The sequence below is a fragment of the Conyzicola lurida genome, from assembly GCF_014204935.1.
GTDB classification, from domain to species: Bacteria; Actinomycetota; Actinomycetes; order Actinomycetales; family Microbacteriaceae; genus Conyzicola; species Conyzicola lurida.
Map to the genome: position 1 here is coordinate 2556693 of NZ_JACHMJ010000001.1, position 54955 is coordinate 2611647.

At 69.4% G+C, this 54955-nt stretch carries 57 protein-coding genes and 1 tRNA gene (2 of these 58 only partly in view); 28 read left to right on the plus strand and 30 right to left on the minus strand.

Annotated elements, in window-relative coordinates; genetic code table 11:
- Window positions 1-359 carry the start of an iron-siderophore ABC transporter substrate-binding protein gene (locus tag HD599_RS12475; RefSeq protein ID WP_184238041.1) on the minus strand. The gene continues 661 nt to the left of window position 1, outside the view, so 359 of the gene's 1020 nt are visible here — the first part of the coding sequence; its start codon is at window positions 357-359; the stop codon falls past the left edge of the window.
- Between the two features lie 65 nt (window positions 360-424).
- On the opposite strand from HD599_RS12475, the gene HD599_RS12480 reads away from it, so the two are divergent.
- Window positions 425-1471, plus strand: coding sequence for a peptidase C39 family protein (locus HD599_RS12480; RefSeq protein ID WP_184238043.1), 1047 nt, complete (start codon window positions 425-427; stop codon window positions 1469-1471).
- On the opposite strand, the gene HD599_RS12485 is transcribed toward HD599_RS12480, so the two are convergent.
- The 3 genes from HD599_RS12485 to HD599_RS12495 form a co-directional block, all read right to left on the minus strand.
- Window positions 1468-2217, minus strand: coding sequence for an alpha/beta fold hydrolase (locus HD599_RS12485; protein WP_184238045.1), 750 nt, complete (start codon window positions 2215-2217; stop codon window positions 1468-1470). The two genes, HD599_RS12480 and HD599_RS12485, sit on opposite strands and share 4 nt — an antisense overlap.
- Window positions 2218-2272: 55 nt before the next feature.
- Window positions 2273-4783, minus strand: a complete 2511-nt coding sequence (locus HD599_RS12490) for an MMPL family transporter (protein ID WP_184238047.1) — start codon at window positions 4781-4783, stop codon at window positions 2273-2275.
- Window positions 4784-4869: 86 nt separating this feature from the next.
- Window positions 4870-5493, minus strand: a complete 624-nt coding sequence (locus HD599_RS12495; protein ID WP_184238049.1) for a TetR/AcrR family transcriptional regulator — start codon at window positions 5491-5493, stop codon at window positions 4870-4872.
- A gap of 155 nt (window positions 5494-5648) precedes the next feature.
- On the opposite strand from HD599_RS12495, the gene HD599_RS12500 reads away from it, so the two are divergent.
- Window positions 5649-6542: a DUF808 domain-containing protein gene (locus tag HD599_RS12500; protein ID WP_184238051.1), complete on the plus strand. Its 894-nt coding sequence runs from the start codon at window positions 5649-5651 to the stop codon at window positions 6540-6542.
- A 6-nt stretch (window positions 6543-6548) separates the two neighbouring features.
- On the opposite strand, the gene HD599_RS12505 is transcribed toward HD599_RS12500, so the two are convergent.
- Both HD599_RS12505 and HD599_RS12510 read right to left on the minus strand, forming a co-directional pair.
- Window positions 6549-6851 carry a biopolymer transporter Tol gene (locus HD599_RS12505; RefSeq protein ID WP_184238053.1) on the minus strand — a complete coding sequence of 101 codons (303 nt, stop codon included), beginning with the start codon at window positions 6849-6851 and terminating at the stop codon, window positions 6549-6551.
- A gap of 67 nt (window positions 6852-6918) precedes the next feature.
- Window positions 6919-6994, minus strand: a tRNA-Lys gene (locus HD599_RS12510).
- Window positions 6995-7068: 74 nt separating this feature from the next.
- Here HD599_RS12510 and bcp point away from each other — a divergent pair.
- Window positions 7069-7545, plus strand: a complete 477-nt coding sequence (gene bcp / locus HD599_RS12515; RefSeq protein ID WP_184238054.1) for a thioredoxin-dependent thiol peroxidase — start codon at window positions 7069-7071, stop codon at window positions 7543-7545.
- 64 nt (window positions 7546-7609) lie between these two features.
- On the opposite strand, the gene HD599_RS12520 is transcribed toward bcp, so the two are convergent.
- Entirely contained in the window at window positions 7610-8047 is a 438-nt protein-coding gene (locus HD599_RS12520; protein WP_343062050.1) for a hypothetical protein, read from the minus strand.
- 168 nt (window positions 8048-8215) lie between these two features.
- Here HD599_RS12520 and HD599_RS12525 point away from each other — a divergent pair, with 168 nt between their 5' ends.
- The 4 genes from HD599_RS12525 to HD599_RS12540 all read left to right on the plus strand — a co-directional run bounded on the left by HD599_RS12525 (window position 8216) and on the right by HD599_RS12540 (window position 10449).
- Window positions 8216-8464 carry a WhiB family transcriptional regulator gene (locus tag HD599_RS12525; protein ID WP_147784762.1) on the plus strand — a complete coding sequence of 83 codons (249 nt, stop codon included), beginning with the start codon at window positions 8216-8218 and terminating at the stop codon, window positions 8462-8464.
- A gap of 120 nt (window positions 8465-8584) precedes the next feature.
- A complete protein-coding gene (locus HD599_RS12530; RefSeq protein ID WP_184238056.1) occupies window positions 8585-9259 on the plus strand; it encodes a hypothetical protein in 675 nt (224 codons plus the stop codon).
- A 20-nt stretch (window positions 9260-9279) separates the two neighbouring features.
- A complete protein-coding gene (locus HD599_RS12535) occupies window positions 9280-9930 on the plus strand; it encodes a hypothetical protein (RefSeq protein ID WP_184238058.1) in 651 nt (216 codons plus the stop codon).
- Window positions 9931-9993: 63 nt separating this feature from the next.
- Window positions 9994-10449, plus strand: a complete 456-nt coding sequence (locus HD599_RS12540) for a peroxiredoxin family protein (protein WP_184238061.1) — start codon at window positions 9994-9996, stop codon at window positions 10447-10449.
- Between the two features lie 170 nt (window positions 10450-10619).
- On the opposite strand, the gene HD599_RS12545 is transcribed toward HD599_RS12540, so the two are convergent.
- On the minus strand, window positions 10620-12116 hold the full coding sequence (locus tag HD599_RS12545; protein WP_184238063.1) for a histidine kinase N-terminal domain-containing protein: 1497 nt from the start codon (window positions 12114-12116) through the stop codon (window positions 10620-10622).
- A gap of 86 nt (window positions 12117-12202) precedes the next feature.
- Between HD599_RS12545 and HD599_RS12550 the strand changes: the two genes are divergently transcribed.
- From HD599_RS12550 to HD599_RS12560, 3 genes are all read left to right on the plus strand, one after another.
- On the plus strand, window positions 12203-12565 hold the full coding sequence (locus HD599_RS12550) for a hypothetical protein (protein ID WP_184238065.1): 363 nt from the start codon (window positions 12203-12205) through the stop codon (window positions 12563-12565).
- The gene (locus HD599_RS12555; protein ID WP_184238067.1) at window positions 12565-13062 is read left to right on the plus strand and encodes a GNAT family N-acetyltransferase; all 498 of its coding nucleotides are present in this window, start codon (window positions 12565-12567) and stop codon (window positions 13060-13062) included. The genes HD599_RS12550 and HD599_RS12555 overlap by 1 nt, the downstream gene beginning before the upstream one ends.
- A 117-nt stretch (window positions 13063-13179) precedes the next feature.
- Entirely contained in the window at window positions 13180-13833 is a 654-nt protein-coding gene (locus HD599_RS12560) for a TetR/AcrR family transcriptional regulator (protein ID WP_184238069.1), read from the plus strand.
- On the opposite strand, the gene HD599_RS12565 is transcribed toward HD599_RS12560, so the two are convergent.
- From HD599_RS12565 to HD599_RS12575, 3 genes are all read right to left on the minus strand, one after another.
- On the minus strand, window positions 13781-14992 hold the full coding sequence (locus HD599_RS12565) for a CpaE/TadZ family protein (protein WP_343062051.1): 1212 nt from the start codon (window positions 14990-14992) through the stop codon (window positions 13781-13783). The genes HD599_RS12560 and HD599_RS12565 overlap by 53 nt on opposite strands.
- A complete protein-coding gene (locus tag HD599_RS12570; protein WP_184238071.1) occupies window positions 14989-15633 on the minus strand; it encodes a hypothetical protein in 645 nt (214 codons plus the stop codon). Before HD599_RS12570 ends, HD599_RS12565 begins: the two co-directional genes overlap by 4 nt.
- A 454-nt stretch (window positions 15634-16087) precedes the next feature.
- Complete coding sequence (locus tag HD599_RS12575) at window positions 16088-16957, minus strand: hypothetical protein (protein ID WP_184238073.1); 870 nt, start codon at window positions 16955-16957, stop codon at window positions 16088-16090.
- A 157-nt stretch (window positions 16958-17114) separates the two neighbouring features.
- On the opposite strand from HD599_RS12575, the gene HD599_RS12580 reads away from it, so the two are divergent.
- From HD599_RS12580 to HD599_RS12600, 5 genes are all read left to right on the plus strand, one after another.
- A complete protein-coding gene (locus HD599_RS12580; protein WP_184238076.1) occupies window positions 17115-17972 on the plus strand; it encodes a hypothetical protein in 858 nt (285 codons plus the stop codon).
- 69 nt (window positions 17973-18041) lie between these two features.
- Window positions 18042-18221 (plus strand): hypothetical protein, encoded by a 180-nt coding sequence (locus tag HD599_RS12585; protein ID WP_184238078.1) that lies wholly within the window; start codon window positions 18042-18044, stop codon window positions 18219-18221.
- A gap of 83 nt (window positions 18222-18304) precedes the next feature.
- Window positions 18305-18907, plus strand: coding sequence for a hypothetical protein (locus HD599_RS12590; protein ID WP_184238080.1), 603 nt, complete (start codon window positions 18305-18307; stop codon window positions 18905-18907).
- 285 nt (window positions 18908-19192) lie between these two features.
- Complete coding sequence (locus tag HD599_RS12595; RefSeq protein ID WP_184238082.1) at window positions 19193-19423, plus strand: hypothetical protein; 231 nt, start codon at window positions 19193-19195, stop codon at window positions 19421-19423.
- Window positions 19424-19923: 500 nt separating this feature from the next.
- Window positions 19924-20232 (plus strand): helix-turn-helix domain-containing protein, encoded by a 309-nt coding sequence (locus tag HD599_RS12600; protein ID WP_343062053.1) that lies wholly within the window; start codon window positions 19924-19926, stop codon window positions 20230-20232.
- Here the strand turns inward: HD599_RS12600 and HD599_RS12605 are convergent.
- Window positions 20208-20801 (minus strand): hypothetical protein, encoded by a 594-nt coding sequence (locus tag HD599_RS12605; RefSeq protein WP_184238084.1) that lies wholly within the window; start codon window positions 20799-20801, stop codon window positions 20208-20210. The genes HD599_RS12600 and HD599_RS12605 overlap by 25 nt on opposite strands.
- Before the next feature lie 164 nt (window positions 20802-20965).
- Between HD599_RS12605 and HD599_RS12610 the strand changes: the two genes are divergently transcribed.
- Window positions 20966-21436 (plus strand): Rv3235 family protein, encoded by a 471-nt coding sequence (locus HD599_RS12610; protein ID WP_343062054.1) that lies wholly within the window; start codon window positions 20966-20968, stop codon window positions 21434-21436.
- 82 nt (window positions 21437-21518) lie between these two features.
- Here HD599_RS12610 and secA read toward each other — a convergent pair whose 3' ends face one another.
- The 6 genes from secA to mtrA form a co-directional block, all read right to left on the minus strand.
- Window positions 21519-24347 (minus strand): preprotein translocase subunit SecA, encoded by a 2829-nt coding sequence (gene secA, locus HD599_RS12615; protein WP_184238095.1) that lies wholly within the window; start codon window positions 24345-24347, stop codon window positions 21519-21521.
- A gap of 169 nt (window positions 24348-24516) precedes the next feature.
- On the minus strand, window positions 24517-25218 hold the full coding sequence (gene hpf / locus HD599_RS12620) for a ribosome hibernation-promoting factor, HPF/YfiA family (RefSeq protein ID WP_184238097.1): 702 nt from the start codon (window positions 25216-25218) through the stop codon (window positions 24517-24519).
- Window positions 25219-25337: 119 nt separating this feature from the next.
- Window positions 25338-26123, minus strand: a complete 786-nt coding sequence (locus HD599_RS12625) for a ComF family protein (protein ID WP_184238099.1) — start codon at window positions 26121-26123, stop codon at window positions 25338-25340.
- A gap of 204 nt (window positions 26124-26327) precedes the next feature.
- Complete coding sequence (locus tag HD599_RS12630) at window positions 26328-28007, minus strand: LpqB family beta-propeller domain-containing protein (protein ID WP_184238101.1); 1680 nt, start codon at window positions 28005-28007, stop codon at window positions 26328-26330.
- Entirely contained in the window at window positions 28000-29607 is a 1608-nt protein-coding gene (gene mtrB / locus HD599_RS12635) for an MtrAB system histidine kinase MtrB (protein ID WP_184238103.1), read from the minus strand. The genes HD599_RS12630 and mtrB overlap by 8 nt, the downstream gene beginning before the upstream one ends.
- 3 nt (window positions 29608-29610) lie before the next feature.
- A complete protein-coding gene (gene mtrA / locus HD599_RS12640; protein WP_184238105.1) occupies window positions 29611-30291 on the minus strand; it encodes an MtrAB system response regulator MtrA in 681 nt (226 codons plus the stop codon).
- Between the two features lie 123 nt (window positions 30292-30414).
- Between mtrA and HD599_RS12645 the strand changes: the two genes are divergently transcribed.
- The 6 genes from HD599_RS12645 to HD599_RS12670 are packed head-to-tail and all read left to right on the plus strand — an operon-like array spanning window position 30415 to window position 36250.
- Entirely contained in the window at window positions 30415-31710 is a 1296-nt protein-coding gene (locus HD599_RS12645) for a glycerophosphoryl diester phosphodiesterase membrane domain-containing protein (RefSeq protein ID WP_221420502.1), read from the plus strand.
- Window positions 31707-32378: a DUF4129 domain-containing protein gene (locus HD599_RS12650; RefSeq protein WP_184238107.1), complete on the plus strand. Its 672-nt coding sequence runs from the start codon at window positions 31707-31709 to the stop codon at window positions 32376-32378. Before HD599_RS12645 ends, HD599_RS12650 begins: the two co-directional genes overlap by 4 nt.
- Window positions 32375-33556, plus strand: a complete 1182-nt coding sequence (locus HD599_RS12655) for a DUF4350 domain-containing protein (RefSeq protein ID WP_184238109.1) — start codon at window positions 32375-32377, stop codon at window positions 33554-33556. Before HD599_RS12650 ends, HD599_RS12655 begins: the two co-directional genes overlap by 4 nt.
- Before the next feature lie 33 nt (window positions 33557-33589).
- Entirely contained in the window at window positions 33590-34564 is a 975-nt protein-coding gene (locus HD599_RS12660; RefSeq protein WP_221420503.1) for an AAA family ATPase, read from the plus strand.
- A 2-nt stretch (window positions 34565-34566) separates the two neighbouring features.
- The gene (locus HD599_RS12665; RefSeq protein ID WP_184238113.1) at window positions 34567-35883 is read left to right on the plus strand and encodes a DUF58 domain-containing protein; all 1317 of its coding nucleotides are present in this window, start codon (window positions 34567-34569) and stop codon (window positions 35881-35883) included.
- A gap of 13 nt (window positions 35884-35896) precedes the next feature.
- Complete coding sequence (locus HD599_RS12670) at window positions 35897-36250, plus strand: EF-Tu/IF-2/RF-3 family GTPase (RefSeq protein ID WP_184238116.1); 354 nt, start codon at window positions 35897-35899, stop codon at window positions 36248-36250.
- A 182-nt stretch (window positions 36251-36432) separates the two neighbouring features.
- Here HD599_RS12670 and HD599_RS12675 read toward each other — a convergent pair whose 3' ends face one another.
- The 3 genes from HD599_RS12675 to HD599_RS12685 all read right to left on the minus strand — a co-directional run bounded on the left by HD599_RS12675 (window position 36433) and on the right by HD599_RS12685 (window position 39467).
- On the minus strand, window positions 36433-37923 hold the full coding sequence (locus tag HD599_RS12675; protein ID WP_184238118.1) for a catalase: 1491 nt from the start codon (window positions 37921-37923) through the stop codon (window positions 36433-36435).
- A 50-nt stretch (window positions 37924-37973) separates the two neighbouring features.
- Complete coding sequence (locus HD599_RS12680; RefSeq protein ID WP_184238120.1) at window positions 37974-38387, minus strand: Fur family transcriptional regulator; 414 nt, start codon at window positions 38385-38387, stop codon at window positions 37974-37976.
- A gap of 84 nt (window positions 38388-38471) precedes the next feature.
- Window positions 38472-39467: a stage II sporulation protein M gene (locus tag HD599_RS12685; RefSeq protein WP_184240608.1), complete on the minus strand. Its 996-nt coding sequence runs from the start codon at window positions 39465-39467 to the stop codon at window positions 38472-38474.
- A 16-nt stretch (window positions 39468-39483) separates the two neighbouring features.
- Between HD599_RS12685 and HD599_RS12690 the strand changes: the two genes are divergently transcribed.
- The gene (locus HD599_RS12690; protein ID WP_184238122.1) at window positions 39484-40341 is read left to right on the plus strand and encodes an RDD family protein; all 858 of its coding nucleotides are present in this window, start codon (window positions 39484-39486) and stop codon (window positions 40339-40341) included.
- Between the two features lie 32 nt (window positions 40342-40373).
- On the opposite strand, the gene HD599_RS12695 is transcribed toward HD599_RS12690, so the two are convergent.
- On the minus strand, window positions 40374-41786 hold the full coding sequence (locus tag HD599_RS12695) for a phosphomannomutase/phosphoglucomutase (RefSeq protein WP_184238124.1): 1413 nt from the start codon (window positions 41784-41786) through the stop codon (window positions 40374-40376).
- Entirely contained in the window at window positions 41783-41989 is a 207-nt protein-coding gene (locus HD599_RS12700) for a DUF3499 family protein (protein WP_184238126.1), read from the minus strand. The genes HD599_RS12695 and HD599_RS12700 overlap by 4 nt, the downstream gene beginning before the upstream one ends.
- 64 nt (window positions 41990-42053) lie before the next feature.
- Here HD599_RS12700 and HD599_RS12705 point away from each other — a divergent pair, with 64 nt between their 5' ends.
- A complete protein-coding gene (locus HD599_RS12705; RefSeq protein WP_184238128.1) occupies window positions 42054-42497 on the plus strand; it encodes a metallopeptidase family protein in 444 nt (147 codons plus the stop codon).
- 235 nt (window positions 42498-42732) lie between these two features.
- On the opposite strand, the gene HD599_RS12710 is transcribed toward HD599_RS12705, so the two are convergent.
- The 5 genes from HD599_RS12710 to HD599_RS12730 form a co-directional block, all read right to left on the minus strand.
- A complete protein-coding gene (locus tag HD599_RS12710) occupies window positions 42733-44271 on the minus strand; it encodes a DUF5719 family protein (RefSeq protein WP_184238130.1) in 1539 nt (512 codons plus the stop codon).
- Complete coding sequence (locus tag HD599_RS12715; protein ID WP_184238132.1) at window positions 44264-47107, minus strand: glycosyltransferase family 2 protein; 2844 nt, start codon at window positions 47105-47107, stop codon at window positions 44264-44266. The genes HD599_RS12710 and HD599_RS12715 overlap by 8 nt, the downstream gene beginning before the upstream one ends.
- Before the next feature lie 151 nt (window positions 47108-47258).
- Complete coding sequence (locus tag HD599_RS12720) at window positions 47259-47576, minus strand: WhiB family transcriptional regulator (protein ID WP_184238134.1); 318 nt, start codon at window positions 47574-47576, stop codon at window positions 47259-47261.
- Window positions 47577-47691: 115 nt separating this feature from the next.
- Window positions 47692-48654, minus strand: a complete 963-nt coding sequence (gene galE, locus HD599_RS12725; protein WP_184238136.1) for a UDP-glucose 4-epimerase GalE — start codon at window positions 48652-48654, stop codon at window positions 47692-47694.
- Window positions 48655-48664: 10 nt separating this feature from the next.
- Entirely contained in the window at window positions 48665-48886 is a 222-nt protein-coding gene (locus HD599_RS12730; protein WP_184238138.1) for a hypothetical protein, read from the minus strand.
- A gap of 83 nt (window positions 48887-48969) precedes the next feature.
- Here HD599_RS12730 and HD599_RS12735 point away from each other — a divergent pair, with 83 nt between their 5' ends.
- Window positions 48970-49932, plus strand: a complete 963-nt coding sequence (locus HD599_RS12735) for a GlxA family transcriptional regulator (protein ID WP_184238140.1) — start codon at window positions 48970-48972, stop codon at window positions 49930-49932.
- 18 nt (window positions 49933-49950) lie between these two features.
- Here the strand turns inward: HD599_RS12735 and HD599_RS12740 are convergent, their stop codons facing one another.
- Both HD599_RS12740 and manA read right to left on the minus strand, forming a co-directional pair.
- Window positions 49951-50934 (minus strand): hypothetical protein, encoded by a 984-nt coding sequence (locus tag HD599_RS12740; RefSeq protein WP_184238142.1) that lies wholly within the window; start codon window positions 50932-50934, stop codon window positions 49951-49953.
- A gap of 10 nt (window positions 50935-50944) precedes the next feature.
- Entirely contained in the window at window positions 50945-52150 is a 1206-nt protein-coding gene (manA, locus tag HD599_RS12745) for a mannose-6-phosphate isomerase, class I (protein WP_184238144.1), read from the minus strand.
- Between the two features lie 108 nt (window positions 52151-52258).
- Here manA and HD599_RS12750 point away from each other — a divergent pair, with 108 nt between their 5' ends.
- The 3 genes from HD599_RS12750 to HD599_RS12760 form a co-directional block, all read left to right on the plus strand.
- Window positions 52259-53440, plus strand: a complete 1182-nt coding sequence (locus HD599_RS12750; protein WP_184238146.1) for an acyl-CoA dehydrogenase family protein — start codon at window positions 52259-52261, stop codon at window positions 53438-53440.
- A gap of 78 nt (window positions 53441-53518) precedes the next feature.
- Window positions 53519-54829 carry an O-antigen ligase family protein gene (locus HD599_RS12755; protein WP_184238147.1) on the plus strand — a complete coding sequence of 437 codons (1311 nt, stop codon included), beginning with the start codon at window positions 53519-53521 and terminating at the stop codon, window positions 54827-54829.
- A gap of 13 nt (window positions 54830-54842) precedes the next feature.
- Window positions 54843-54955: the beginning of an O-antigen ligase family protein gene (locus tag HD599_RS12760; protein WP_184238149.1), read on the plus strand. Its footprint extends 1198 nt past the window's final position; 113 of the gene's 1311 nt are visible here — the first part of the coding sequence; its start codon is at window positions 54843-54845; its stop codon lies beyond the right edge, outside the window.

The window sequence follows — 54955 nt, forward strand, 5'->3', positions numbered from 1 at the left end:
TCGAAGTCGATGCCGTCGGTCTCGTCGAACAGCACGGGCGTTTCGGCGCCGAGCTCCTCGAGTGTGTCCTCGACCCACGGCAGCACGCCGTTGTCGTCGTCGTCGCCCCAGGTGACCTTGCTCATGCCGACCGGCACGATGCCGAGGGCCAGCGGCACCTCGTGGTTCGACCAGGCGACGGTCGCGACGCGTTCGGGCTTCGACTCGATGGTCGTGGTGCCGTAGACGTGCTCGATCGTGACGGGGAAGACACCGTCGCCGGCGGCGGCCTCGGTGTCGTCCGCGGCGGGTGCGCAGGCGGAGAGGGAGAGGGCGACTGTGGCGACGGCGACGACGCCGAAGATGCGGAGGGAGCTCAAGCTGTTCCTTCGGTAGGGGGCTGTGTTATGTAAGGCTTACCTACCCTAATGGTAGATTGGGGGCGATGTGCACCCCCATTGACGATGATCTCGCCGCGGCCCTCGCCCCCGACCGCCTCTCCCTGTGGACGGCCGACCGGGGACCCCAGCCGTCGACGGTCTACGTGGAGCGTGCCGACGGGGTGCCGATCGCCGCCGTGCTGGCCACCCGGCGACCGGCGACGGCGGCGACGAAAATCGCCGACGTCTGGCTGTCCGACGGCGCCGGAGCCGAGGCCGCCCTCGCGAAACTCGTCGATGCCGTGGTCGACGAGTCGCTCTCCCGCGGCGACGTCGCGGTGAAGTGGCAGGGCGTCGTCGCGTCGCCGGAGCGCTACGGCTTCACCCCTCTGCGCACGCCCTACGCCTCCGCGCCCGGCACCGAGGGAGTCGCCGGGTTCGTCCGCTGGCTACGGCCGGTGCCGCACGACGAACCGCCGTACTACTCGCAGACCAGCACCTTCACCTGCGGCGCGGTGACCGCGCTGCTCGCGTCCGAGATCCGCGGCTCGGGCGGCTTCGGCGCTGACGCGGGCAATCGCGACCGCGAACTCGATTTCTGGCGCACGGCGAGCAACTATCCGACCTGCGAACCGGTGGGGTTGGCTGTCGCCCTCCGCGAATCATTGGATGACGCGGCCGGCACGAATCCCGTCGAGGTGTTCCTCGACCACGACGGTCCGGTGCTGCTCGAGTCGTACACCGCGGCCTTCGACCGGTCATTCCGCGCCGAGCTGCAGGCGAACTCCCTGCAGAAGGCGCTCGGGTCCGACATCGCCGTGCGCCGCGAGCGCGTGTCGGTCGCCGAGATCGAGTCGCGCCTTCGGGACGGCGAACTGGCACTTCTGCTCATCGACCTCGAGCCGATGTACGGGTTCACCGTGCCGCACTGGGTGCTGGCGCACTCCGCCGGCGACGGCGTGGTCGTCATCGACGATCCGTGGATCTCGGTGAACTGGGGCGAGACCTGGGTCGACGCGCACGAGCTGCCGATAGCGACGGCCGACCTCGACCGCATGCTCGCCTGGGGAGACGACGGCTACCGCGGCGTCGTGTTCCTGCGCCGCCCCTAGGCGCGCAGTCCCGCCAGGAACTCCCGCACCGCGAACGTCACGAACCCGGGGCGCTCGTCGAGCAGCCCGTGGCCCGCGCCCGGCACGATGCAGAGCTGCGCGCCCGGGATCGACTCCGCCATGAGCGCGCTGTGGTCGAGCCGGATCACGTCGTGGTCGCCCGCCATGATCAGCGTCGGCGATTCCACGCGCGCGAGGTCGGCGGGCGCGATCGCGGGTTCCGTCGTCCACAGGCGCGTCAGCTTCTCCATCACGACATCGGCGTGTTCGGGACCGTCGGGCGACAGCTCGTCGTACCACTGGCGGGCGCGGTCGGGGTCGGCCGCGACATCCGCCCCCTCGTTCTTCTCGGCCTCGCCCGAGCTCGCGACGAAACCGGCCGGGTCGAGATTGCCGCTGATCGAGACGAGAGACCGGATGCGGCGGGGATGCTGCAGCGCGACGAGCAGACCGATGATCGCGCCGTCGCTGAAGCCCACGATGTGCGCGTCGGCGAGCCCGACCTCGTCCAGGTAGGCGATCGTGTCGGCGACGCTCTCGGCGTAGCCCATCGGGCCCGCGCGGTCGGGCGAGCGGCCGTGACCCGGGCGCTCGGGGGCGTAGACCGTGTAGTCGCCGCTCAGCGCCTCGAGCTGCGGGCGCATCATCTCGATCGAGCAGAAGCCCCCGTGCAGCAGGAGCACGGGCTCCCCCGCCCCGTGGATCTCGTGGTAGATCGGGGTGCCGCGCACGGTCGTCATGGTCATGCCGAGTGATCCTACAGAAACGGCCCGGCCCCCTGAGGGACCGGGCCGTTTCCGACTACTTGGCGACCAGGACGGGGTCGTCTGCCGGCGGGACGGGGTGGGAGCGCTCGAGCGAGGCACCCTCGACGTCGACGTTCGGCAGGATGCGGTCGAGCCACTTCGGCATCCACCAGGCCGCGTCACCGAGGAGGTGCATGACCGCCGGGATGATGAGCAGGCGCACGACGAACGCGTCGAGCAGCACGCCGAGCGCGAGGCCCAGACCGATCGACTGGATCATGACCGAGTTGGAGAACATGAATCCGCCGAAGACGGAGATCATGATCAGCGCCGCAGCGATGACCACGCTGCGGCCGGCGTGCAGACCGCGCTGCACCGCGAGGCGCGACGGCGTGCCGTGGGCGTACGCCTCGCGCATGCCGCTGACCAGGAACAGCTGGTAGTCCATCGCGAGTCCGAACAGGATTCCCACCACGAGGATCGGCAGGAAGCTCAGGATCGGGCCCGGATCGTGCACACCGAAGACCGGCGCGAGCCAACCCCACTGGAATACCGCGGTGATGCCGCCGAAGGCCGCGAAGAGCGAGAGCACGAAGCCGAGGGTCGCCGTGACCGGCACGAGGATCGAGCGGAACACGAAGATCAGGATGATCAGCGAGAGTCCGACGACGACGAGCAGGTAGAGCGGCAGGGCGTCGGCGAGCTTCTCGCTGACGTCGATGTTGCCCGACGCGTTGCCGGCGACGCCGAGGGTGGCGACACCGTCGATCTCGAGGCCGCGCAGGTCGCGCACGAGCTGCTCGGTCGACTCGCTGGTCGGGCCCTCGCCGGGCACGACCTGGAAGGCGAGCAGCATGTCGTCATCCGACGCGCCGATCGGGGCGATGGCGACGACGTCGTTCTCGGCCTTCAGGATGGTGCCGATGCGCACCTGCTCCGAGATCAGCGTGTCGTCGGTGACGGCCTCGTCGAGGTCGGCCACGACGATGAGCGGGCCGTTGACTCCCGCGCCGAACTTGTCGTCGATGAGCTTGTACGCCTTGTAGGCGCTCGAGTCGACCGGCTCGGACGATCCGGCCGGCAGACCGAGCCGCATCGAGAGCGCGGGGATCGCGACGATGAGCAGCACGGCGATACCGGCGACCACCGTGATGACGGCGCGCACGGTGTTCATCGGCTTCTGCGGCACGCGCGACTTCTCGTCGGCCTTGCCGATGCGGGCGCGGGCCTTCTTCGTCAGGATCTTGTCGCCGACGAGGCTGAGCACGGCGGGCGTGAGCGTCACGGCGATCAGGATCGCGACGAGCACGCAGATCGCGCCGACGGTTCCCATCAGGCCGAGGAACGGGATGCCGGTCAGGTTGAGGGCCAGCAGCGCGATGAGCACGGTGGAGCCGGCGAAGACGACCGCGTTGCCCGAGGTGCCGTTCGCGAGTCCGATCGACTCCTGGAGCGGGACGCCGTTGCGCAACTGGGTGCGGTGCCGGTTGAGGATGAAGAGCGAGTAGTCGATGCCGACTGCGAGGCCGAGCATCACGCCCAGCACCGGGGTGACCGAGAGCATGGTGACGGTTCCCGACAGCGCGAGCGAGGCGAGCACGCCGACTCCGACGCCGATGATGGCGTTGATCAGCGGCAGGCTGGCGCCGATGAGCGTGCCGAGCATGACGAAGAGCACGATCGCGGCGAAGATGACGCCGCCGATTTCTCCCGGGCCGAGGATCTCGGGGATGCTCGCGGCGATGTCGTTGGACACCTCGACGTCGACGCCGTCGATGTCGGCGTCGTTCATCGCGTCGACGATCGCTTCCTTCGCTTCGGCGGGCACGAGGTTCAGCGACTTGTCGAACTGGATGCCGGCGACCGCGGTGGTGCCGTCGTTCGAGACCTGGCGGATTTCTGCGGCGAGGTCGAGCAGCGAGGCGCCGTCCTCGAGCGTGGTGGACTGCGTCTCGAGTTCGGTGCGGCCCTCGTCGAGGGTGGTCTGCTGGGCCTCGATCTGCGCGGTTCCGGCGTCGATCTGGGCCTGTCCGGCCGCGATCTGCGCCTGCGCGGCGGCGGAATCGCCGGCCTGTGCGGCGAGCGCGTCGAGCTGAGCCTGTCCGGCGGCGATCTGGGCCTTCGCGGCGTCGATCTGGGCCTGGCCCGCCTCGAGCTGCGTGGTCGCATCGGCGATCTGCTGACGGCCGGCGGCGATCGTGTCGGCCTGCCCGTCGATCTGCGCCTGGGTGTCGAACGGGTTGGTGGTCGCCTTCACGTCGTCGAGCTCTTCGGTGTCGGTGAGCAGGTCGCCGATGGCGGTCTGCTGCGCCTCGGTGAAGGGCTCGTCGTCAGACGTCGTGAAGACCACGGTGCCGCGGCCACCGCTGGCGGCCGGGAACTCGTCGGCGAGCTGGTCGCTCACCGTCTGGGTCGCGGTGCCGGGGATGCTCACCGCGGAGGAGAGCGTGCCGCCGAACAGCGCGAACGCGCCGCCGGCGAGGGCGAGAATCGCCAGCCATGCGACGATGACCAACCATGCTCGACGGGCGGAGAACCGACCGATTCGGTAGAGAAGGGATGCCATGTTCCTCAGGATCTTTCTAAATGGGCGGGCGTTGTGTTGTCGATCTCACGTCGCGTCATCGGGAAGAGAGAGGTAAGCAGGGGGGGCTAGTAGCCGCGGCGGATCGTCTCGATCAGGCGGTCGAGCAGTTCGGCCCAGACGGCGCGTGATGCGTCGTCGAGGCCGGCTCCGGTCTGGGCGATCCAGTGGGCGGATGTCACGGCGAGACCGTTGATCAGGGAGCTGACGAGCACCGCCGCCTCGAAGTCGTCGATCTCGCTGGCGCGACCCGAGATCTCGAGGGTGAGCTGGTCGGTCGCCCGGATGAAGATGTCGTTCATGGCGTGGTGCGCGTCGCCACCCGTCCCGAGCACGCCGCAGAGATAGGCGATGACGGTCGGCAGGTCGATGTGGCGCAGCACGGTGGTGATGTCGGCGAAGAGGGTGACGCGGCTGCCATCGGCGGCCGGGGTCGCCGCGCTCTCGGCCCGGAACTCGTCGATGACGTCGCTGAGCACCCGGGCGCACGTGGTCATGACCACGTCGTCGAGCGACGAGAAGTGATTGAAGACCGTGCGTCGTGACACGTCGGCGCGCTCGGCGAGCTCGTCGACGCTGAACCGGGCCTCTCCCCGCTCGCGGATGAGCGAGTCGGCGGCGTCGATAATCGCCAGACGGTGGCGCGCCTTGAGTTCGGCGCGCCGGTCGGGGGCGATCACGGCGGAAGTCACGTACTTACACTAAGTGCAACGACGCACGCAGTGCACAGAAATCCCACGGTTTTTGCTGCGATTTCGCTGGGAACCAGCGACGCCGTCGGCCCGGTACGGTTGATTCATCCCCGCCGTCTCGCACCGAGACTCAGCGCAGACCCCGAGGAGATCCCATGTCGGTCGGCTTGCTCGCCGTAGTCGATGACATCCTGACCGCCGCCCTCAAGGCGAGCGCGAAGACCGCAGGAGTCGTCATCGACGACGCGGCCGTCACACCCCAGTACGTCCAGGGCCTCACGCCGGCCCGCGAACTCCACGTCGTCAAGTGGATCGGGCTCGGCAGCCTCTTCAACAAGTTCATCATCATCATCCCGTTGGCGCTCCTGCTCTCCGCGTTCGCGCCGTGGGTCCTGCCGTTCCTGCTCATCATCGGCGGCACCTACCTCTGCTTCGAGGGAGCAGAGAAGGTCATGGAGTGGTTCGGCGTGCACCACGCCGTCGAGGACGCCGGTGCGCGCGACGAGAAGAAACTGATCTTCGGCGCTATCCGTACCGACCTGATCCTCAGCACCGAGATCATGCTCATCGCCCTGGCCGAGCTCGACCCCGACTTCGGCATCTGGATGACGCTCGGCGCACTCGCCGTCATCGGCCTGGCCATGACGATCGTCGTCTACGGCGCGGTCGCCCTCCTCGTGAAGATCGACGACATCGGTCTCGGCCTGATGAAGAACCCGGCACGTAAGGTGCGCCGCACGGGTGCGCGCATCGTCGCCGCGATGCCCACCGTGTTCCGCGTGATCAGCATCGTCGGCACGGTCGCGATGCTCTGGGTCGGCGGACACCTCGTCATCGCCAACCTCGCCGAGACCTTCTGGCACGGACCCTACGACCTCGTGCACGCCGTGACCCACGCGATCGAGGCCGCCGGCCCCGTCGTCGCCTGGATCGTCGACACGGCGATCTCGGCCGTGTTCGGTCTCGTGCTCGGCATGATCGTCGTGGGCATCGTGCTCGGGATGACGCGGCTGCTCAAGCGCAAGAACCCGGCCGCCGCGGCGCACTAGGCCGCGCTACTCCAGCTTCTCGAGCTCGGCGAGCGCCTCCCGGGCGCGCGCGATGCGGTCCGCCTCGGGCTCGTCCCACCAGTACGGGCCGCGTTCGCCGAGCCCGTGTTTCGCGAGGCCGACGCGCGTGCGCGCCGCGGCCACGGCGTCGGTGTCGCCGGCGCGCTTGGCGACGCCGACTCCGGAGCGACCACGACCGAGATGCGACTTCAGCGCCTCGACGAGGTCGGCGGGCAGGCACGGGTCGGTGCGACGCCAGCGCCGGCCGCCGATGACCATCCACCGGGCGTCATCGTCGGCGTGCGTCATCCGGGCCCTCGTGTTCTGTGACCTGAAACTGTCGGGAAAACACAAAAGGCCCGGATGACCGGGCCTGTGGTGCACCCCCCCGGACTTGAACCGGGAACCCACTGATTAAGAGTCAGTTGCTCTGCCAATTGAGCTAGAGGTGCGTAGCGCTTGAACTTTCCGCGCCGAGAATCGAGATTAGCATAAGTAATAACCACCCTGCGACACGAGGAGCACCATGACCGCCACGAAACTCGAAATCGGCGCGAAAGCTCCCGACTTTTCCCTGCAGAATCAGGACGGGGAATCCGTTTCGCTGTCTGATTTCTCCGGCAAGAAGGTGATCGTCTACTTCTACCCGGCGGCGGGTACGCCCGGCTGCACGACGCAGGCCTGCGATTTCCGCGACAACATCAACTCGCTGAAGTCGGCCGGCTACCAGGTGCTCGGAGTCTCGAAGGACACCGTCGCCGACCTGAAGAAGTTCCAGGCCGAGCAGGGGCTGAACTTCCCGCTGCTGAGCGACCTCGACCTGACGGTTCACAACCTCTACGCCGCGTACGGCGAGAAGAACCTCTACGGCAAGGTCGTCACCGGCGTGCTGCGTTCCACCTTCGTCATCGACGAGAGCGGCGTCATCGAGCTCGCGTTGTACAACGTCAAGGCCACCGGCCACGTCGCGAGCCTGCGCAAGAAGCTGGGCGTCGACGCGTAACGCTGCCTGATCGGCGCGGCGCTGTCGGTTGACCGGCAGCGCGGCGCCGAAACAGCAGCCTGACTTACGCGTCGCGCTGCGACGTCTCCGCGAGCACCGGCTTGGTGAACAGCAGCACCATCACGACGATCGCGGGGATGAGCAGCAGCCAGCCGATGTCGACGCGCGAGAACAGACCTTGGAAGCTGCCCAGAGCGACGGCGGCGATCAGCACCTGGACGACGATCGCCGCGCCGCGGATCCACGCTTTGCCGCGCAGCGTGTTGATCGCGATCACCGTGACCCAGACGGCGGCGATGGCGGTGCAGACCGTCAGCGCGAGGGCGCTCGCGATCGAGTCGGCGCGCGCGATCAGCATCTCGACGATGAGTACCGCGGTGACCAGATAGAGCGCCACGGCCTCGATGAAAATCACCGCCGCGAGCAGCAGGACGAGGGGGTGGTGGCGAGGCCGACCGCCGCCCTGATCGGCGGATTCTTCAACGATCGGCGTCTCGCTCACAGCTACATCCCATACAAAACCATTGATTTGCGTGCTTCGGTATGAGAGTCTATTCGAGGTTGATTTCCAGCCTGCAGTGCTGCGGCGAATCCCACCTCTCTTATCCCACCCGAATTCTCGAGGGCGATTACCCATGCCCGCAAGAAGCCCTCTACCGAAGGAGCACCCATGGATTGGCGCGACAAAGCTGCCTGCCTCACCGCTGACCCGGAACTTTTCTTCCCGGTTGGAAACACCGGTCCGGCGGTCGACCAGATCGACAAGGCGAAGGCTGTTTGTGCGCGTTGCTCCGTGACCGAGATGTGCCTCCAGTACGCGCTCGAGACCAGCCAGGACTCCGGCGTCTGGGGCGGCCTCAGCGAAGACGAGCGCCGCGCCCTCAAGCGTCGCGCAGCCCGCGCCCGCCGCGCTTCCTAAAACGTTCCGCCCGCTGTCACAGCAGCAACCACGAACTGCCGCTCACCCCGCACCGGTGAGCGGCAGTTCGGTCGTTAAGCAGGCATTGTCGAGCGGATGCCGCAGGAGTTAACTGTCCGCATGGCAGAACTTCCCTCCGGATGGGTTGCCCTCGGCGAATCACGCGAGTGGCAGCGCATCCTCACCTCCCGCCTGTCCAAGACCGGCAAGCGCTTCTACGTGCTGTACTTCGTCGCGATCCTGCTCCTCATGTGGATCGCCCGCTGGGCGTTCGACGTCTTCGGCCCGGTCCCCGTTCTCGTCGTGCTCGGCCTCCTCGTGCTGGCGGCGGTCATCGTCGCCGTCTACGCCATGACCCGCTCGCCGCGCAGCGAGGTGAACTTCGACACCGGCCAGGTACGAGTGCGCGGCAACACCCTGCCGTTCGACCACATCACCGAGGCGGTCTACCTCCCGGTGGCGCACAACGACCGGGTCGACGCCTTCCTCAGTCTCGACACCCACGGCATGCCGGTGATCACGGTCTGCCTGCGGTCGACGCATCTCCCCGAATTGACACCCCACGAACGGATGCTCGTGGCCGAGATCCTGCGCCGGTCCAGTGTCGAGATCCCCCAGAGCAAGCGCGGCCGCACCAACGTCTACTACGACCCCGACGGCAAATACGAGTGGATGCGGCATCCGAACCACCTGAGCCGCGAGGACGCGATCGAGTACGTGCTGCACACCCCGAAGTCGGGCGAGGCCTGGCGCACCCCTCCCCCGAAGAAGAGCATCTGGATCGACGAGAACTAGGCGTGGGATAGTCTCGCCCTATGGCAGAGCTCCCGCACGGTTGGGTCGTCGTCGGACCGAAGCCGTCGTGGCGGATGGTTCTGGGGACGCGGATCGGCGTCCGGATCTACCCATTGATTCTCCTGGTCGTTACCGGGCCACAGGTGGCGCGTATGTTCGCGAGCAACGACGATTCGACGCTCGTCACCGTCGTCGCACTCGTGCTGGCGGTCGTCGTCGCCGCCGTCTCGGTTGCATTGATCGTCGCCGCCCAGCGTCCGCGCCTCAACTTCGATACCTCCCAGCTGCGGGTCGGGCGAAAGACGATAGGGTTCGCCGACCTGACGACCGCTATGTCCGTCGGTCTCCCCCGCGGCACCACCACCGACTGGTCTCTGCAGATCGGCAGGGGCTCCGCGGCGCCCCTCCTCTTCACAGTGCGCTCCACCCGCGACCCCGAGCTGAGCGACTCCGACCGCGAACTGGTCGCGGAGCTGCTCCGGCGCTCGTCGGTCGCACTTCCCGCGCCCAAGTCCGACCGCGATGACCCGACCGGGAAGTTCGCCTGGATGGACCACCCCAACCACCTGTCGCGTGACGAGGCCATCGAGTGGGTGCTCAACACTCCCGAGTCCGGCGAGCCGGTGCGTGCCCGCAACCGGCGCAAAAGCCCCTGGATCAACGACGACTGACACGGTGTCCGAGCTCACCGCCGGCATCCGCACCCGCTGACCACCCCACACGAAGGACGCACCATGACGCTCGACATCGGCTCCACCCTCCACCTCGACCTGCGTGAGTCCGACGGGACGGCGATCAGCCTCGAGGACTACCGCGGCACGGACAACGTGTTCGTCTACTTCATGCGCGCGCTGTCGTGCGCCCAGTGCAACGCCGCCGTGCGCACGCTCGCCGGGCAGAAGGACGAGCTCGCGGCATCCGGGGTCACGGTCATCGTGGCCGTTCCCGAGGACGCCGAGTCCGCCACCGCGTGGAAGGCGAAGAAGGCCGTGCCGTTCCCCGTCGTCGTCGGCAAGGACGGCACCCCGCACGCCGAGGCCGGCCTGCTGCGCAAGGTGTTCGGCGCGATCCAGCAGTCGGGCGGCGTGCTCGTCGACAAGCAGGGCGTGGTGCGCTACTCGCACGTGTCGACCAACCCGGGCGCGAGCTACAACAAGGCGGAACTCGCCACGGCGATCGCCGCTCTGTAACAAAATCAGACAACAGGATGGCGCGGCCGAGGCCGCGCCATCCGTCCTGTCCGGCGTGCGACCGGGGCGAACCGTCCTGTCGGGCGCGGCGGGCGGCGGGTACTCGTCCCGGGCGCGCGCTCAGGGCCGCGCGGCGAGCGCGGTGCCCGACGCCGGGCGGCATCCGGCCCCTAGTTCTTGGTGAGCCAGTTCAGCGGGATCTCGATGGTGACCTCGGTGCCCGACCCCATGATCGTGTGCCAGTCGATCGAGCCGCCGAGCTCGCCCTGGATCAGGGTGCGCACGATCTGCGTGCCGAGGCCCGAGCCGACCTTGCCCTCGGCGAGGCCCACGCCGTTGTCGCGCACCTTGACGGAGAGCTGCTCCTCGTTGCGGGCGGCGATGATCTCGACCTCGCCCTCCTCGCGTCCGGCGAGGCCGTGCTCGACCGCGTTCGTGACGAGCTCGGTGAGCGCGAGGGCCAGCGGGGTGGCGTACTCGCTGGGCAGGACGCCGAAGCTTCCGGTGGACTTGGGGTGCACGGTCGTGTTGTGCCCCGTCGCGATCTCGGCGATGAGCAGCAGCACGCGGTCGAACACGGCGTCGAAGTCGACGTTCTGGTTGAGGCCCTCGCTGAGGGTGTCGTGCACGACGGCGATGGCGGTGACGCGGCGCATCGCCTGTCCGAGCGCCTCACGGGCGACGTCGCTGTGCGTGCGGCGGGCCTGGATGCGCAGCAGCGACGCGACCGTCTGCAGGTTGTTCTTCACCCGGTGGTGGATCTCGCGGATCGTCGCGTCCTTGGTGATGAGCTCGCGCTCCTGGTGGCGCACCTCGGTGACGTCGCGGCAGAGCACGATGGCCCCCACGCGTTCGCCGCGGTTGCGCACCGGGATCGCGCGGATCGACACGGTGACGCCGCGCGCCTCGATGTCTGTGCGCCACGGGGCGCGTCCGGTGACCACGAGGGGCAACGACTCGTCGACGACGAGGCGGCCGTGCAGCAGGCTCGTAGTGACCTCGGCGAGCGACTCGCCCTCGAGCTCGCCGGCGAAGCCCATGCGGTTGAACGCGGAGAGCGCGTTGGGGCTGGCGAAGGTGACGGTGCCGTCGACGTCGAGGCGGATGAGGCCGTCGGACGCGCGCGGCGCACCGCGGCGCGGGCCGGTCGGGGCGCCGAGGTCGGGGAAGTCGCCCGAGGCGATCATCGCGAAGACGTCGTTGGCGCACTCGTTGAAGGTGAGCTCCTGGCGTCCGGGAGTGCGGGCCTCGCTCAGGTTGGTGTGGCGGGTGATGACGGCGACCGGCGCCTCGGAAATCGCGGCGGTGCTGGGCGAGAGCCGGCGAAGCACGGGCACGGCGCGCACGCGCGTCGGGGTCTCCTCGTACCAGGTCGGGGTTCCGGTGTCGATGATCGTGGCGGTCTCGAACGCCTCGGTCACCTGGTGCACCCACTCGGGCTTCACGGCCTGCCCGACGAAGTCACGATAGAACAGCGTCGCGCTGCTCGACGGGCGGGCGTGGGCAACGGCCACGAACGAGCCCTCGGCGCTCGGCACCCACAGCACGATGTCGGCGAAGGCGAGATCGGCGAGCAACTGCCAGTCGCCGACGAGCAAGTGCAGCCATTCGATGTCCGCTTCGCTCGATCGTCCTTGGGCCTGTACGAGATCACTGAGGGTCGACACGTTCCTAGGCTAGCCCGTGCGGGAGCCCGGCGTTTTACCGGGCAGACACCTGCGAGAATGAACGTCACTTTTGTTGGGGGGTCTGGATGTCGGAGGGCAACGGGCAGCGGCGGCTGAGCCGGGGATGGGCGATCACCCTCCTGGTGCTGGTCGTCGTGCTGTTCGTCGGCGGCAGCACGGTCGCCGCGCTGTCCTTCGTCACCACGCTGAACGCGCGGCCCATCGAGGTGACCTGCACGGTCGACTCGACCTTCGGCGACGCGACGTCGGACGACGGCGAGAGCGGGCGCCCCGGTTTCAGCGTGCAGACCTCCGGCGCACCCGAGTGCGAGGACTTCTACGTGCGCGACGTCGCGCTGCGCGGCGAGATCGAGGTCGGCGAGACCTATGTCTTCACGATCTCGAACCTGATCGGGTACACGAATGTCGAGGCGGTCGCGTCGCCGTGATGCTCGAGACTCCGCGTCTTCTGTTGCCGCCGCTCACCAGGGAGCACACCGCCGACCTGGTCACGTTGTATTCGGACCCGGACGTCGCGCGATACGTCGGCGGCGCGCGGCTGACGCCCGCGACGATTCCGCGGCAGGCCGAGGTGCTCGCGGACGAGTGGGACGAGCGCGGGTGCGGGCAGAGTGCCGTCGTCGAGAGGTCGACGGGCGCGTTTCTCGGACGAGTCGGCTTGCACTACTGGCCCGCGTGGGACGAGGTGGAGCTGGGCTACGTTCTGGCCGCGCACGCCCAGGGGCGCGGGCTGGCCGCGGAAGCGAGCGGGGCGTGGATCGACTGGGCGCGGACGCACCTCGGACGGAAGTCGCTCGTCGCCGTCATCCAACCGGCCAACGCGGCATCCGTGGGTCTGGCTCTGAAGCTCGGATTCGCTCTCGACCGGGCTGATGTCACGGAGAGCGGGGATGCCGTGGAGGTGTATCGGCTGCCGCTGGGGTAGGGGTTTCGACGGGCTCAACCCGCCTGCCGGCCTGCCAGCGTCACATTGGCCGAAGACTATTCACAACGTGGCATACTTCTGGATAATTGCGTTAGGCGTCGGGGCGGGAGAGCCGGTATGACCACCACAGAGGCACCACCCGGATCCCTGCCGGGCACCGCCCGCGCGGCCCGTCCGCAAGAGAGAACGGCCCAGCGTCGTCGAGCGATTCTGGATGCCGCGACCCGCGTCTTCGGCGAACGCGGGTACAACAACGGATCCCTCGTCGAGATCGCGGAAATCGTCGGCATCACCCACGCCGGCGTGCTGCACCACTTCGGTTCGAAGGAGCAGCTGCTGCTCGCGGTTCTCGCCCACCGCGACGAGGTCGACATCGAACGGCTCGCGACACAGCAGCGCCCGGTCGGCGCGGAGTTCCTCAGCCACCTCGTCGCCACCGCGCAGGCGAACACCGAGCGCAGCGGCATCGTGCAGACCTACGCCGTGCTCGCCGCGGAGTCCGTCACGGGCGACCACCCCGCGCAGGAGTTCTTCCGCGGCCGGTTCGCGGTTCTCCGCGGAGACGTCGCGGACGCGCTCGGCCTCACGGTCGGGGCACCCGCTTCGGACGAGCGGGTGGTCGCCGCGGCATCCGCCATCATCGCCGTGATGGACGGCCTGCAGGTGCAGTGGCTGCTCGATGCCGAGACGGTCGCGATGCCCGACACCCTGCGATTCGTCATCGACGCCATCGTCGAGAGCCTGCGACGGAGCGTCGCCGCGACGCCGTAGCCGGCAGAAGTCGGTCGGCGACCAGCCGTTGGAGCGCGACGCGCACCGCGGATTTCGGCGCCTCCTCGACGAGGGTGCGGCCGGCGAGCACGGCCGCGTCGACGGACTGCTGGTCCCACGGCACGAGCACGGGCGACTCGATGCCGCCGAACCGCGACAGCGCCTGCGCGACCTGGCCGGACGGGTTCAGCCCGATGGCGCTGCCGCGCACCTTGTTCGCGACGACCGTGACCGTGTCGGTGACGGCGATGTCGGCGAGGTCGCCGTGCGCGCGGAGGAAGCGGGAGAGGCCGACGGGATCCGCGGCGCCGACGGCGACGATGTGGTCGGCTTCGCGGATCGCGGTCAGGGTCGCGGCGTTGCGGCGCGGCGAGAACAGGTCGCTGGCGATCTCTTCGTCGTTCTCGAGGCTCGACCCGGTGTCGAGCACGACGTAGTCGGCCCAGGCGCGGCACTCGTCGATGGTCTGGCGCACGCGGTCGGCCGACAGCTCGGGCCAGCGGCTGGGCTGCCCGATGCCGGTGAGCACCCAGAATCCGGCGGTGCCGCCGTAGCGCTGTCCGATGCGCTCGAGCTCGGACCGGGTGAGACCGCCGGCACCGGCCAGCCGGCAGGCGGCGGCGAAACCGGGGGCCTCGTCCATCAGGCCGAGCACCGGTGCGACGGATGCGCTGTGGGTGTCGACGTCGCCGAGCACGACGCTGAACCCGGCGGCCGCGATCTCGGCGGCGATGCCGACCGCGACGGTCGTGCGGCCGGGCGAGCCTGCGGGCCCCCACACGGTCACGACCGTCGCGCGCTCGGTGCGCGGCTTCTCCGCGGCGTCCCGCTCACCGCGGAGCAATGCCTCGACCGTCGGCCACTCCGCTTCGGCGTCGACGAGGTCGTAGAGTCCGATGCCGCTCGCGTACCGGCGCTGCGCGTCGGCGGAGACCACCGCCACGACCCGCACGCCGCGGGCGTCGCACTCGGCGAGCGTGCCGTAGCCGAGGTAGCGCGGCGACGCCCAGACCAGGGCGACGTCGGCGCCGTCCAGTGCCTCGGGCAGCGCGTTCGCGTCGGCCACGCTCGCGACGATCTCGTGGCCGTGACGTCGCGCCTCGTCGGCGAGCCGGCCGTCGTGCGGGGCGGGCACCGCGAGCACGAGACGCACGGTCACTTGCCCGGCAGGTCGGTCGGCACCACGGAGACCGCCGCCTCGTTCGCGATCGCCTCAAGCAGCCGGGCGAGCCGCGACCGCGGTACGAGCAGCTCCACCGACGCCGCCTCGGTATCGACGACCAGCCCGCTGTCGTCGACGAGCCGCACGACGGTCGCCGACGAGACCGCGACCGTCGGCGGCTCGTACTCCCCCGTCCCCGTGCGCGTCGCCGTCCAGACATCGACGGTCGAGCCAGGGGCGACGGATGCCGCGAGCTCTCCGGTCACCCCGATGACGAGTGCCGCCTGCCGCACCCCGGCCGCACTGCCGACCGCCGACGCGGGCACCAGCTCGCCGCGTCCCACCGGCTTGGTGATGACGAGTCCCTCGTCGCCCACGTCGTCGGGCAGTAGATAGAGGCGGTCGGCCCCGTCGACGCGCACGCCGGTCAGGGCGAGATCGTCGGCGTGCACGCGGTCGCCCGGGGCCAGCGCCTCCCGCGCCGTGTACACCTGCACGCTGGCGTCGGCGGCCCCGACAATCGCCACCACCCCCGCGATCGACACCACGATGAGGCCCAGCCCGATCGCGAAGCGCGGGTCGAACCAGAACCGCTTGCGCGTGCCCGACGTCTCACGCATCCGGCCGATCATCGTCATTCGCCGTACCGCCTTCCCGTGTGCCCTCCCATCGTGCGCTTCCCCGCGCTCGCGCGAAAAAGTTATCCACAGGTCGTGGCGCATGGGGCCGCACAGCGCTGTCCGCTGTGAATGCACCCTCAAAGCGTCGGAAACACAAATAAAGTGTCGCAGGCGAACTTTCGACACTTTAGCTGGCCCGTTTGTACCCCTTTGCGGTTCAGCTACTAGCTTGTCTTTTCGGACAACAATCGTCCAAAGTCGTGTTCTGGACAAAGCAGCTTCTAAGCATGCTTTTCTTCGGACTCGATTCGCGCCTTCAAAGACCGCGATCAACAGATGCGTGATTCGGCACCCCGATCAGGACTTGGAACGCTCTGAGACGGTTACCGCAATCACCGATTCGGGGCCGTTCCGGCACCCGTCCGGCCCCTGGACACCGGTCCCGACGGTGTCTAATTCTCCGGCTTCGGTTTCAGCTGCGGCGCCGGGTGAGATACGGCTGCAGAATACCGCCGACGATGCCGAGCCACGCGCCCGTCAGCAGTAGTCCGAACTGCGACCAGTTCTCGAGCTGCCCGAGTGCTTGGGAGTTCTGGAACACTGCCGTCCGTGCGCCCGTATTGGTGTTCGGAACCCCGCCGCCCTCCCACGGCGACGGCTCCTCGGAAGCAGGGCTTTGGAAGTGCAGCGAACCCATCGTCGACGCCTGGAACTGAGGGTTGACGTCCTGATAGTCCCAGTTCGCCGGGATTCCGATGCTCCCCGAGTATTCGAAGGCCAAGGCTGTGGCATCGGGGGCGACGATCGACAGCGACGGCGATCCGGCGGCCGGGTACGGGTTCGTCAACACCCCTTCGGCGACCTCCCTGCTGCATACCAGTCCGTCGGCGATCCGGCGGCCGGCGGGCAAGGTCGCGGCGACGTCGACATCGTCCATCGCCGTCGTCGCAATTCTTGCCGGATCGTCGCCAAGCCTCCCGGTCTCCGTCCGGTCCGGGATCGGACGCTGTTCGAAGTCTCCCAACGGTCGTTCGTCAACGGGGAAGTCGGGGGGATCGCTGGTGAGGAAACACTGCCATTCCCGGATTCCCTGCGACCCGTATCCGACGTAAACATCGATGGCGGCGATCGCAGCGTCCGGTGTTTCGACCGCCAAGGACAGGATCTCCCGCGTGTAGCCGGTGAGACCCGCGCTGTAGTTTGTCGTCAGGGACATCGGGGTGGGGCCGTCGGTGTGGACGACGAAGCCGAACGCGTCGGCGGAGAACTGCGGGGGTAGGACGATGGCGGGCGCCCCAGCGCTCACGAGTCCGACGAGGGGGATGACTCCCCAGAAAAACACACGGGCAAGCCTTCTCAGCGCCTCGACCGCCCCGGCGCCGGAGACTACCTCCGCTGCGGTAGCCGGGCGCCCGGACGGCGCCGTCTCTGCGGCGGCGCCCGTGTCACGTCGGTGCCGAACCGGCGTGGACCGCCCGCTCCCGCGCCGCCTGCTTCTCATGAAGTCCCCGTCCACTGTCGTCCAGAACGGAAACATCCGTATTGCGCAGTATCGCAGTTCGATCAACGGAATAGAAGTCATATTCGAGACCCGCAGGCCAGACAGCAAGGTGATGTTCGCAGATAGAATCGAACGGGCGGAAGGACAGGCAACGCTTCCGTTTCGCGCCGTCACCACATCGCAGTCGATTGGACGAGATATGACAGTCAAGCCCAAAGAACGAGGAACGATTCTTGTCTGCCACTGCTGTGGCGTACCGAACGAAATCTACATGGAGAGCGCGACGTCCCATCAGGTGTGCGACCCGTGCAAAAGGCACAGCACCGGCGACTGGAAGGCAGTTACCCGCACCCATACGGAGTGGGTGGTGGCCTATTACAGCGAGCGGGAGCGGCTGAACGCCGAGGCCCGGCAGACGGCTCGCGCCGCCCTCGTCTCGAAGCAAGCGGAAGTCGAGAAGTTGACGGCGCGTTTCCAGCACGCCGTCTCCACGATGGCCTCTCAGTACGCCGACGCCCCGATCGGTGACCTGCAGAACTGGGTGCGTGCCGCCGTGGTGTCCAAGGCCGGTTCGGACCGGGATACGGCGTTCAGGACCCGGGACGCGGCGATGCGTGTGGTGTGGCGCATCGACCAGCTACATCGGAAGAAGTACAACCGCGATACCGCGTGCTCGTGCGGCACCAAGGCTACTTCGTGCCGGGAGTTGAAGGCGGTGGAGCCGTTCGCCGACGAGCTCGACCGCTGGGAAGACGAGCAGCTGGCCCGATTGTCCAAGGGCCGGGACTGCGGGCTGCCCAAGGAGCACCCGAAGATGGCGGGCCGCGGGCCGCTGCAGTACTCCGGTCGCCGTTGACTAAGCCAGGCGGTACAGCGCCGGCGGTAGCACTGGCCGCTTGTCGGTGGCTGCGCGTAAGGTCCGGCCATGACTATCGACTACCAATCGCTCTTTTTCGACTCCATCGTCTCGGCGGTGCCCATCATCGCCGACTCGTTCGCCACGGCGTTCGCGACGAATCCGTGGCCGTTCCTCGGCATCGGCGCCCTGCTGGTCGCCGGCGCCTTCGTTCCTGCTCGCCGGACGCGACGACGACCTCGCACCTAACCGCGATTGCCCGACAGCCGATAATCTCTCAGAGACGCGGACCACACACCGCGGCGCCTGACGACGAACGGAGACTGCCAGGCATGAGCATCGAAGTAACCGAGCATGAGCACTCACCCCCTGCGGCAGCGATGCGATACCTTCGTTTCGACGCCAACGCCGAGGACAAGGCGCTGATCGACAGCCTGCACGCCACGACTCCCGGCCTCGTAGACTACGAGTGCAAGACAGCCGCGAAGGTTACGAGGCTGATCACCCAGCCTGCAAGTCTCACAGTCCTGTCCAGCCACGGCAGCTGGCACGGCGAGTATCATGACCAATGGGGCTTCCGCCGTGATCCGGAGAAGAAGCGGTCGACGGCCGAGTCGATTGTTGGCGGCGGGCTCATCCGGTCTCGCGTCCTAGTGATCGCCGCCTGCTGGAGCAAGGCCGAGTTCTGGTCGCCGGTCCTGTCCCCCGGATCGATTGCATTCGTGGCGACCCGCAATGTGACCTACGGAGCCGTCCGCCATTCTCTCCGGGCTTTCCTCCCCTATGTCGAGTCCGACGCGTTCGAACACGCCACCGACGACGACATCGTGCTCGCGTGGGAGGTGGCGCGAGGCAAGGCGGCGAACGTGGCGCGGACGCTCGCGGCAAGGAATGGCCCGCCTCTGCATTTCGCGGTGGCGCGGCACCGAGGCTGAGCCGCCAACTTCCCTCACCGGGTCTTTGCCGCTCTCAACGGACCCGCTCCTGTCGGCTGCGCTTCGCAGCGCTCGCTGCGCCCGAACCCGGCTTGGCACATACGTTTCGATCCACACGCCCTAGTTTGTCGACGATCGCCCAGAAGAGCGCAGCTGGCCGAGATACCCGTGAAGCCCGCTACTGGTCGTCCAGCGGAATGCTCTCCCCCCGGCAGCCTGTGGTGGTCGACCGCCGCCTGGTTCGGTGGCTAGCGCCGTATAGGTGTCTTTCTGTACGGTGGCCGTATGGCAGCCGAGATCGCGGAGATTCAGTTCAGCAACGACGCCCATATATGGCGTCTGTTTTCGCCTGATCGCGAGAAGGCGCTAGAAATGCCCGGGTTCGTCAGCATCCACAACGACGATGACGCCGAGCGGGTTACCGCGATACTCCACGGCTGGGGATGGAAGGTCGTCGGTATGGATTGGAACGACGCACCCGACGGCTGGGTTGTTCCCGTGCAGCGACATAAGTAGCGCTACTTTCGCTCGCTCACGCGAGCCATCCGTCGACTGTCAGCATCAACACCTCCATGGCGCCTGCGAATACCCCCGAGACGGCGGTGTCCACCGTCTTTCCAACCAGGTACAAAGCGACCCATACTATCCAGCGATAGCGCGTCCCTGGCACCACCGCACGGTGCCGAGCCGAGCAGGTGACGGGCGTACTCGAAATATCCATGCCAAAGACATGCGCGGCAGAGACGTCGACAAAATGTGTGGTTCGAATCACCCGACACTTTCTTGCGCCTCCCGTGCGATTCCGCGGGCTGTTACGACCCTTTGCTGAGTCGTTCACATCCGCATCGCCCGCCACCGGCCGCAACTTGCGCCAAATCGACCTATGCGCGGCGTTTTCGGTCAATATGACGCAAGTTGCGGTGACGGGCGGCGCAGCTCGGGCACCGGCGCGTCAGAAAACGAGAATGTTATCCACAGGCTCGTTTCCCGCACAGCCCCGCGTTCATAATCGAGGGATGAATGACATGGCCGCGGGGAGCCTCGGGCGCTTCCTCACCCTCGCCGATACGGCGGAGGTGCTCAACATCTCGCTGAACCAGGCGTACGTGCTGGTGCGCAGCGGCGAGCTGCCCGCGATCAAGATCGGCGGCAAAGGCCAGTGGCGCGTCGAGCGGTCGGTGCTCGAATCGTACATCGAGGCGAAGTACGAGGAGGCCCGCCGCCTCAGCCTCTGGAACCAGTCCGACTACGCGAACATCCCCGAGCTCGCGGCGCCGCCGCGGCCCGTCGACAACCCCAATCAGAGCCGCACGAGCAGGAGCTGAGCCAGCGGCACCACCCGGCACTGCGTCACCGACGATTGCCGGCGCGGGGTGCCTGCCTCGTGGACGGCGAGGTCGAGATGGTCGCGGCCGACCCGGTCGATGGTGCCGTGGACGTCCCCGGTCGTGGTGCGCAGCGTCAGGGCCGACCGGCGGCGGCAGAGGTCGCGCAGCACGAAAGGCAGGGTGAGCCTCGCCGACAGCGAGTTGGCGCCGGACGCGGCATCCACCTCGACGAGGCTCGCCTCGATCTGCGCGCGGGTGAGCAGAAGCGCCGACACCGCGGCGAGCGGCACGATGCAGACCGAGCGTCGGTGCGTGCCCTCGTCGAGGTCGGCGGCGAACCAGTCGCGGCCGAACGTGCTGGGCCGCACCACCAGCTGCTGCCCGTTCGTCAGGGCGACGCTGAGCACGAGCGAATCGTCGCCCTCGTGCAGCGCGAGGATGCGTTCCCGCAGCGAGAGCCGGCCGAGCCGCAGCCGCTCCTCTTCGGCGCGCTCGTCCAGTTCGTCGGCGCTGAGCTCTTGCTCGAGTTGCCCCTCGAGGTCGTCGAACAGGTTGTCCCAGCGCATGCGGAGACCCTAGCGATTCCGGGGTGGGGACGATAGCGGTTATCCACAGATTTGGCTAGAGCGGGCGGCGGGATGCCACGGGTCTGGTTGAGTTTCGTCACCCCCTTTCGGGGGTGGCCAGTTTCCTCGACGCGACGATGGGAGCCCCCGTGAGCAGCGCGACCGTGAGACAGAACGACGACGACCGGCGGCCGGTCGCCCTCCCCTCGTCCCGAGACGCTCTCGCCTCGAAACGCATCAGCGCCCCGTACGACGAGGACGAGTATTTCGGCGCGCAACCGGCGGGCCGGTCAGCGCTTCCCTCGCCCGAGCCGCTGCTCGAAAACCTCACGCGCTGCGTCATCGAGATCCTCGCCGGCGCGCGAGACCTGGAGCAGATCGCGCGCTGGGTCGACGACGACGTGTACCGGCACCTGCTGAAGCGTGTGGTGCTGTCGACGCGGGCGCGGCAGGCGACCGGCCAGGTGGCGAAGCGGCCGACATTCTCGATCGGGTCGATGTCGATCTACGAGCCGCGCGACGGGGTGGTCGAGGCCGTGGTCATCGTCGTGGGACGCGCACGCACGCGCGCGGTTGCGCTGCGGCTCGAAGGGTTCGACACCCGGTGGCGGGCGACGGCGATCAATGTGCTCTAACGGGGATGGTGCCTATCGAAATCCCCCCGACGAGTCGCGTCAGGAGGGTTTCGACAGGCTCAACCCGCTAGCTAGGTACTAGCTACTTCTTCTTGTCCTGCGCGCGACGCTGCTGGCGGTTGACCGGGGCTGCGGTCTCGGCCGGCTCTTCGGTCGACTGGCCGAAAGCGCCCTTCTTCGCGGGCGCCGCGGCGGCCGGAGCCTTCGCGCGCGCGAGCGTCGGGTTGGACTGCGCCGCCTGCTGGGCACGCGCGGTCGCGGCCTTCTCGACCTGTCCGCGCTGGTTGCGCACCTCGACTTCGCCGTTGGCCTCTTCGCTCGGGGCCGAGTAGCTCAGGCGCTCGGCGGGAGCCACGTTGCCGGTGAGGCCCTTGGCCGCGACGATCGGTGCGGCCGCGTTTGCGCCGCCACCGGTCACCTCGACCTCGAGGTTGAACAGGAAGCCGACGGTCTCCTCGCGGATCTGGCCCATCATCTGCTGGTAGAGCGCGAAGCCCTCGCGCTGGTACTCGACCAGCGGGTCGCGCTGCGCCATGGCGCGCAGGCCGATGCCGTCCTTGAGGTAGTCCATCTCGTAGAGGTGGTCGCGCCATCGGCGGTCGATCACGGAGAGCACGACGCGACGCTCGAGTTCGCGCATGGCGGGCTCGCCGAGCTGCGCGGTGCGGTTTTCGTAGGCGACCTTCGAGTCCGAGAGGATCTCCTTCTTGAGCAGCGCCTCGGTGACCTTGCCGCGCGTTCCGGCCTCGGTGAGCACCTCGTCGATCGTGATGCCGACCGGGTACAGCGTCTTCAGCTCGGTCCAGAGCGCGTCGAAGTCCCATTCCTCCGAATGTCCCTCGGCGGTGTGCGCCTCGATGACCTCGGTGATGACGTCTTCGAGGAAATGCGTGACGCGGTCCTGCAGGTCGTCGCCCTCGAGGATGTGACGGCGGTCGCCGTAGATGGCCTCGCGCTGGCGGTTGAGGACGTCGTCGTACTTGAGCACGTTCTTGCGGATCTCGGCGTTGCGGCCTTCGACCTGGGACTGGGCAGAGCGGATGGCGCGGCTGACGACCTTGGACTCGATGGCCAGGTCGTCGGGCACGTTGCCGCGGCCCATGAGCGCCTCGGCTGCTCCGCTGTTGAACAGGCGCATGAGGTCGTCCTGCAGCGACAGGTAGAAGCGGCTCTCGCCGGGGTCGCCCTGTCGGCCGGAGCGGCCGCGCAGCTGGTTGTCGATGCGACGCGACTCGTGACGCTCGGTACCGAGCACGTAGAGTCCGCCGACGGCGACGACGCGCTCGGCCTCTTCGTTGACTTCCTTCTTCACCTCGGCGAAGACGTCGTCCCACGCGGCCTCGTACTCCTCGGGAGTCTCGACCGGGCTGAGGCCCTTGTTGTTCATCTGGGCGACGGCGAGGAACTCGGCGTTGCCGCCGAGCATCACGTCGGTGCCACGGCCGGCCATGTTGGTGGCGACGGTGACGGCGCCGAGGCGTCCGGCCTGCGCGATGATCGACGCTTCGCGGGCGTGGTTCTTGGCGTTGAGCACCTCGTGCTTGACGCCGCGCTTCGCGAGCATCTTGGAGAGCAGCTCGCTCTTCTCGACGCTGGTCGTTCCGACGAGCACCGGCTGCCCGGTCTCGTGGCGGCCGACGATGTCGGCGACGACCTGCTCGAACTTCGACTGCTCGTTCTTGTAGATCAGGTCGCTCTGGTCCTTACGGAGCATAGGACGGTTGGTCGGGATCGGCACGACACCGAGCTTGTAGGTCGCCATGAACTCGGCGGCCTCGGTCTCGGCGGTACCGGTCATGCCGGAGAGCTTCTTGTACAGACGGAAGTAGTTCTGCAGCGTGACCGTGGCGAGGGTCTGGTTCTCGGCCTTGACCGCGACTCCCTCTTTGGCCTCGATCGCCTGGTGGATGCCCTCGTTGTAGCGACGGCCCATGAGGATACGGCCGGTGTGCTCGTCGACGATGAGCACCTCGCCGTTCATCACGACGTAGTCCTTGTCCTTCTTGAACAGGGCCTTGGCCTTGATCGAGTTGTTCAGGAACGAGATGAGCGGGGTGTTGGCCGACTCGTACAGGTTGTCGATGCCGAGGTAGTCCTCGACCTTTTCGATACCGGGCTCGAGCACGCCGACGGTGCGCTTCTTCTCGTCGACCTCGAAGTCGACCTCGGGCACGAGCTTGTTGGCGAGGTTCGCGAATTCGGTGAACCAGCGGTTGGCCTCGCCGGATGCCGGTCCGGAGATGATCAGCGGGGTGCGGGCCTCGTCGATGAGGATCGAGTCGACCTCGTCGACCACGGCGAAGAAGTGGCCGCGCTGCACCATGTCCTGGGCCTGCCACGCCATGTTGTCGCGCAGGTAGTCGAAGCCGAACTCGTTGTTCGTGCCGTAGGTGACGTCGGCCAGATACTGCTGGCGACGTTCCTGCGGGTTCTGGCCGGCGAGGATCACGCCGGTGGTCATACCGAGCGCGCGGAACACGCGGCCCATGAGCTCCGACTGGTAGCTCGCGAGGTAGTCGTTGACCGTGATGACGTGCACACCGCGACTGGCGATGGCGTTGAGGTAGGCGGGGAGCGTGGCGACGAGGGTCTTGCCCTCGCCGGTCTTCATCTCGGCGATGTTGCCGAGGTGGAGGGCCGCGCCGCCCATGACCTGCACGTCGAAGTGACGCATGCCGAGGGTGCGCTTGGCGGCCTCGCGCACTGCCGCAAACGCCTCGGGCAGGAGGTCGTCGAGCGATTCGCCGTTGCTGTACCGCTCGCGCAGCTCGACGGTCTCGTTCTTGAGCTCGTCGTCGGTGAGCTGGGTGAAATCGTCTTCCAGGTGGTTGACGGCTTCTGCGTAGTGCTTGAGGCGACGAAGGAGTCGACCTTCACCTACGCGAAGTGCGCGTTCGAGAACGTTGGCCACGACTTACTCCAAAGGTTGTTGAGCGCGGGTCTTTCCGCGCGCGGGCGCACGATCGCACCCACCGTTACCGGCTCGTAATGGTAGCAAGCCTACCCACCCAGACACTGTGCCTCGTCTGGGTGGGCAGGCTTGTCATCCCGCGTTCTCTCTCAGCGCATCGCCTCCCGGCTCAGCGCGCGACGACCAGCTTCGCTCCCGCCTCGGTCGTGGCATCCGCCTGGCCGGCGTTCTCGTCGAGGCCGATGACGCCGTAGTCCCAGCCCTTGCGGCGGTACACGACGCTCGGTCGGTGGGTCTCGCTGTCGATGAACAGGTAGAAGTCGTGCCCGACGAGCTCCATCATGTAGAGCGCGTCGTCGATCGACATCGGCGTCGCCTCGAACACCTTCTTGCGGATCACGACGGGGCTGTACGGCTCGTCGGTCTCGTCGGCCGGCTCGTCGACGGCGACGGGGATCGATCCGGTGCGCACGCTCTCCAACACCTGCGGCGCGGCCGGGGTGATGTCTATCGCGCTGAATCCACCACTGGATGCTTCGTGCAACGAGACGGGGCGATGCTGGCCCCGATGGACCTTCTTCCGGTCCTTGGCTTGTCGGATCCGCTCCACCAGCTTGGCCATCGCGAGATCGAACGCCACGTACTTGTCCGAGCCGTCGGACTCGGCCCGCACGAGGGGCCCCGGCCCGATCAGGGTGAGTTCGACACGGTCGTCGCCGCTCGATCCCCGGGTCTCGTGGTGCCGGGTGACTTTGATCTCGAAGGCAATCGCCTTCTCGGCAAGACGGGCGACTTTGTCCGCCTTCTCGGTTGCATACTCGCGGAAGCGATCCGTAACGCCAACGTTGCGTCCGGTGATGGAAATTTCCATGTGCGACCTCCCAGCCCTAGTGGCGCCGCCCGGTTTATCAGGCGATGAAACTTTTTCTGCGCCTTTTCGCCAACGCTAGTCGCGTTGTCAGCCAAAGTCACGGAACGGACACGACAGTCTCACCGACCGTTCAGCGATCGTCCATCGGGATGCGCAAGACGCCGCGGAGTGTACGCCAGAGTCGCCACGGCCACCACCTCTCCGCCCGCCGCCCGCACCGCCCGTGCAGCCTCGGCGAGCGTCGCGCCCGTGGTCAGCACGTCGTCGACGACGACGAAACGACGACCGTCCAGAGGTCGGATGGCGCGCAGATACCCCTCGCGATTGGCGGCACGCTCCCCCGCCGCGAGCGACTTCTGCTGCACCGCCCCGCGCGCCACGGCGAGCGCCCGCGCGTGCCGCAGCCCGGCACGGCGAAGCAGGAGGGCGACCGGCGCGTACCCGCGGCGGCGGAAGGCAGCGCGGCCCGACGGCACCGCGACGAGCTCGACGGGAGGCGGGCGCGGGTCGTGCCCGCCTCCGGGAAGGCCGGCGCCCGGAGACGGCGCGCCCGGAGACGGCGTGCCCGGCAGCCCACCCGACAGCACGCCCGACAGCACGCCCGCGGGCGGCCCCTGCCCGCGCCGCACGGCCACCCCGATCGCGGTCAGGAGCGGACGCGCGAGTCGGCGTGCGACATCCGTTCTGCCCTGCTCTTTGAACGAGAGGATGACGCGGCGCACCACCCCCGCATAGTCGAGGGCCGAGACCGCCGGGGTCCCGTCCGCGAGGGAGCGGGTGACGGGAACCCCGACGAGCGCCTCCCCGCACGCGTCGCAGAGCGCGCGGTCGGGCGCGTCACACCCGGCGCACTCCACCGGCAGAAGCACGGCGAGCGCGTCGAGAAGGGCGTCACGGACCAGCATGCGTCGATGCTGGCACGCGGCGCCCGCGGGCGGCCCGCTCGCGGCGCACCCGGGGAGAACCCGTCGCGGCGACCGGGTGGGGAGGAGGCGTATCCCGAGCCGACGAGCCGCGGCGCAATGCCGCAAATCGACCTATCGCGCGCGAAAACGGGTCGATTTGCGGCAACGCGGCGAGAGTCGAGGCCGCACGGTGAGGACGCGACCCTACTGCTGCGTCGCCAGAAGCGTCGCGGTGATGCCGCTCTTCTGCCAACTCGAACCGCGGGGGAAGAACAGCTCGCCGTCGGTGGTGAGCACGCGGACGCCGTCGGTGCCCGCGTTGCCGCCGACGATCGTGACGCCGTTCTCGATCTGACCGAGGGTCTCGCTCGGGCCGCCGATCTCGAACGCGGTGACCACGGTCTCGTCGCCGGACTCCGAGAGGGTCGCGACGGTGCGGTTGTCGACCCAGGTGGCGTCGAGCGGCGCCGCGGAGCTGGCCTGCAGCTGGAACGCCTCCCCCAGCGCGATCGGAACGCCGTCTTGACGGACCACGCCGGCGACGAACAGCTGCGGGCCGATGTCGGTGGAGAGGTAGGCGAGCACGCGTGCGCCGTCGCGCGAGACCTCGAGCGAGATCACGGTTCCGCCGGCCGACAGCGACGACGCGACGTCGTGCGGGGTGCCGTCGAACTCGTACACGCGGATGGCGGACGCGTCGCTGCGCGGCACCGACCAGACGTAGCCGGAGTTGTCGATGGACGGCGCGACGAGGTCGGCCCGCGAGTCGACGACGAGCGGCGCGGCAACGCCCGACTGCACGAGCGAGACTCCCGCGTCGGAGAGCACAACCGCCTCGGACTTGCTCCTGGCCAGAGCGACGGCGCTCGGTGCGAGCCCGACGACCTTGTCGCTGACCCCGTCGATCGTGGTGATGTCGTCGCCCGAGGCGTAGCCGAACGACGTGTCGCGCTGGATGAGCGGCGCGGCTTCGACGACGGGGTTGATGACGGCGGGGGTCGACCCGGTGTCGGGGATGTCGAGCGGGATGCCGCCGACCGTGAGCACCACGCTGGTGGCGGTGGGGAGGCTCGCCGAGACCTGCTGGCGCATGCGGTCGCGCTCGGCCGCCGTGGTCGCCCGCGCCTCCTCGGAGAGGTCGACGGTCGCGATGCCGGCCTCGATCGTCACGAGTTCGCTGCCCAACTGGGTGCCGGCGGGGAACGCGGACACGAGCACGCCGTTGCTCAGCCACGACGACTGCCCCGCCAGCAGCGAGGTCACGACGCGCAGCGAGGTGCTCGACCGGGTGGGGAACCAGCGCACGTCGGGCACCAGGAACCGTCCGGTCGGGTCGAAGTAGTACAGCGGGTATTCGCCGAACACCTGCGGGAAGTTGTTGGCCGAGAGCACGATGCCGTCGGGGGCGCTCCCGATGCGCCATTCGTCGCCCTCCTTCACGAAGGTGAACGACAGGGTCGAGCTGGCGGGGTCGGTTTCCTGGTAGCGGCCCTCCGGGTCGACGGAGGCCGAGGTGGAGAGCGAGTAGCCGAGCTCGACGTCGGTCACGCGTCTCACCGTGCCGACGCCGGAGCGGATCGTCGTGAGCGCGTCGGGCTTCCACTCCTGCGTGAAGTCCTCGGAGAGGAACTCGCGCGCGATCTCGTAGTTGCTCTGCGGGTTCGTGGCGGCGGCGATGAAGTCGGCGAGGATCTCCTCCTGCGTGGAACCGGCGCGCGGTCCCTGCGGCGCGAAGCCGAGCACGGGCTCCACCTCGTCGTTGATGACGCTGCCCGCGGTGACGCTGCCGCTCGTCGGGATGCCCGCGCAGGCGGACAGGCCGACCACGACGGCGAGCGCGAGGGCGGCGCGCACGAGACGGGAGCGGACGGTGGACTCAGGCATCGGTGTCCTCCTTCGACGGCTCGTCGACCGGCGGCAGTTCGAGCGGCGACTCGGTGAGAACGACGCCGTGCACGCGGGGCAGGGTGAGGCGGAAACAGGAGCCGTTGCCCGGTTCCGACCAGACCTCGAGCCAGCCGCCGTGCAGCGCGGCGTCTTCGACCGAGATCGCCAGGCCGAGGCCCGTGCCGCCGGTGGAGCGCTGCCGTGACGGGTCGGCCCGCCAGAAGCGGTCGAACACCCGGGACATCGACGCCGAGGTCATGCCGACTCCGTAGTCGCGCACGGCGATCGCGACCGCTGTCTGGTTGCTGTCGACGTAGAGCACGATCGGCCGGCCCTCGCCGTGGTCGATGGCGTTGGCGAGCAGGTTCTGCAGGATGCGGCGGATGCGGCGCGCGTCGACGTCCGCTTCGAAATAGCCGCCGGGCGCTTCGAGCCGCAATTCGGTGCCTTTCGACTCGGCGAGCGTGCGCACCGAGTCGATGGCATCCTCCACGAGGCGTACGAGGTTGGTCGGCTCGAGCTCCATGTCGACGGCGCCCGCGTCGTACCGGCTCATCTCGAGCAGGTCGGCGAGCAGCAGTTCGAACCGTTCCACCTGGGTGTGCAGCAGCTCCGTGGTGCGCGCGGTCGCCGCCGGGAACGTGTCGCGCTGGTCGTAGAGCACGTCGCCGGCGAGGCGGATCGTGGTGAGCGGCGTGCGCAGCTCGTGGGAGACGTCGGAGACGAAGCGCTGCTGCACCTGCGACAGCGCGGCGAGCTTGGTGATCTGCCGCTGCAGGCTGTCGGCCATGCCGTTGAAGGACCGGGCCAGCGTGGCGATGACGTCCTCGCCCTTCTCGGGGATGCGCACCTCGAGCTGCCCGGCGGCGAGCTTCTGGCTGGTCTCGGCCGCGAGCCGCACCGGTGCGACGATGAGGCGCACGACGAAGTAGGTGACCGCCCCGATCAGGATGACGAGGGCGGCGAGTCCGAGCCAGAGAGTGGTCTGCACGAACGCGAACACCTGTTCGGTGTCGCTGAGGTTGTAGACGAGGTACAACTCGTACTGCCCCGATCCGGGGATGTCGAGGAGGGACCCGACCGCGATGCCCGGGGCGACGCTGCCGTCGGAGAGTTCGAGCCCGATCGACTGCCAGTACAGCCGCCGGTCGTCGGACTGCTCGACGTCGTTGCGCAGTTCCGTCGAGATCGTGGCGTCGGGATCGAGGCCCGGGCTCACGAGGTCGACCGGGAGGCGGGCGCCCGACTGGCCGGGCGTGCGCAGGATGGCGATGTAGGTGCCGGCGGAGGTCGTCGCCGACTGCAGAGCGGCCCGCGAGGCGGTGTTCATCACGCTCTCCAGGTCGAGCCCTGCGGTCTGCTGCGCTGCGTCGAAGCGCGTCTGGGCCGCGACGTTCGACCGCTCGGAGACGGAGAGCGCCTGCTCGAGTCGCGAGTCGAACAGGTAGTTGTTGATGCTGTACGACATGTAGACGCCGATGATGCCCACGGCGATGGCCGAGAGCACGACCGCGATCGCGACGGTGCGCAGCTGGAGCGACGACCGCCACAGACGTTCGAAGCGCAGCCGCCACGCGCGCCAGGAGAAGTCGCGCACGGGTTATCCCGGGCTGCCGGCGCGGTATCCGACCCCGCGCACGGTCATCACGATCCTGGGGTTGTCGGGGTCGAGCTCGACCTTGGCGCGCAACCGCTGCACGTGCACGTTCACCAGCCGGGTGTCGGCCTTGTAGTGGTAGCCCCAGACCTGCTCGAGCAGCATCTCGCGGGTGAACACCTGCTGCGGCTTCAGCGCGAGCGCGAGCAGCAGCTCGAACTCGAGCGGGGTGAGGTTGATCTTGTCGGTGCCGCGCAGTACCTCGTGGCCAGCGACGTCGAGCACCAGGTCGCCGACGGCGAGCGTGCCGGTCGGGGTCTCGGGGCTCGGACGCAGGCGGGTGCGGATGCGCGCGACGAGCTCCTTGGGGTTGAACGGCTTGACGACGTAGTCGTCGGCGCCGCTCTCGAGGCCCTTGACCACGTCGGACGTGTCGCTCTTGGCGGTGAGCATGATGATCGGGATGCCGGATTCCTCACGGATCAGCGAGCAGACCTCGATGCCGTCCATACCGGGGAGCATCAGGTCGAGCAGCACCAGGTCGGGAGACGCCGTGCGGAACGCGTCGAGGGCTTCCGAGCCGTCGGCGCAGAAGGAGATGTCGAAACCCTCCGCACGCAGAACGATGCCGATCATTTCCGCGAGAGCGGTGTCGTCATCGACAACAAGAATTTTGGCGCTCATAGCCCTCTACCGTTTGTGTCTCGACAAGTGAGTAAATGCCGAAGCTTTCGCACAAGAGTAGTCGAGTGTGTCAGCATAAATGGTGCGCGCGCATTCGTACCAGCAGGGGAGAGGCACTTCACAGTGACTGAGAACAACGGCTGGCTGCCCCCGGGCGGATCCGCGGCAGGTCAGAGCCCGACTCCCGCCACACCACCCGTGCCGCCGCAGCCTCCCGCCGGCGGATACACACCGTTCGCGAGCCCCGCTTCGACGGGCCCGGCGACCGGGCCAGGGTACAACCCCCCGATAGGCTCGGCCACCGGTGGTGGCTGGACTCCCCCGCCCAAGCCCGGGCTCATCCCGCTGCGCCCCCTCGGCTTCGGCACTCTGCTCGGCGCCTCGTTCCAGGTCATCCGCCGCAACCCGCGCCCCACCTTCGGCATCGCGCTGCTGCTCAACGGTCTCGTCACCGTTCTCTTCGTGGGCGTCATCGGCGGCGTCGCCGCGCTCGCGTTCGGCCGCCTGAGCAACGCCAGCCAGCAGAACACCGACGACATCGCCGCCGGCTCGGTCGCCGCCGTCGCACTCGCCTCGCTCATTCCCATCGCGCTCTCGGTGCTCGTGGGGGCGGTGCTGCAGGGGATCATCTCGCTCGAGGTCTCCCGCGGCACGATCGGCGAGAAGCTCACCGTGCGCGGACTCTGGCGTCTCGCCAAGGGCCGGATCGGCGCGCTCATCGGCTGGTCCGCGCTCGTGACGGGCGCCGTGCTGGTGATCGTGGTGCTGCTGGCCACCGCGATCGGCCTGCTCGTGGCGTTCGGCGGATCGGCGGGAGTCGCCATCGCCGTGCTCATCGGCATCTGTGCCGGACTCGGGGCCGCCGTGCTCTGGTTCTGGATCGCCACGAAGCTCTCCCTGATCCCCAGCGTCCTGATGCTCGAGCGCACCACGCTGCGCGAAGCCGTCGCCCGCTCGTGGTCACTCACCCGCGGCTACTTCTGGAAGACCCTGGGCACCCAGCTGCTGGTCAACGTGATCGTGCAGACAGCAGCGCAGATCGTCACGTTCCCGGTCAGCCTCGTGCTCGGCTTCGGCGCCGCGCTCCTCGACCCGAACGGCGACGCGGCCGCGGGCGTCGCCTTCCTCGTGATCATCTACATCGTCACCGGCATTATCAGCCTCGTCTTCGCCGCGCTCGCCTCGGTGACCGCCTCGTCGGTGACCGCCCTCATCTACATCGACATCCGCATGCGCAAGGAAGGGCTCGACCTCGAGCTCACGCGCTTCGTCGAGGCGCGCCAGGTCGGCGACGTCGGCGTGGGCAACCCCTACCTGCCGCACGACGGGCCCGCGGCATCCACCGTCTACGGCCCGCCCTCGGCCTACGGCCCGCCGTCGACGCCGCTCCCGCCCTCCACCGAGTCGCCCTGGGCGTGACGCCGACCGTGATTCTCGCCAGCGCCGCCGCGCGCGCCCTCGGCGTGCCCGTCGACCCCGATGCCGACGAAGCGCGGCAGTGGGTGCTCGACGAGCTCGCCAAACCCGAGTACCGCGAGGCGCAGCCGACCTGGTTCGACCTGATCGCCGGGGCGATCCGTGACTGGTTCGAGTCGCTGACCTTCGGCGCAGCGGGCGGGCCTCCCGGGATCGGCGCGCTCATCGTGGTTCTCGTCGTCGCCGTGGTGCTGGTGATCGCGTTCCTCGTCTTCGGGGCACCCCGCCTGAACCGCAAGAGCACGGTCGCCGGCAGCCTGTTCGGCGAAGACGACGACCGGGATGCCGCGGCGATCCGCCGCGCGGCCGAGGAAGCCGCCCGGGCCGGCGACTACACGCTCGCGGTGGCGGAGTCGTTCCGCGCGATCGCCCGCGGCCTGGCCGAACGCACCGTGCTCACCACCACGCCCGGCACGACCGCCCACGACTTCTCGGTGCGCGCCGCGGCCGCCTTCCCCGCCTTCGACGCGCGGCTCGCCGACGCCGCCGCGGCGTTCGACGACGTGCGCTACCTCGGCGGGACCGGCGACCGGGCGCAGTACGACGCGGTCGCCGCGCTCGAGCGCGACCTGCGCTCGGCCACCCCGCTGCTCGAGACGATCCCCGTATGACCGCCGCCCCCACCCAGCGCGTGCTGACGACGAGCCCGACCGTCGTGCTGCGCCGGTCGGTCTTCTGGATCGCGGCGACCGTTTTCGCACTGGTCGTCGCCATCGTCGGCATCCTTCTCTCCGGTTCGTTCAGCCCCTCCGACCCGCTCGATTCGCAGAACCCGGCGCCCGGCGGGGCCAAGGCCCTCGCCGAGGTCCTGCGCCAGCAGGGCGTCGACGTGACCGCCACCGCCACCCTCGACGAGACCCGGGACGCGGTGGACGACGCCGCCGCGACCACCCTGTTCTTCTACGACCCGTCGGGCTACCTGGACACCGGGCAGCGCACCGAGGCGTTCGGGCTCGCGGAGCGCGTCGTCGTGGTCGACCCCGACTTCTCCACGCTGCTCGACCTCTCCCCCGACATCGCCCAGGCCGGCCAGGTCGAGGGCACCGTCGCCGCGGACTGCGCCCTGCCCGCCGCCGACAACGCCGGTTCGATCACGGTCGACGGGTTCGGCTACCGCTACACGGGCGCCGGCGACGCGGTGGAGTGCTTCGACAGCGGCGACGGCGTGCACTCGGTCGTGCAGATCGAGACGGCCACCGGGCGCGCGACCGTCGTCGGCGCGACCGCCGCGCTCAGCAACGAGAGCATCGGCAGCGTCGGCAACGCCGCCTTCGCGCTCACGTTGCTCGGCGAGAGCCCCGACCTCGTCTGGTACATCCCGACCGCCGCCGACCTCGTCTCCGAGACCACGCCCACGCTCGGCGAGCTGAGCCCCGCGTGGGTGATCCCGCTGACCAGCCTGCTGCTGCTCACCGCGATCGCCGCCGGGATCTGGCGCGGCCGCCGCTTCGGGCCGCTCGTGATCGAGAACCTGCCCGTCACCGTGCGGGCCAACGAGACGATGCAGGGCCGGGCGCGCCTCTACGAGCGCTCGTCGGCCCGGCTGCGCGCGCTCGACTCGCTACGCATCGGCGCGGTCGAGCGCATCGGCAGGCTGTGCGGACTGCCCCGCGCCGCCACCGTCGACGAAGTGATCGCCGCCGCGAGCGCCCTCACCGGCCTGCGCCAGACCGACGTGCGCCGCACCCTGCTCGACGCGGTGCCCGCCTCCGACCGCGACCTCGTCCGGCTGTCCGACGACCTGCTCACTCTCGAGCGCGCGGTCGCGGCATCCGTCACCCCCACCTAAGCCACCACCCCGATGGAAGAGAGCACCACAGGAATGGACACCACCGTTCACAGGACCGAGACCGAACTGCGCGCCGCCTTCGTACGGGTGCGTGACGAGGTCGGCAAAGCCGTCGTGGGTCAGGATGCCGCGGTGACGGGTCTGATGATCGCACTACTCGCGGGCGGCCACGTGCTGCTCGAGGGTGTGCCGGGCGTCGCCAAGACGCTCCTCGTGCGCACCCTCAGCCACACGCTGAAACTCGACACCAAGCGTGTGCAGTTCACCCCCGACCTCATGCCCGGCGACGTCACGGGTTCGCTCGTCTACGACGCGAAGCAGAGCGAGTTCGAGTTCCGGGCGGGTCCCGTGTTCACCAACATCCTGCTCGCCGACGAGATCAACCGCACGCCCCCGAAGACGCAGTCGGCGCTGCTCGAAGCGATGGAGGAGCGCCAGGTCTCGGTCGACGGTGAAAGCCGCAAGCTCCCCGTGCCGTTCATGGTCGCGGCGACGATGAACCCGATCGAGTACGAGGGCACCTACACACTGCCCGAGGCGCAGCTCGACCGCTTTATGCTCAAGCTCGTGCTCGACCTGCCCGGCCGCGAGGTCGAGGTCGAGGTGATGCGCCGGCACGCCGCCGGGTTCAACGCGCGCGATCTCGCGGGTGCCGGCGTCACCGCCGTGCTCGACGCCGAGGCACTCGCGCAGGCGCAGGCCTCGGTCGCCGCCGTGGGGGCGAGCGCCGACGTGATCGGCTACGCGGTCGACCTGTCGCGCGCCACCCGGCAGAGCCCGTCGGTGAAGCTCGGCGTGAGCCCGCGTGGCACGACCGCGCTGCTCTCCGCCGCCAAGGCCTGGGCCTGGCTCGGCGGGTCGAGCGCCATCACGCCCGACCACATCCAGGCCATGGCGCTGCCCGTCATGCGCCACCGCCTACAGCTCAAGCCGGAGGCCGAGCTCGAGGGCATCTCGGCGGACGCGATCCTGCGGTCGATCATGCAGCAGGTCCAGGTTCCCCTGTAGCCATGGCGATCAGCGGTTGGTTCGTCGCACTCCTGGCGCTCGGCATCGTGCCGGTCGTCGCCATCGGCGACCCCGTCGCGCTGCTGGTCTGGCTGGTGTTCGTGGTGCTGCTCGGCACGCTCGACCTCGTGCTCGCGGCATCCCCGCGCCGCATCACCCTCGACCGCGTGCTGCCGGGGCCGGTGCGCCTCGGCGAGACGGTCGACACAACCCTCTACCTGACCAACGCCGGCAAACGGCGGATGCGTGCCATCGTGCGGGACGGCTGGCCGCCGTCAGCGGTCGCGACCCCGACGCGCCAGAGCGTGCGCGTTCCGGTCGGCGAGCGGCGGGCGATCACGACCCGGCTCACCCCGTTCCGTCGGGGGGAACGCCGCTCGGCGCACGTGACCCTGCGCTCGTTCGGCCCGCTCGGACTCGTGGCGCGGCAGGCGTCGATCGAGGTCCCCGGCGCGATCACCGTGCTGCCGCCGTTCAACGCGCGCAAGCACCTGCCGTCGCGGCTCGCCCGCTTGCGCGAACTCGACGGCGCGACGAGCGTCATGGTGCGCGGCCAGGGCACCGAGTTCGACAGCCTGCGCGACTACGTGCGCGGCGACGACGTGCGCTCGATCGACTGGCGGGCGACCGCGCGTCACGGCGACCTCTCCGCGGGCTCCGGCCGCGGCCTCGTCGTGCGTACCTGGCGTCCCGAACGCGACCGCCGCGTGGTCATCGTCGTCGACAGCGGCCGCACCTCGGCCGCCCGCATCGACAACGAGCCACGCATCGACACGGCGTTCGAGTCGGCCCTGCTGCTCGCCGCCCTCGCGAGCCGCGCGGGCGACCGCGTCGACCTCGTCGTCTACGACCGCCGGGTGCGCGGCCGGGTGCAGGGCGCCAGCGGGCCCGAACTGCTTAACCGCATGGTGACCTCCATGGCTCCGATCGATCCCGAGCTCATCGAGATGGATTGGAGCGCCGTGCCCGGCCTCGTCCGCTCGATCACCTCGCAGCGCTCGCTCGTGGTGCTCGCGACCTCGATCGACGCCCCGGGTGCCTCGCGGGGTCTGCTCGCGGTGCTCCCCCAGCTGACGCGCCGCCACACGGTGCTGGTCTCGTCCGTGGTCGACCCGACCGTGCTCGAGGTCACCCGCGAGCGCTCGAACCGCAGCGAGGTCTACCGGGCCGCGGCCGGCGAACGGGCGTTGCTCGACATCGCGCGTGTCTCGGCCGCCATCCGCCAACTCGGCGGGGACGTCGTCACCGCCTCCCCCGCCGACCTGCCCCCGGCCCTCGCCGACCGGTACATCGCGCTGAAGGCCGCCGGGCGGCTCTGATGCGGCGGCTCTGATGCGCTGGCTCGACCGGCTGCTCGGGCGCGCCGAGTACGACTCGAGAATCGCGGACGCGTACGTCGCCCGGCGCTCTCCGCAGGCGGACGACGGGCTGCCCTTCCGCTTCCTCGTCGAGGACGTCTTCGTCATCACCGGCCGCGGCACGGTCGTCGTGGGCACCGTGCAGAGCGGCGCGGCCCGGGTCGGCGACCCCGTGCTGGTCGGCTCGACGGACTCGGTCGTCGACGGCATCGAGGTCTTCGGCTCCCGCGCCGACCAGACGATCACGGGGGAACCGGTCGGGCTGCTCCTGCGCGGGGTGACGCGCGACTCGGTCGCGCGAGGCGGGCAGGTCCTCGGCAGGTCGTGATTCGGGATGCCGCGGCCGACGCCCCGCCCGGGCCCGCGGCAGCGCGCGGTCGGCCCGTGCCGCGCGGCTCGTCCCGTCGGCGATGGGTCGCGCCCGCGGCATCCACGCGCTTAAACGACAACCGGGGACCGAGCGAGTGCTCGGTCCCCGGTCGCAGGGTTTCGACGGGCTCAACCCGCCGATCAGACGGTGCCGACGGGCTCCGCGGCCTCGTTCGGGGTCTCGCCCGAGTTGGCCAGATTGCTGCGCAGAGCCGCACCGAGGTTCGCGTCGACGTTGGTCCAGTACTGGATGGCACGCTCGCGGATCTCGGGGACGGTCGTGCCGCCCACGGCACCGGTGATGGTCTCGAGGAAGCGCGCCTTGGCGGCGTCGTCGAAGACCTCGCGGTACAGGGTCCCGGGCTGGCCGAAGTCGTCGTCCTGCGAGTGCAGGGTCGCGGCCGAGCGCACGAGCTCGCCGTCCGACTCCCAGCTGCCGACGCCCGCGCGGGCGGGGTCGGCGACGGGGCCGCCGAACGAGTTCGGCGCGTAGACCGGAGCGGAGGCGGGCTTGAAGCCGTGGCGGGCCGCCCCGTCCTGCGAGTAGTTGTGCACGGGCGACTTGGGCGCGTTCACGGGCAGCTCGTTGTAGTTCGTGCCGACGCGGTAGCGCTGCGCGTCCGGGTAGGAGAACACGCGCGCCATGAGCATCTTGTCGGGGCTGATGTCGATGCCGGGAACCGTGTTGGCGGGCGAGAACGCGGCCTGCTCGATCTGGGCGAAGAAGTTCTCCGGGTTGCGGTTGAGCGTGTGCGTTCCGACCTTGATCAGCGGGTAGTCGGCGTGCGGCCACACCTTGGTCAGGTCGAAGGGGTTGAAGCGGTAGGTCTTCGCGTCCTCGTAGGGCATGATCTGCACCGAGAGGTCCCACGACGGGAAGTTGCCGGCCTCGATCGCCTCGTAGAGGTCGCGGCGGTAGTAGTCGGCGTCGGCTCCGGCGATGCCCTCGGCCTCCGCGCCGCCCATCTCGATGTTGCCCTGGTTCGAGACGAAGTGGTACTTGACCCAGAAGCGCTCGCCCGCGGCGTTGATCCACTGGTAGGTGTGCGAGCCGAAGCCGGGCATTTCGCGCCAGGTGCGCGGCAGGCCGCGGTCGCCCATGAGGTAGGTGACCTGGTGGGCCGACTCGGGCGAGAGGGTCCAGAAGTCCCACTGCATGTCGGCGTCGCGCAGGCCCGAGCCCGGCAGGCGCTTCTGCGAGTGGATGAAGTCGGGGAACTTGATGCCGTCGCGGATGAAGAACACCGGGGTGTTGTTTCCGACGATGTCGTAGTTGCCCTCGGTCGTGTAGAACTTCACCGAGAAGCCGCGCACGTCGCGCCAGGTGTCGGGCGAACCCTGCTCGCCGGCGACGGAGGAGAAGCGCTGCAGCGTCTCGGTGCTGGCGCCCGGCTGGAAGACCGCGGCACTCGTGTAGGCCGAGACGTCGCCGGTGACGACGAAGTCGCCGAACGCGCCGCCGCCCTTGGCGTGCACGACACGCTCCGGGATGCGCTCGCGCGCGAACTGGGCCAGCTTCTCGACGAGGTAACGGTCGTGAAGCGCGGTGACGCCGTCGTTGCCCGCCGTGAGGGAATGGGCGTCGCTCGGAACCGCGGATCCGGTCTGGCTCGTCGTGTACTGGTCGGTCATTGTTCTCCTTGTGTGTGGTGCGTTGTGTTCGTCAGGAAAAGACAGGAAAGTCAGGCGGTCTGGCAGGCGGCGCAGAGACCCCAGAAGGTCACCTCGGCCGAGGCGACGGTGAACCCGGCGGTGTCGGACGGGCTGAGGCACGGCGCGTGCCCCACGACGCAGTCGACGTCGGCGACGGCGCCGCACGACGTGCAGACGATGTGGTGGTGGTTGTCGTCGACGCGCAATTCGTAGAGCGCGGCCGAGTTGGCCGGTTCGATCTTGCGCAGGATGCCGGCCGCCGTGAGGTCTCCGAGGATGTTGTGCACCGACTGGACCGAGACGCCCGCGTCGTTGGCGAGCAGCGCGCGGTGCAGACTGCCGGCGTCGCTGTGCGGCGCTTCGCCGAGGGCCGCGAGCAGAGCCACGCGCCCGGCGGTGACGCGCAGGCCGGCCTCGTGCAGCTGGTGTTCCACGGTCGTCATACGACAAGCGTAGACGTTATCGTGAACGACTCAAAATAAGGGTGGCCTTGCTTGAGTGCGCGCTCGAGGGCGGGATGACGCGGCTCAGGCCGCGATCAGCCGCTTGGCCCCGGACTCGAACTCGTCGAGATCGCCCGTGTGCCCCGCGAGGAACGCCCGTCTGCCCTGCACCCACTGGTAGACGAGGAACGCCGCGAGGGCGACCGTGCCGATGCCGATCTTGATCGGCCACGGCCAGTCCTGCCTCGTGACGAAGCCCTCGACGAGACCGGAGAGCAACAGCGCGAGCGTGAGCCCGACGGCGACCGTGAACAGCGCACGCCCGTCTTCGGCAAGCGCCTGCGCCCGGGTGCGTCCGCCCGGGGCGATCCACGACCAGGAGATGAAGATGCCCGCCGCCCCGGCGACGAAGATCGAATACAGCTCGAGCTGTCCGTGCGGAGAGATATAGAGGAAGAACACGTCGAGGCGGTCGAACTCCGCCATCATCGCACCGGTGAGCCCGAGGCTCTGCGCGTTGGTGAACATGATGTACGGAGCGAAGAAAGGGATGATGCCGAACGCCACCGACTGGGTCGCGATCCAGGCGTTGTTGGTCCAGACGTAGCCGGTGAACGCCGCCTCCGTGTTGTCGGAGTAGTAGTTGACGAAGTCCTCCATCGCGTACTGCTCGCGCGTGCTCGCCGACCCCAGGGTCTCGAGAACGAGCGGGTTCGCGGTGGCCCAGAGCCCGTAGACGACCGCGACGATCACGCTCGCGGCGCTCACCGCCAGCGACAGCCAGCGGATGCGGTACAGCGCCGCGGGCAGCTGCACGGCGAAGAACCGGATCACCTGCGCGAGCGCGTTACTCGACACCCCGGTGAACGCGAGGCGGGCGCGGGAGAGGTAGAGCGACAGCCGGTCGCCCTGCGCCGACTGCCCGGACGTCGTCGTGATCGCCGACAACTGGCTCGCACCCGACTGGTACCGGTCGATCAGCTCGTCGGCCTCGGCCCCGGTGAACCGGCGCTTCTTGCCCAGCTGGGCAAGCCGGTCCCACTCTTCGCGGTGAGCGGCTGAATAGGCGTCGAGGTCCATCTGCTTAAATGATGTCATGCCGCGCGACTCAGCGATCGACCAATCTTCGTATTCCGTGATCGACGACGCCGTCATCACCGGCGAAGCGGTCGCCCTCGACCTCAGGCCCGCGAGCTTCATCCTGCGGGCGGCGGGCGCGGCGATCGACCTGATCGCCTACCTCGGCCTGTTCGTGCTCACGGTCGTTTTCGTGTTCCCGGTCGTGATCGAGAGCCTGCGGCTGGATGACGCGCTCATCGCCGCGCTCTCGGTGGTGACGCTGGTGCTTGCCATCGTCGGGATCCCGATCGCGGTCGAGACCCTCACCCGCGGCAAGTCGCTCGGGAAGCTGGCGATCGGCGCCCGCATCGTGCGCGACGACGGCGGAGCGATCGGGTTCCGCCACTCGTTCATCCGCGCACTGCTCGGCGTGATCGAGATCTTCATGACGTTCGGCGGCATCGCCGTGGCGGTGTCGCTGCTCAACGACCGGTCGAAGCGGCTCGGCGACCTGCTCGCCGGTACCTACAGCCAGTACGAACGCGTCGGCCGCACCGACCGCCCCGTGTTCACCGTCCCTCAGCCGCTCGAGCAGTGGGCGCTCACGGCCGACGTCGCGCGGATGCCCGACCGTCTCTCCCGGCGCATCGCGCAGTTCCTCGCGCAGTCGGGCAAGCTCACCCCGCAGACCCGCGCGCGCATCAGCCGGGAGCTTGCGAACGAGGCCGCGCCGTACGTGTCGCCGCTGCCCGAGATCGACGCCGAGCTGTTCCTCGCCGGGGTCAGCGCGGTACGCCGCGACCGCGAGTACGCGGCGCTGCAGCTCGAGGCCGCCGGGCTGGACCGGCTGCGTCCGGCCCTGACCGGGCTGCCGAACGCGTTTCCCGACCGGTAGGTGCCGGCCGCGGCATCCGACCGCCCTTCGGACTACTCGCGGATCAGCGCCAGGACCGCGTCGCGGATCTCCTGCATCTTCTCCGGCGTGCCGGCTTCGACGTTGAGGCGCAGCAGCGGCTCGGTGTTCGAGGGACGCACGTTGAACCACCAGAACGGCTCGCCGCTGCCGGTGACCGTGAGTCCGTCGAACTCGTCGAGCTCGCCGAGCGAGGCGTAGGCGCTCACGATGCGCTCGTAGGCGGCGGGCACGTCGGTGACGGTCGAGTTGATCTCGCCGCTGAGCGCGTACGGGTTGTACTGCGCGGCGAACTCGGAGAGCGGCTTGTCCTGGTGACCGAACTCGGCGAGCAGGTGCATCGCGGCGAGCATGCCGTTGTCGGCGCCCCAGAAGTCGCGGAAGTAGTAGTGCGCGCTGTGCTCGCCGCCGAAGATGGCGCCGGTGGCCTTCATCTCGTCCTTGATGAGCGAGTGGCCCACGTGGGTGCGGATCGCGGTGGCGCCCGCGGCCTCGATCGTCTCGGGCACGATGTTCGAGGTGATGAGGTTGTGCAGCACGACGATGTCGAGGTCGGGCTCGAGGGCACGCACGCGGGTGATCTCGCGCAGCGCGACGATCGCGGCGACGGCCGACGGCGTGACGGCCTCGCCCTTGTCGTCGACGACGAAGCAGCGGTCGGCGTCGCCGTCGAAGGCGAGTCCGAGGTCGGCGCCGTGTTCGACGACGGCCTTCTGCAGGTCGACGATGTTCGCCGGCTCGAGCGGGTTGGCCTCGTGGTTGGGGAACGTGCCGTCGAGCTCGAAGTACATCGGGATGATCTCGATCGGCAGGGCGGCGAGTCCGGCGGCTTCGCCGAGGACGGCGGGGACCGTGAGCCCGCCCATGCCGTTGCCGGCGTCGACGACGACGCGGATCGGTCGGATGCCGCTCAGGTCGACGAGCTTGCGCAGGTAGGCCGCGTAGTCGGCGAGCACGTCGACCTCGCGGAACGCGCCGGTGGTCTCGACCTCGGCGATCCCGTCGGCGAGGTAGGCGGTGGCGCGGTCGCGGATCGCGGCGAGGCCGGTGTTCAGGCTGATGCCCTGCGCGCCGGCGCGGCTGAACTTGATGCCGTTGTAGGTGGCGGGGTTGTGGCTCGCGGTGAACATCGCGGCCGGGGCGCCGAGCGAGCCGGAGGCGAAGTAGGTCTCGTCGGTCGAGCAGAGGCCGATCGAGAGGACGTTGGCGCCGCGGGCCTGGGCGCCGCGCGCGAAGGCGGAGGCGAACTCGGGCGAGGAGTCGCGCATGTCGTGGCCCACGACGACGTCGGTACCCGCCGCGCCGATCTCGTCGACGAATCCGGCGGCGAGGGCGGAGACCACCTCGCTCGTGAGCTGGCTGCCCACGAGACCTCGGACGTCGTAGGTCTTAACGAATTGGGTCAGGTCGATCGGGGAGGAATTCACGTCCCCAAAACTACATGACGAATAACCTGCCAGCCCTGAGGCACGGACAAGCGCTCGGCGTGCTTCGTGCACAGGTCGTAGCTGTGGGGCTCGGGGCGCTGGCTCAGCGGGCCCAGAACGGCCATCGACTCGGCGTAGACGTAGGTGAGGGTCGCGATCGCGTCGTGGGTACACGCCACCTTGCTGCACTGTCGTCCGCTCATCGTGTCCCCAGCCTAGGACGACGCACCGACCTTCGCGAGCGCGTGCGCGGAATACACTGGTCAGATGGTGAAATCGCGGAGGAGCAGTACGCCGGCGTCCGAACGTGGCCGCTCCCGCGACCGTCACGGCCGCGGCATCCGTGCCGCCGTCACCGGACCGCATCTTCCCCAGCTGCGCAGCCGTCTCGACATCTTCGACATGACGATCGCCTCGACCGCCGAATACCTCAAAGAGGTCTGGCCCGAGGAGCTCGCGCGTGTCTCGTTCGAGGTCGCGGCGATGCCCGCCGAGCTCGGCGAATCGCCGGGGGTGGACCGTTGGCGGGTATTCCCGAACGAGCAGCGGGTGGCGCTCTACCGCCTGCCGATCGAGCGGCTCTCGCACCTGCACCGCCACGACGAACTGCACCGCCGCATGATGATCGAGACCTGCGTCTTCCGCGCGGTCGCCGAGCTGCTCGGCAAGGACCCCTGGGACCTCGCGCCCGACCGGTTCCGCGACCACTAGGCGCGGAGGGGTGTAGCGCTGGCGTAGCGCCGGGTGTGCACGGCGCTGAGCGTCGTCGCGCACGCTGAGGTTTGTCGCGGGCGCGCTGAGGTTTGTCGCGCACGCGGTGGCACGAACGGGCGCGTCCGCGACAAAGCACCGCGCGCACGCCGTGCACCGCGTACGCCCCCGCACAAACCACCGCGCCGGCGACGACGCTCAGCGTCGCACACCCCGCCCCCGAGACAGGGACGGGCTAGGGCAGGATCTCGATCGGGCCGGCGCTCACGGCGGGCGGCTGGATCGAATAGCCCGCCGCTCCCCCGTCGCCCGCGAAGCTGACCGCGCCGAACAGGCCCTCGGCTCCGCTCAGCTCGTAGGTCGTGCTGCCGTTGGCGACGAGCGAGACCGACGACAGCGCCTCGACCGTGAGGGTCACGTCGAAGCCGTCGTCGCGCGTGACGGTCACGTCGACCGCGTCGGACCCGGGGTTGTAGAAGTGCAGGCGCGGGTTGGGACCGGCCGAGGTCGTCACGAGGTCGGAGTCGCCGAGCTCGAGCGAGCTCGACAGCCAGGCGAGGTCGCTCGCGCCGCCCACGGGGTCGGCAGCCGGGTCGATGGCGGATGCCGCGACCGTCGACACGCGGACACCGGCGACCACCGGGACATCGGCCTCGACGCGCACGGTGTATCCGCCGTCGACGAGACCGTCCACGGGCAGGTCGTCGACGATGCCCGGTTCGAGGTCGACCGAGAACGAGTCGCCGGTGGGGGTGCCGTCGTCGGCGATGACGCTGACCTCCGCGGAGGTCGCCTCGTCGCCGGGAACGAACACCCGCACGACGGTGGCGAGGTCGTCGAAGCCGGTCTCGCCGATGCGGGTCGCGAGCTCGGCACTGCCGGCCACGCGCACGCCGGGGATGATCTGGGTCGTCGAGGGCGCGGCGGCCGCTCCGACGATGTCGACGCCGCCGGCCTCGAGGCCGCGCACGGTGGACTGCTGCAGGTTGGCGACGATCTGGCCGCCGCGGCTGACCACGTGCACGACGGGCGATGCGACGTCGGGGGCGAAACCGGCGAGCGACAGCACGCGTTGGCCGTGCGGCTGCACGACGATGCCGGTCGCGCCGGGGGCGGAGACGGCGCCGTTCTCCGAGCTGACCGCGAGCGAGACCGTTGCGACGGTGTCGCTCGGGTTCACGAGCGTGACGAGGGTCGTGCGGCCGACCGAGGTCGATCCGCCGACGAGCCACGTCTCGGTGGCGACGCCTGCGCAGTCGGTGGTGGCGAGGCCCGCGAAGTCGTCGCCCGAGACGAGCTGCGACTGGGCGGCGGCGACGAGCACGTCGTCGTCGTTCTCGCTGCCCGCGGGCGAGCTGATGAGACGGGGTGCACCGACCGTGGCCTCGGTGGCGGCGTCGTCGTCGACGGCCACCGAGGTGACCGTGCCGCCGCTCGCGCCGTACTCGACGAGGGCCGAGCCGACCGCGGACGCGGTGGTGGCGCCCTGGCCGGTCTCATCGCCGAGCCGCAGCAGCGCCCCGGGGCAGACCAGCTGCTGCGCCGTGGCGACGGGGGTCACGGTGATGGATTCGGGGGCACGGCTGACGGTGGGGATCGGCACGAAGACGGCGGCGGCGATGGCGGCGGCGGCGACCGCGAGGCCGACCGTCCCGGCGACCACGCGCACGCCCACGATGGCCACGCCGCGGGCGGTGGGCTTGCGCTTCTGCGACGGCGGGGTGTTCTCGTCCGTCGGGTAGTCGTCGCCGACCGGTTCGATGACGTCAGACATCGTCGTCCTCCTCGAACGTGTCCGCAGGTTCGTTCGGGCCGGCGGCGCGCGCACGCGGCCGGCGTCGGGATCCGGTGGGGATGGCGAGCAAGAGGGTGATCAGGAGAACGATGCCCTGCACCAGGATCACGGTCGCGCCGTAGGGGGTGCCGAGCGGGCCCGGACCCGAGGGCGCGTCGCCGGATTCGAGCGCGGAGTAGCGCCAGAGGAATCCGGTCGTCGTCTCGCCGATCGCGGTGAGCTCGGCGTTGCCGTCGAGCGCCTCGCCCGCGCGCTTACGGGTGTCCACCTCGGCGCCGCCCGTCGTGGCGTCGGGCGACAGCACGAATCCGATCTGCAGCTCCTGCAGCTCGGCCGCGGAGTCGAAGCCGCTCTGCGAGGCGAGGTTGCCCGCGAGCACGGCGAGGCGCTCCTGCTCCTCGGTCGGGTCGATTCCGGTGGAGGCGAGAGTCGACTGCGAGTCGAGGCTGGTGCCTTCGCCGCGGTGCAGCGTCGCCGCGAGGGCGCCGCTCGGTTGCGCGGTCAGTTCGAGGGTGCCGAGCGTCGGGTCGTTCGCGGCCTCGGCGGAGACGAAGGCCGGCAGCATGCGCCCGGTGCTCGCGTACACGGCGGACGTTCCGGCGATCGGCATGGCGAGCAGCGGGCCGGCGAGAACGGCGGATGCCGCGGCGACCAGCAGCGCCGGGAACACGACACCGCGGCCGAGGGCCTCGAGCGCGACCACGGCCGAACCGACGAGCCCGAGCCAGAACAGGCTGAGCCCCGCTCCCGGCCAGACGAGCACGAGCGCCTCGCCCACCGCGGAGACCTGCACGTGGGCGGCCGCGACGGCGGTGGCGAAGCCGACGAGCGCGATCACCATGGCGGGCACCGAGCGGCGCGAACCGGGGAGGAAGAGCGCGAGCAGGGCCAGCACGGCGAGCGGCGCGAGCAGGGCGGCGACGATGACGGGGGCGGCCAGCTCGGGCAGGGCGAACGCGGCGGCGATGTCGCTCCAGCCGCTGTAGCCGTTGACCGGGGAGACGAGCGCGAGCTGCCAGCCCGACTGGGTGCCGGCGACGACGGGCACACCCGGGTCGGCGGCGAGGGCGAGGGGTGTGCCGCGCAGCACCTGCTCGATGGCGAGCGGGGCGAACATCACGAGAGCCGGGATGACGATGCCGACGATCCGGTGGATGCTCTTCGGTCGCGCGATCATCAGAGCGAGCCATCCCAGCACGAGCGCGGGAATCAGCGACGGTGCGGCGGCGGCGGTCGCGGCGAACAGCAGCGCGGCCCCGGCGCCGGCCGACCAGCTGCGCGGCGCGTTGAGCAGTGTCAGCACGAGCCAGGGCAGCAGCAGGTGCGCGATGACCGCTCCGAGGTGTCCCCCGTTGAGCGCCGTGAGGAACGGCGGGGCGAGCGCCCAGAGCACGGCGGCGATCGCGGGCGCCCAAGCGCGCTGGGCGAAGCGGGCGGCGCACCACCACGCGCCGAGAGCGGCGAGCGGCAGCGCGACGGCGTAGAGGACGACGACGCTCAGCGAGGGCGCCCAGAAGGTGAGCGTGCCGAGGATGGCGACGAGGAAGGCGAACGGGTCGGCGGCGCCGACGAATCCGGCCCCGACCTCGCGCCAGCCGTAGCCGACGTTCGCCCACAGTTCGGTGAAGGTGGCACTCAGCGGAGCGAGGCCTCCCCCGCTCACGGCAGCGGCGCCGAGCAACGGGCTGAAGGCGACGGCACCGATCGCGGCGGTGAGGAGAACCGTCCAGGCGCCGCCGTGGGAGAGGAAGCTGAGCCGGGTCGTGTCGGCGCCGCCGTCCTCCTGGGTTTGCGGCGCGGCGCGGATCGCGTGCTGGTTGGCCCGCAGCTCGCGCACCTCGCGGGGCGGCAGACGCAGCGGGGCGATCGTGCCCCACCCGAGCGAGCGCGTGCGGCGCAGCCGTGTGCGGGCGGGCATCACGCGGGAGGTGAACGCCGCCGCGAAGGCTGCGGAGATTTCCCCGGGAATGAGGCTGGCGCGCTTGCCGACGAGGTGCCAGAGCGAGCGCAGCACGGCGATCGGCAGCAGCGAGAGCCAGTGCAGCGGCACGGCGACGGCCGGCGCGTAGACGAGGCGGCGGTGCAGCTGGGCCTTGCGGCGCAGGGCGTTGGTGGCACGGGCGGTCAGCGCGTCGCGGCCGAACTGCTCGGGCGGCCCCGCGCTGGCGACCGTGGCGGTCGGCACACCGACGACGCGGTGACCGGCCAGGCGCACGCGCACGCAGAAGTCGAGAGCGGCGTCGGCGCTGGGCAGTGCGGGGTCGAACCCGCCGAGGGCGGTCCAGACCTTCTCGCGCACCAGCATGCCGTTCGCCGATACGCCGAGCATGTCGTTGTGACGGTCGTGCTGGGCTTGGTCGAGTTCGCCGGTGACGAGGGAGATCGAGGCACCGAACCGCGTGAGCGTCTCGCCGTAGGCTTCGATGACGTCGCCGCTGTCCCAGCGCATGAGCTTCGGGCCGGCGACGGCGACCGACGGCGCGATCTCGAGCGCGGCGAGCATGGACGAGAGCGCGTCGGGCGAGGGGGCGCTGTCGTGGCCGAGAAGCCAGAGCCAGGTGTCGTCGGCGTTCTCGGAACCCGCGACCCTCAGCCCCTCGGCGACGGCCGAGCCGAAGCTGCGCGCACTGTCGACGCGCACGAAGGTGGTGGGACCGCCGTCGGCGAGCAGCGCGCCCGACGCGTCGGTCGAACCATCGTCGACGAACACGGTGGAATCGGGGCGCCGGGTCTGACGGGCGATCGCCGAGAGGGTTCGCGGAAGGAACTCCGCCCCGTTTCGGGCGACCAGTATCGCTGTAACTCTCGCTTGCATCGTGGCGAGCCTAGATCGCCCGGGGCGATGCGCGGCACAGACACGCGCCTAAGCACAGCACTCACAGGAAGCGGAGGCTGCCCCAGAGAGAGGGGTAGAGCTGAGTTCTAGCTAGCCCTGAGTTCTAGCTAGCCCTGAGTTCTCGCTAGCTCTACGCGCGCTTGCGCAGTTTGCGGCGCTCGCGCTCGGAGAGCCCGCCCCAGATGCCGAACCGCTCGTCGTTCTCGAGGGCGTATTCGAGGCAGTCGGCGCGGACCTCGCACGAGCCGCAGATCTTTTTGGCTTCGCGGGTCGACCCGCCCTTTTCGGGGAAGAACGCCTCGGGGTCGGTCTGCGCGCAGAGAGAGTCGGTCTGCCAGGCGAGAGGGTTCTCCTCGACGTCGGCCTTGCGGACTCCCGGAACGCCGAGACGTACCGGGTCGACGAACCAGTCGTCTGGAACACTGGCGCGATATTCGCTGTTCGCCATGTTCTACCCCTTGCCGCTCGACCCGATTGACCGTAATGCGTTAGAGATAATTACACCGGTGTAGTTCGCCATAGTCAAGTCGGTGATGATAAAACCTTCTACCCCCGTAGGAGGGTTACGACGCGCGGCGTGTTGCTTCCCACGCGCTCGACACCATCTCGTGCAGGCTGTGGCGCATCTCCCAGTCGAGGTCGCGGGCCGCGAGCTCGCCCGCGGCCACGATGCGCGCCGGGTCGCCCGGGCGGCGTGGCGCGATCTCGGGCTCGAAGTCGATGCCGGTGGCATCCGCGACCGCGCGCATGATGTCCCCCACCGAGCTTCCGTCGCCGCTGCCGAGGTTGTACGCGGTCTCGACGGGGAGTCCGGCGTCGAGGCGCTTCGCGGCCGCGACGTGCGAGATGGCCAGGTCGGCCACGTGCACGTAGTCGCGCACGTTGGTCCCGTCGGGCGTCGGGTAGTCGTTGCCGAAGATCTTCGGCGTCTTGCCGTCGCCGAGGGCACGGAAGACCAGCGGGAACAGGTTGTGCGGGCTGGTGTCGTACAGCTCGGGCGTGCCGGAGCCGACGACGTTGAAGTAGCGCAGGCTCGTGTGGCGGAGGCCGACGGCGACACCCTGGTCGCGCAGCAGCCACTCGCCGACGAGCTTCGACTCGCCGTAGGGCGACTGCGGGCTCTTCGGGGTGTCCTCCGTCACGAGCTCGGTGGGGGGCGTGCCGTAGACGGCGGCGCTCGAGGAGAAGACGATGCGGTCGACGCCCTTCTCGGCCATCGCCGCCAGCAGCACGGCGGTGCCGGTGACGTTCTGCTCGTAGGTGTGCAGCGGGCGCTGCACGCTGACCCCGGCGTACTTGTAGCCGGCAACGTGGATGACGCCCGTGACGTTGTGCTCCTCGATGGTCTTCAGCAGCAGTTCGCCGTCGAGGATCGAGCCGAGCACGAACGGTACGCCGGCCGGCACGAACTCGCGGAACCCGCTCGAGAGATCGTCGATCACGACCGGTGCGAGACCCGCGTCAGCGAGTGCCCTCACGACGTGCGACCCGATATATCCTGCTCCACCCGTTACCAGCCATGTCATACCTCTAACGCTAGCGCGCCGCGGAGTGCCGGAAACGCGCCCCCTTCTTCGATACCGAAGACGCGGAGCGCCGGGATCCCGCAGCCGCCACGGATCGCGGGCGGCGGGGGTTACGGACTCCTTCGGAGCCGTAAGTCGGCACCCGGCGGTACCCGTCGCGCACGACGGAGACCACGGATGCCACGATCGCCACGAGGGCGATGGCACTGAGGACAACCAATGAAATAGCCATGGCAGTAAATCTATGATTGGTGGTATGACGCCAACAGTGGCAGAATCGACAGTAATCGGTTCATTACTGCCAAGCGAGGTCCCATGCTGAAGAAGATCGTCCTGCTCGCCATCCCGGGCGTCGCCCCCTTCGAGTTCGGCGTCGTCTGCGAGGTGTTCGGCATCGACCGCAGCGCGATGGGCGGCCCGAAGTTCGACTTCACGATCGCGACCGCCGACCCCGGCCCCGTGCGCACCAGTCTCGGCTACGACATGGTGATCAGTTCCGACCTCTCCGTCGCGGCCGACGCCGACCTGATCGCCGTCTCCGCGCACCGCTTCGACGACATCGACGAGCGCTTCCTCGAGGTGATCCGGGCCGCGGAGGCCCGGGGCGCCTGGGTGCTCAGCCTCTGCAGCGGGGCGTTCGTGCTGGCCCAGGCCGGCATCCTGAACGGTCGCCGCGCCACGACGCACTGGATGTACGCCGACCGCCTCGCCGCCGAGTACCCCGACATCGAGGTCGACCCCGACGTGCTCTTCGTGAGGGACGGCAACGTCGTCACCGGCGCGGGTACCGCTGCCGGCATCGACGCCGCCCTGCACATCGTGCGAACCGAGCTCGGGGCGTCGGTCACCAACGTGGTCGCGCGCCGCATGGTCGTCCCGCCGCAGCGCGACGGCGGCCAGTCGCAGTACATCCAGTCGCCGGTCTCTCCGGTGTGCGCCGACTCGTTCGCGGCGGTCGCCGACTGGATGCTGCAGAACCTCGCCGAAGACCTCACCGTCGACCAGCTCGCCCGTAAAGCGCTGATGTCGAGCCGCACGTTCGCCCGACGGTTCCGCGCCGACATGGGCACGACACCGTCGGCCTGGCTCAACCGCCAGCGCATCATCCGTGCCCAACAACTACTCGAAGAGACGGGTGCCGCGTTGGAGACCATCGCCCAGGACACGGGCTTCGGCACCGCCTCGGTGATGCGCCACCACTTCCTCAAGGTGCTGCAGACCACTCCGACCGCCTACCGGCGCGCGTTCGCCGTGCGCGTGCCCGAGCTGGCGGGCTAGCCGCCCGCCCGCCCCGGGTCAGCTCAGCGCGTCGAGCTCCGCGACCAGTTCCGCGGCGGCGGGGACGAACGCGTCGGTGCCCGCCGAGGTCACGGTGATCGTGAACCAGTTGTCGCCGGCGAACACGTGCAGGCGGTCTCCCACCGCGACCGCCGAGTCGGCGCCCTCGACCTCGACCGGCGCGGCCCCGGCGGCGGTCGAGACCTCGTCGACCGCCCAGGCGCCGCCCGGCAGCACCGTGACGACGGCGTTCTCGTCGCCGGCCCCGGCCCAGCCGCACTTGGTGACCCCCGCGGGTGTCTGCGCGGCGTAGTAGCCGGTGTTCGGCTCGGCGTCGCCGCCCCATTCCATTCCGGCGCCTCCCGCGCCGCCGGCCGCGGCACCGATAAGCCCGCCGGCGTCGAGCGTCGCGCAGTCGATCTCGGTCGGCCACTCGGCATCCACCACATACGGCTCGGGCGCCGTCACGGTCGACGTGGCCGCGGCGAACGCCGCCGTGATGGCCTGGGTTGCCGCAGTGGTGGTAGCGATCGGAGCGGTCGGGTCGTAGAGCACGCCGTAGAGCGAGAAGTCCCCCTCGACGGATCCGAAGATGCAGCCGTAGCCCGGCGTGCACTCGGTGGTCGGCGACCTGGTGACCTGCGAGGTCGGCAGGGCGATGAGGGAGAGGGCGACGCCTCCCGGCACGGGCAGTTCCGTCCAGGTGCAGTCGATGCCGCCGAGCTGGCCGATCACCAGGTAGTCGGGATCGAGGGACCATTCGCTCGACGACGGCTGCAACGCCGTGCCGACGAGCCCGGCCACGTCAGCGGAGGTGAACAGCGCCTCGCAGTCGCCGTCGAGCAACCGCTCGGGCGAGGTCAGCTCGACCGGTTCGGTCGTGGGCGTCGGGGCGACGGTGGCGGTGGGGTCGGCGTCGGCCGGCGGCTCGGCGGCACAGGCGGACAGGCCGCCCGCGAACAAGACGACGACGGCGGCGATCGTAACTCGAGAGTGTCTCATGCGAGGAATCCTAGAGACAGCTGCCGGGTGGCCGGAACACCCCGGACGCGGACGTTAGCGAATCGTCATGTTGCGAGGCCCAGAGCCCCTGCCCCGGTCCCGCGATGAAGAGGTCGCCGTCGCCCGAGATCGTGAGGGTCGCCTCGTCCGCGGTCACCAGCACCGATTCGCCGCGCGTGACAGAGACGCTGGAGAGCGCGCCGGTGAGCGTGAAGGAGCCGGCCGTGCAGAGGACGATTCCCGTGCCGCCGACGTCGTATGCGGCATCCTTTACCGGCCCGGTCACGACGGCAAGCACGAAGTCGGGCACGTCGGGACGGTAGACGGCGATACCGGACCCGGTCGTCTCGGGGGCGAGGTACGGCACCGGTACGGGACTGAAGTCGAGCACCGAGAGCAGCTCGGGCACGTCGATGTGTTTCGGGGTGAGGCCGCCGCGCAGCACGTTGTCGGAGGCGGCCATCAGCTCGATGCCGAGCCCCTCGACATAGGCGTGGATGTTGCCCGCCGGCAGGTAGAGCACCTCGCCGCGCTGCAGCGTGACCAGGTTGAGCATGAGCGAGACGACGATGCCCGGGTCGCCCGGGTAGGCGGCCGCGAGCTCGCCGACGAGGGTGAAGTGCTCTCCTTCGATGCCGGATGCCGCGGCGACCACGGCCTCGACCAGCTCGACCACGTCGTCGCCGCCGGAGACGAGCCACTCGAAGGTCGCGCGCAGGTCGTCGTCGGACTCGAGCCGCGCCGACCAGCCGGAGAGCGCGGGGTCGCCGGGACGCGCGCCGAGCAGCCGGGCGATCGACGCGGCCGTCGCCGACACCGGACGGAAGCCGCACAGCGCGCGGTAGCCGTCGGTGAGCGCGTAGATCAGCTCGGGCTTGTGGAACTCGTCCTTGTAGTTGCGGTCCGCGGCGTCGAGCGGGATGCCGAGGGCGTTCTCCCGGGCGAAGCCGTCGGCGGCCTGCGCCATGGTCGGGTGGGCCTGCAACGACAGGGGTGCCGCGGCGGCGAGGACCTTGAGCAGGAAGGGCAGGCGTTCGTCGAGGATGTCGAGGACGGTGCCGCTGCCGTCGGTGAGACGGGCGGGCGAACCGGGGTGCGCGCCGAGCCAGAGCTCGGCTTCGGGGCCGCCGGACGGCGGGGTACCGAGCAGCTCCGCGATCGCCGTCGTCGATCCCCACGCGTAGTCGCGCGGGGTATTGGTGATGCCTACAAACATGGGGCCTGTCCTTGTCACTGGGTTAGACCAAAGTACCAACCGCCTAGGAGGGCCTCGAACGCGCGACCTATGCTTTCGGAGGATTCCGACAAGCAATGGAGCATTTACATGTCATTCGAGTCACTCACCAGCGACTTCTACGGGTACGAGAACGGCCTCACCGACCAGGAGAAGGAGACGATCGTCGCCCTCCGCGCGTTCCTCGAGGCGGAGGTGCGCCCCATCGTCAACGGGCTGTGGGAGAGGTCAGAGTTCGTGCCGCGGTCGATCGTGAAGGGACTCGCCGACCTCGGCCTCTTCGGTCAGCCGTGGAAGGAGACCCAGCGGTTCGAGAACAGCGCGGTATTCCGCGGCTGGGTCGCCCTCGAGCTCGCCCGCGTCGACGCCAGCGTCGCCACCCTGGTCGGCATGCAGAACGGGCTCGTGATGGGCTCCATCGCCGTCGCCGGCAGCCAGGAGCAGCGCGACGAGTGGCTGCCGAGATTCGCCAGCGGCGAGCTGCTCGGCGCCTTCGGCCTCACCGAGCCGCTCTCGGGCTCCGACTCCGCGCAGGGGCTGCGCACCATCGCCAAGCGCGACGGCGACAACTGGGTGATCAACGGCGCCAAGCGCTGGATCGGCAACGGCTCGATCAGCGACGTCACCATCATCTGGGCCAAGGACGCGGATGACGGACAGGTGAAGGGCTTCATCGTCCCGACATCCACGCCGGGGTATTCGGCGACGCGCATCGAGGGCAAGCAGGCGCTCCGTATCGTGCAGAACGCCGACATCGTGCTCACCGACCTCGTGGTGCCCGAGGCGAACCGCCTGCAGAACTCGAACTCGTTCCGCGAGACCGCGGCCGTGCTGCGTCTGACCCGCGCCGAAGTGGCCTGGGCCGCCGTCGGCAACTCGGTCGGCGCCTACGAGGCGGCCGTGAAGTACGCCGGCGAACGCATCCAGTTCGGCAAGGAGATCGGCGGACACCAGCTCGTGCAGGACCTGCTCGCCCGCAGCCTCGGCAACATCACCGCGTCCATCGGCATGGTGACCCGCGTCTCGCAGATGCTCGACGAGGGCACGCAGCGCGACGAGCACTCCTCGCTCGCCAAGGCGTACACGACGAGCCGCATGCGCGAGACCGTCGCCTGGTGCCGCGAGATCTTCGGCGGCAACGGCATCGTGCTCGACTACGACGTCATCCGCTACTTCGCCGACGCCGAGGCGATCTACTCCTACGAGGGCACGCGCGAGATGAACACGCTCATCGTCGGACGCGCCATCACCGGCAAGGCCGCGTTCATCTAGACCGCTCCCGCGCAGCGCCCCGTCCGGACACCCGGGCGGGGCGCTTCGCGTTCAGCGTGCGTCGGTAAGGTTTGCACTATGAGACTTCTGGACAGCGGCAGGCTGCGCTTCGGCGTACTCGTGCTGGCCCTGGTCACGATTCTCGCGGGCGACCTCTGGCGCTACTCGATCACCTGGTACGGGTTCGGTGCGATCGTGCTCGCGGTCTCCGCGTTCTCGGCGCTGCTGCTGGTGCGTTACCGCGACCGCTGGCGCATCGGCGCGCTCCCGATGCCGCTGCTCGCCTTCGTCGCGCTGACGACGATCTCGATCGCCTGGTCGGCGTACCCCAGCTCGAGCGCCGTCGGCATCGTCGCCACGCTGCTCACCGCCCTCTCGGGCGTCGCCTTCGCGGTCGCCTTCTCATGGGGCGAACTGCTGCGCGCCCTCGGTGTCGCCCTGCGGATCATCCTCGGCCTCTCGGCCGTCTTCGAGCTGTTCGTGGCGCTCGTGCTGCGCCGCCCGCTGCTGCCGTTCTGGTCGCCGTATGCCGCCGACGACGACGGCCACCTGCCGAAGGCGCTCTACTGGTCGCGCAATGTGCTCTTCGACGACGGCAAGATCCAGGGCGTCGTCGGCAACTCGGCGCTGCTCGGCTTCGTCGCGCTGCTCGCGCTGATCGTGTTCGGCGTGCAGCTCGCAGCCGGCCGGGTGAAGCGGGGGCGCGGCATCGCGTGGATCGTGCTCGCCGCCGGCATCCTGTTCCTCACCCGCTCCGCCACGATCACGCTCGCCCTCGTCGCGGTCGTCGCCGTCACCCTCGCAGTCGCCGCGGTGCGCAGCGCGCCGACCGGCCGGGTGCGCGCCGTGCTCTACGGGGTGTTCGCCCTGCTCGCCGTCGCCGCGGTGGTCGTCGGCGCGGTCGCGCGCGACAGCATCCTCGGCCTGCTCGGCAAGTCGCCCGACCTCACCGGCCGCACGAACATCTGGGACAGCGTCATCGGCCTGGCGCAGGAGCGGCCCGTGTTCGGCTGGGGCTGGGTCAGCTACTGGACGCCGTGGGCGGAACCGCTGAACACGCTCGCCTTCGAGGGCGGGGTGCAGCAGTACCAAGCGCACAACGCCTGGCTCGACGTCTGGCTGCAGCTCGGCATCGTCGGCCTCGTCGTGTTCGGTGCCTTCGTGCTCTCCACGGTCGTGCGCTCGTGGTTCTTCGCGGTCGACCGGACCATCACCGTGCCGGGCACCCGCGGCAGCTACTCGGTGGAATCGGTGCTCCCGATCCTGATCCTCACGGCGCTGCTGGTGCAGTCGCTGGCCGAGAGCCGGCTCATCATCGAGTACGGCCTGCTATTGCTGACGATCACCGCGGTCAAGACGCGGATGGGAGAACGCGGCACACTGCCGTAACGTGGACTCCCCCATGAGCCGAACCCCTCCAGCGCGCACGCTGATAGCCGCAGCGGAGTCCTATCTCGGGGCGCCGCGCTTCGCGAGCGCGCTCACGACGGTGGCCATCGGCACCGGCATCCTCGC

Coding starts and splice junctions, on each gene's coding strand:
- HD599_RS12480 (WP_184238043.1), top strand. CDS start 425: ATGTGCACCCCCATTGACGATGATCTCGCCGCGGCCCTCGCCCCCGAC.
- HD599_RS12485 (WP_184238045.1), bottom strand. CDS start 2,217: ATGACCATGACGACCGTGCGCGGCACCCCGATCTACCACGAGATCCAC.
- HD599_RS12490 (WP_184238047.1), bottom strand. CDS start 4,783: ATGGCATCCCTTCTCTACCGAATCGGTCGGTTCTCCGCCCGTCGAGCA.
- HD599_RS12500 (WP_184238051.1), top strand. CDS start 5,649: ATGTCGGTCGGCTTGCTCGCCGTAGTCGATGACATCCTGACCGCCGCC.
- HD599_RS12505 (WP_184238053.1), bottom strand. CDS start 6,851: ATGACGCACGCCGACGATGACGCCCGGTGGATGGTCATCGGCGGCCGG.
- bcp (WP_184238054.1), top strand. CDS start 7,069: ATGACCGCCACGAAACTCGAAATCGGCGCGAAAGCTCCCGACTTTTCC.
- HD599_RS12525 (WP_147784762.1), top strand. CDS start 8,216: ATGGATTGGCGCGACAAAGCTGCCTGCCTCACCGCTGACCCGGAACTT.
- HD599_RS12530 (WP_184238056.1), top strand. CDS start 8,585: ATGGCAGAACTTCCCTCCGGATGGGTTGCCCTCGGCGAATCACGCGAG.
- HD599_RS12535 (WP_184238058.1), top strand. CDS start 9,280: ATGGCAGAGCTCCCGCACGGTTGGGTCGTCGTCGGACCGAAGCCGTCG.
- HD599_RS12540 (WP_184238061.1), top strand. CDS start 9,994: ATGACGCTCGACATCGGCTCCACCCTCCACCTCGACCTGCGTGAGTCC.
- HD599_RS12550 (WP_184238065.1), top strand. CDS start 12,203: ATGTCGGAGGGCAACGGGCAGCGGCGGCTGAGCCGGGGATGGGCGATC.
- HD599_RS12555 (WP_184238067.1), top strand. CDS start 12,565: ATGCTCGAGACTCCGCGTCTTCTGTTGCCGCCGCTCACCAGGGAGCAC.
- HD599_RS12560 (WP_184238069.1), top strand. CDS start 13,180: ATGACCACCACAGAGGCACCACCCGGATCCCTGCCGGGCACCGCCCGC.
- HD599_RS12570 (WP_184238071.1), bottom strand. CDS start 15,633: ATGACGATGATCGGCCGGATGCGTGAGACGTCGGGCACGCGCAAGCGG.
- HD599_RS12580 (WP_184238076.1), top strand. CDS start 17,115: ATGAAGTCCCCGTCCACTGTCGTCCAGAACGGAAACATCCGTATTGCG.
- HD599_RS12585 (WP_184238078.1), top strand. CDS start 18,042: ATGACTATCGACTACCAATCGCTCTTTTTCGACTCCATCGTCTCGGCG.
- HD599_RS12590 (WP_184238080.1), top strand. CDS start 18,305: ATGAGCATCGAAGTAACCGAGCATGAGCACTCACCCCCTGCGGCAGCG.
- HD599_RS12595 (WP_184238082.1), top strand. CDS start 19,193: ATGGCAGCCGAGATCGCGGAGATTCAGTTCAGCAACGACGCCCATATA.
- HD599_RS12600 (WP_343062053.1), top strand. CDS start 19,924: ATGAATGACATGGCCGCGGGGAGCCTCGGGCGCTTCCTCACCCTCGCC.
- HD599_RS12605 (WP_184238084.1), bottom strand. CDS start 20,801: ATGCGCTGGGACAACCTGTTCGACGACCTCGAGGGGCAACTCGAGCAA.
- hpf (WP_184238097.1), bottom strand. CDS start 25,218: ATGGAAATTTCCATCACCGGACGCAACGTTGGCGTTACGGATCGCTTC.
- HD599_RS12625 (WP_184238099.1), bottom strand. CDS start 26,123: ATGCTGGTCCGTGACGCCCTTCTCGACGCGCTCGCCGTGCTTCTGCCG.
- HD599_RS12630 (WP_184238101.1), bottom strand. CDS start 28,007: ATGCCTGAGTCCACCGTCCGCTCCCGTCTCGTGCGCGCCGCCCTCGCG.
- mtrA (WP_184238105.1), bottom strand. CDS start 30,291: ATGAGCGCCAAAATTCTTGTTGTCGATGACGACACCGCTCTCGCGGAA.
- HD599_RS12655 (WP_184238109.1), top strand. CDS start 32,375: ATGACCGCCGCCCCCACCCAGCGCGTGCTGACGACGAGCCCGACCGTC.
- HD599_RS12660 (WP_221420503.1), top strand. CDS start 33,590: ATGGACACCACCGTTCACAGGACCGAGACCGAACTGCGCGCCGCCTTC.
- HD599_RS12665 (WP_184238113.1), top strand. CDS start 34,567: ATGGCGATCAGCGGTTGGTTCGTCGCACTCCTGGCGCTCGGCATCGTG.
- HD599_RS12670 (WP_184238116.1), top strand. CDS start 35,897: ATGCGCTGGCTCGACCGGCTGCTCGGGCGCGCCGAGTACGACTCGAGA.
- HD599_RS12675 (WP_184238118.1), bottom strand. CDS start 37,923: ATGACCGACCAGTACACGACGAGCCAGACCGGATCCGCGGTTCCGAGC.
- HD599_RS12680 (WP_184238120.1), bottom strand. CDS start 38,387: ATGACGACCGTGGAACACCAGCTGCACGAGGCCGGCCTGCGCGTCACC.
- HD599_RS12685 (WP_184240608.1), bottom strand. CDS start 39,467: ATGGACCTCGACGCCTATTCAGCCGCTCACCGCGAAGAGTGGGACCGG.
- HD599_RS12690 (WP_184238122.1), top strand. CDS start 39,484: ATGCCGCGCGACTCAGCGATCGACCAATCTTCGTATTCCGTGATCGAC.
- HD599_RS12700 (WP_184238126.1), bottom strand. CDS start 41,989: ATGAGCGGACGACAGTGCAGCAAGGTGGCGTGTACCCACGACGCGATC.
- HD599_RS12705 (WP_184238128.1), top strand. CDS start 42,054: ATGGTGAAATCGCGGAGGAGCAGTACGCCGGCGTCCGAACGTGGCCGC.
- HD599_RS12710 (WP_184238130.1), bottom strand. CDS start 44,271: ATGTCTGACGTCATCGAACCGGTCGGCGACGACTACCCGACGGACGAG.
- HD599_RS12715 (WP_184238132.1), bottom strand. CDS start 47,107: ATGCAAGCGAGAGTTACAGCGATACTGGTCGCCCGAAACGGGGCGGAG.
- HD599_RS12720 (WP_184238134.1), bottom strand. CDS start 47,576: ATGGCGAACAGCGAATATCGCGCCAGTGTTCCAGACGACTGGTTCGTC.
- galE (WP_184238136.1), bottom strand. CDS start 48,654: ATGACATGGCTGGTAACGGGTGGAGCAGGATATATCGGGTCGCACGTC.
- HD599_RS12730 (WP_184238138.1), bottom strand. CDS start 48,886: ATGGCTATTTCATTGGTTGTCCTCAGTGCCATCGCCCTCGTGGCGATC.
- HD599_RS12735 (WP_184238140.1), top strand. CDS start 48,970: ATGCTGAAGAAGATCGTCCTGCTCGCCATCCCGGGCGTCGCCCCCTTC.
- HD599_RS12740 (WP_184238142.1), bottom strand. CDS start 50,934: ATGAGACACTCTCGAGTTACGATCGCCGCCGTCGTCGTCTTGTTCGCG.
- manA (WP_184238144.1), bottom strand. CDS start 52,150: ATGTTTGTAGGCATCACCAATACCCCGCGCGACTACGCGTGGGGATCG.
- HD599_RS12750 (WP_184238146.1), top strand. CDS start 52,259: ATGTCATTCGAGTCACTCACCAGCGACTTCTACGGGTACGAGAACGGC.
- HD599_RS12755 (WP_184238147.1), top strand. CDS start 53,519: ATGAGACTTCTGGACAGCGGCAGGCTGCGCTTCGGCGTACTCGTGCTG.